At 46.5% G+C, this 57671-nt stretch carries 44 protein-coding genes and 2 riboswitches (2 of these 46 cut by a window edge); of the genes, 8 read left to right on the plus strand and 36 right to left on the minus strand.

The window, feature by feature from the left end; translation table 11 throughout:
* The 14 genes from ABEW32_RS24785 to gcvH form a co-directional block, all read right to left on the minus strand.
* A protein-coding gene (locus ABEW32_RS24785; protein WP_430192750.1) for an L-lactate MFS transporter crosses the window boundary here: on the minus strand, positions 1-712 show its 5' portion. The gene continues 542 nt to the left of window position 1, outside the view; the window shows 712 of its 1254 coding nt (coding positions 1-712); it begins with the start codon at positions 710-712; the stop codon falls past the left edge of the window.
* A 131-nt stretch (positions 713-843) separates the two neighbouring features.
* Positions 844-1608, minus strand: a complete 765-nt coding sequence (locus ABEW32_RS24790) for a LytR/AlgR family response regulator transcription factor (protein WP_430192752.1) — start codon at positions 1606-1608, stop codon at positions 844-846.
* On the minus strand, positions 1605-3266 hold the full coding sequence (locus ABEW32_RS24795; protein ID WP_430192754.1) for a LytS/YhcK type 5TM receptor domain-containing protein: 1662 nt from the start codon (positions 3264-3266) through the stop codon (positions 1605-1607). The genes ABEW32_RS24790 and ABEW32_RS24795 overlap by 4 nt, the downstream gene beginning before the upstream one ends.
* 182 nt (positions 3267-3448) lie before the next feature.
* Complete coding sequence (locus ABEW32_RS24800) at positions 3449-4435, minus strand: S66 family peptidase (protein WP_430192756.1); 987 nt, start codon at positions 4433-4435, stop codon at positions 3449-3451.
* 181 nt (positions 4436-4616) lie between these two features.
* Entirely contained in the window at positions 4617-6113 is a 1497-nt protein-coding gene (locus ABEW32_RS24805; protein ID WP_430192758.1) for a methyl-accepting chemotaxis protein, read from the minus strand.
* A gap of 200 nt (positions 6114-6313) precedes the next feature.
* On the minus strand, positions 6314-6955 hold the full coding sequence (locus ABEW32_RS24810) for a 50S ribosomal protein L25 (RefSeq protein WP_430192760.1): 642 nt from the start codon (positions 6953-6955) through the stop codon (positions 6314-6316).
* A gap of 228 nt (positions 6956-7183) precedes the next feature.
* Entirely contained in the window at positions 7184-9712 is a 2529-nt protein-coding gene (gene pulA, locus ABEW32_RS24815; RefSeq protein WP_430192762.1) for a type I pullulanase, read from the minus strand.
* Positions 9713-9979: 267 nt separating this feature from the next.
* On the minus strand, positions 9980-11635 hold the full coding sequence (cydC, locus tag ABEW32_RS24820; protein ID WP_430192764.1) for a thiol reductant ABC exporter subunit CydC: 1656 nt from the start codon (positions 11633-11635) through the stop codon (positions 9980-9982).
* Positions 11628-13781 carry a DUF454 family protein gene (locus ABEW32_RS24825; RefSeq protein ID WP_430192766.1) on the minus strand — a complete coding sequence of 718 codons (2154 nt, stop codon included), beginning with the start codon at positions 13779-13781 and terminating at the stop codon, positions 11628-11630. The genes cydC and ABEW32_RS24825 overlap by 8 nt, the downstream gene beginning before the upstream one ends.
* A 211-nt stretch (positions 13782-13992) precedes the next feature.
* A complete protein-coding gene (locus ABEW32_RS24830) occupies positions 13993-15138 on the minus strand; it encodes a mannitol-1-phosphate 5-dehydrogenase (protein ID WP_430192768.1) in 1146 nt (381 codons plus the stop codon).
* Entirely contained in the window at positions 15135-15569 is a 435-nt protein-coding gene (locus tag ABEW32_RS24835; protein ID WP_430192770.1) for a PTS mannitol transporter subunit IIA, read from the minus strand. The genes ABEW32_RS24830 and ABEW32_RS24835 overlap by 4 nt, the downstream gene beginning before the upstream one ends.
* Entirely contained in the window at positions 15566-17644 is a 2079-nt protein-coding gene (locus ABEW32_RS24840; RefSeq protein ID WP_430192772.1) for a BglG family transcription antiterminator, read from the minus strand. The genes ABEW32_RS24835 and ABEW32_RS24840 overlap by 4 nt, the downstream gene beginning before the upstream one ends.
* 89 nt (positions 17645-17733) lie before the next feature.
* Positions 17734-19212 (minus strand): PTS mannitol transporter subunit IIBC, encoded by a 1479-nt coding sequence (locus tag ABEW32_RS24845; RefSeq protein ID WP_430192774.1) that lies wholly within the window; start codon positions 19210-19212, stop codon positions 17734-17736.
* A 425-nt stretch (positions 19213-19637) separates the two neighbouring features.
* Positions 19638-20036, minus strand: a complete 399-nt coding sequence (gene gcvH / locus ABEW32_RS24850) for a glycine cleavage system protein GcvH (RefSeq protein WP_430192776.1) — start codon at positions 20034-20036, stop codon at positions 19638-19640.
* A 395-nt stretch (positions 20037-20431) separates the two neighbouring features.
* A riboswitch (glycine riboswitch) is annotated at positions 20432-20531 on the plus strand.
* A riboswitch (glycine riboswitch) is annotated at positions 20532-20629 on the plus strand.
* 77 nt (positions 20630-20706) lie between these two features.
* Between gcvH and gcvT the strand changes: the two genes are divergently transcribed.
* From gcvT to gcvPB, 3 genes are all read left to right on the plus strand, one after another.
* Positions 20707-21807 (plus strand): glycine cleavage system aminomethyltransferase GcvT, encoded by a 1101-nt coding sequence (gene gcvT / locus ABEW32_RS24855; RefSeq protein ID WP_430192778.1) that lies wholly within the window; start codon positions 20707-20709, stop codon positions 21805-21807.
* Between the two features lie 123 nt (positions 21808-21930).
* Positions 21931-23286: an aminomethyl-transferring glycine dehydrogenase subunit GcvPA gene (gene gcvPA / locus ABEW32_RS24860; protein ID WP_430192780.1), complete on the plus strand. Its 1356-nt coding sequence runs from the start codon at positions 21931-21933 to the stop codon at positions 23284-23286.
* The gene (gene gcvPB, locus ABEW32_RS24865; protein ID WP_430192782.1) at positions 23283-24779 is read left to right on the plus strand and encodes an aminomethyl-transferring glycine dehydrogenase subunit GcvPB; all 1497 of its coding nucleotides are present in this window, start codon (positions 23283-23285) and stop codon (positions 24777-24779) included. Before gcvPA ends, gcvPB begins: the two co-directional genes overlap by 4 nt.
* Before the next feature lie 128 nt (positions 24780-24907).
* Here the strand turns inward: gcvPB and ptsP are convergent, their stop codons facing one another.
* The 10 genes from ptsP to ABEW32_RS24915 form a co-directional block, all read right to left on the minus strand.
* Entirely contained in the window at positions 24908-26620 is a 1713-nt protein-coding gene (gene ptsP / locus ABEW32_RS24870; protein ID WP_430192784.1) for a phosphoenolpyruvate--protein phosphotransferase, read from the minus strand.
* Positions 26613-26888, minus strand: coding sequence for an HPr family phosphocarrier protein (locus ABEW32_RS24875; protein WP_013372579.1), 276 nt, complete (start codon positions 26886-26888; stop codon positions 26613-26615). The genes ptsP and ABEW32_RS24875 overlap by 8 nt, the downstream gene beginning before the upstream one ends.
* Before the next feature lie 110 nt (positions 26889-26998).
* Positions 26999-29044: a glucose-specific PTS transporter subunit IIBC gene (gene ptsG, locus ABEW32_RS24880; RefSeq protein ID WP_430192786.1), complete on the minus strand. Its 2046-nt coding sequence runs from the start codon at positions 29042-29044 to the stop codon at positions 26999-27001.
* A gap of 238 nt (positions 29045-29282) precedes the next feature.
* Positions 29283-30158, minus strand: coding sequence for a glucose PTS transporter transcription antiterminator GlcT (gene glcT, locus ABEW32_RS24885; protein ID WP_019688297.1), 876 nt, complete (start codon positions 30156-30158; stop codon positions 29283-29285).
* Between the two features lie 192 nt (positions 30159-30350).
* The gene (gene floT, locus ABEW32_RS24890) at positions 30351-31886 is read right to left on the minus strand and encodes a flotillin lipid rafts scaffold protein FloT (RefSeq protein WP_430192900.1); all 1536 of its coding nucleotides are present in this window, start codon (positions 31884-31886) and stop codon (positions 30351-30353) included.
* Positions 31887-31934: 48 nt separating this feature from the next.
* The gene (locus ABEW32_RS24895; RefSeq protein WP_430192789.1) at positions 31935-32453 is read right to left on the minus strand and encodes an NfeD family membrane protein; all 519 of its coding nucleotides are present in this window, start codon (positions 32451-32453) and stop codon (positions 31935-31937) included.
* Positions 32454-32625: 172 nt separating this feature from the next.
* The gene (locus ABEW32_RS24900) at positions 32626-33789 is read right to left on the minus strand and encodes an iron-containing alcohol dehydrogenase (RefSeq protein WP_430192791.1); all 1164 of its coding nucleotides are present in this window, start codon (positions 33787-33789) and stop codon (positions 32626-32628) included.
* Between the two features lie 183 nt (positions 33790-33972).
* Positions 33973-35616, minus strand: a complete 1644-nt coding sequence (locus ABEW32_RS24905; RefSeq protein WP_430192793.1) for a UDP-glucose--hexose-1-phosphate uridylyltransferase — start codon at positions 35614-35616, stop codon at positions 33973-33975.
* Positions 35617-35633: 17 nt separating this feature from the next.
* Positions 35634-36623 (minus strand): UDP-glucose 4-epimerase GalE, encoded by a 990-nt coding sequence (gene galE / locus ABEW32_RS24910; protein WP_430192795.1) that lies wholly within the window; start codon positions 36621-36623, stop codon positions 35634-35636.
* Position 36624: 1 nt separating this feature from the next.
* Positions 36625-37803: a galactokinase gene (locus tag ABEW32_RS24915; protein ID WP_430192797.1), complete on the minus strand. Its 1179-nt coding sequence runs from the start codon at positions 37801-37803 to the stop codon at positions 36625-36627.
* Between the two features lie 220 nt (positions 37804-38023).
* Between ABEW32_RS24915 and ABEW32_RS24920 the strand changes: the two genes are divergently transcribed.
* A complete protein-coding gene (locus ABEW32_RS24920; RefSeq protein ID WP_430192799.1) occupies positions 38024-38890 on the plus strand; it encodes a helix-turn-helix domain-containing protein in 867 nt (288 codons plus the stop codon).
* 203 nt (positions 38891-39093) lie between these two features.
* On the opposite strand, the gene mgrA is transcribed toward ABEW32_RS24920, so the two are convergent.
* The 4 genes from mgrA to ABEW32_RS24940 all read right to left on the minus strand — a co-directional run bounded on the left by mgrA (position 39094) and on the right by ABEW32_RS24940 (position 42526).
* Positions 39094-40113 carry an L-glyceraldehyde 3-phosphate reductase gene (gene mgrA / locus ABEW32_RS24925; RefSeq protein ID WP_430192801.1) on the minus strand — a complete coding sequence of 340 codons (1020 nt, stop codon included), beginning with the start codon at positions 40111-40113 and terminating at the stop codon, positions 39094-39096.
* An 84-nt stretch (positions 40114-40197) separates the two neighbouring features.
* Entirely contained in the window at positions 40198-40938 is a 741-nt protein-coding gene (locus tag ABEW32_RS24930) for an NAD-dependent protein deacylase (protein ID WP_430192803.1), read from the minus strand.
* A complete protein-coding gene (locus ABEW32_RS24935; protein ID WP_430192805.1) occupies positions 40935-41705 on the minus strand; it encodes an HAD family hydrolase in 771 nt (256 codons plus the stop codon). Before ABEW32_RS24935 ends, ABEW32_RS24930 begins: the two co-directional genes overlap by 4 nt.
* A gap of 14 nt (positions 41706-41719) precedes the next feature.
* Entirely contained in the window at positions 41720-42526 is an 807-nt protein-coding gene (locus ABEW32_RS24940) for an alpha/beta fold hydrolase (RefSeq protein ID WP_430192807.1), read from the minus strand.
* Positions 42527-42839: 313 nt separating this feature from the next.
* Here ABEW32_RS24940 and ABEW32_RS24945 point away from each other — a divergent pair, with 313 nt between their 5' ends.
* The 3 genes from ABEW32_RS24945 to ilvD all read left to right on the plus strand — a co-directional run bounded on the left by ABEW32_RS24945 (position 42840) and on the right by ilvD (position 46330).
* Complete coding sequence (locus ABEW32_RS24945; protein WP_430192809.1) at positions 42840-43874, plus strand: acyltransferase family protein; 1035 nt, start codon at positions 42840-42842, stop codon at positions 43872-43874.
* 175 nt (positions 43875-44049) lie between these two features.
* Positions 44050-44298, plus strand: a complete 249-nt coding sequence (locus ABEW32_RS24950; protein WP_013372595.1) for a KGG domain-containing protein — start codon at positions 44050-44052, stop codon at positions 44296-44298.
* Positions 44299-44641: 343 nt separating this feature from the next.
* Positions 44642-46330 carry a dihydroxy-acid dehydratase gene (gene ilvD, locus ABEW32_RS24955; RefSeq protein ID WP_430192811.1) on the plus strand — a complete coding sequence of 563 codons (1689 nt, stop codon included), beginning with the start codon at positions 44642-44644 and terminating at the stop codon, positions 46328-46330.
* An 85-nt stretch (positions 46331-46415) separates the two neighbouring features.
* Here ilvD and ABEW32_RS24960 read toward each other — a convergent pair whose 3' ends face one another.
* Complete coding sequence (locus ABEW32_RS24960) at positions 46416-47864, minus strand: polysaccharide deacetylase family protein (RefSeq protein WP_430192813.1); 1449 nt, start codon at positions 47862-47864, stop codon at positions 46416-46418.
* A 177-nt stretch (positions 47865-48041) separates the two neighbouring features.
* On the opposite strand from ABEW32_RS24960, the gene ABEW32_RS24965 reads away from it, so the two are divergent.
* Positions 48042-49196, plus strand: coding sequence for an AI-2E family transporter (locus ABEW32_RS24965; RefSeq protein ID WP_430192815.1), 1155 nt, complete (start codon positions 48042-48044; stop codon positions 49194-49196).
* On the opposite strand, the gene ABEW32_RS24970 is transcribed toward ABEW32_RS24965, so the two are convergent.
* The 7 genes from ABEW32_RS24970 to ABEW32_RS25000 form a co-directional block, all read right to left on the minus strand.
* A complete protein-coding gene (locus tag ABEW32_RS24970; protein WP_430192817.1) occupies positions 49184-50959 on the minus strand; it encodes a peptidoglycan D,D-transpeptidase FtsI family protein in 1776 nt (591 codons plus the stop codon). The two genes, ABEW32_RS24965 and ABEW32_RS24970, sit on opposite strands and share 13 nt — an antisense overlap.
* Before the next feature lie 310 nt (positions 50960-51269).
* Positions 51270-53519, minus strand: coding sequence for a methyl-accepting chemotaxis protein (locus ABEW32_RS24975; protein ID WP_430192819.1), 2250 nt, complete (start codon positions 53517-53519; stop codon positions 51270-51272).
* A gap of 224 nt (positions 53520-53743) precedes the next feature.
* Positions 53744-55075 (minus strand): peptidase U32 family protein, encoded by a 1332-nt coding sequence (locus ABEW32_RS24980; RefSeq protein WP_013372602.1) that lies wholly within the window; start codon positions 55073-55075, stop codon positions 53744-53746.
* Between the two features lie 33 nt (positions 55076-55108).
* Entirely contained in the window at positions 55109-56038 is a 930-nt protein-coding gene (locus tag ABEW32_RS24985) for a peptidase U32 family protein (protein ID WP_430192821.1), read from the minus strand.
* Between the two features lie 11 nt (positions 56039-56049).
* Entirely contained in the window at positions 56050-57078 is a 1029-nt protein-coding gene (gene mltG, locus ABEW32_RS24990) for an endolytic transglycosylase MltG (protein WP_430192902.1), read from the minus strand.
* A 96-nt stretch (positions 57079-57174) separates the two neighbouring features.
* Entirely contained in the window at positions 57175-57480 is a 306-nt protein-coding gene (locus tag ABEW32_RS24995; RefSeq protein ID WP_430192823.1) for a DUF1292 domain-containing protein, read from the minus strand.
* Positions 57477-57671, minus strand: partial view of a DUF1292 domain-containing protein gene (locus ABEW32_RS25000; protein WP_430192825.1) — the 3' portion only. 108 nt of this gene lie beyond the right edge of the window; only the last 195 of its 303 coding nucleotides appear in the window; its start codon lies off the right edge, out of view; the stop codon is at positions 57477-57479. Before ABEW32_RS25000 ends, ABEW32_RS24995 begins: the two co-directional genes overlap by 4 nt.

The raw sequence follows: 57671 nt of genomic DNA on the forward strand, positions 1-57671 counted from the left end.
CTTTGACCACTCCGATCAAGTATAGACCACTCATACAAGCGGTGAAGAACATAACGAACAGCAGGTATGCCTGCTTGGTGCGCAGCATTTCTTTAACGGTGTAGTCCCGCTGTACAGCCCCGTTTTGTACCGAAGGTTTATTCAGAACTACTGCTTCTTTCACTAGGAAAGAACCGCCGACGATCATGATCAGCACGATGATTCCCCAATACAGAAACGCTTGCGATACGCCAACGGACTGAATCAACGAACCATTAATATACTTGAATATTAAACTGCCTGTTCCGTAGGCCCCAACTGATATACCAGAAATAAGTCCTTTTTTCTCAGGAAACCATTTAATTAGATTCGACAGTGATGTAATATATGCCGTTCCATCCGCAAAACCTACGACAATACCCGCCAAAATGTAAAGCAGGGATAATGAAGTTACCTGTGAGCTGAGCATGAGCCCTGACCCTAGCACCACACCTGCGCACAAAATCAGACGACGAAGTCCCCATTTATCCTGGATCTTGCCAGCAAATAACGTAGCAAACGCCAGTGCAAAACTGGTAATTGAAAATGTAATGGCAACCGAGCTAAGATTCCAGCCAAAACGGTCCACCAACGGTTGATTAAATAAACTCCATGTGTAAATGGTACCTAAGCCCATCTGGACAATAATCGTTCCAAGTACGACCAGCAGGCGATTTCCGCTGTTTGATTTCATATGGATCTCCTCTTTTCATTCCGGCTCTACAGCGTCTGTAAGGATTCTGTACTACACGGTTATTATAACCCTGCATGTCAGCCAGAAATCGTTTGAGGAATGAAATGCACATATAGCGGAATGAAATGCCTTTAAAGTCGCATAATTTGCCGAAATTCCTTGGCCTTACTGCGACTTACCGGAATTTCAGCTTCTAGTCCACGCAAGCGCAGAAGATACGTATGATTGAACCAAGGTACAATCTCACGAATCTGCGACAGATTCACCGTGTAAGAACGGTGACAGCGAAAGAAGTCCTGCTGCGGCAGCCGGGCATGAAATTCTGAAATGCTCATGGGCATCGTATATACCTCGTGCCTTGTAAAGACACGAGTCACCTTTTCCTGCGCACACGCATAGTAAATATCGTTCGCATCCGTTACGATAATTTTGTCGTTTTTTAGCAGATTAATACGTCCCGGAGCAGCCACGGTACTGGCTTCAGCAACTCGGGGTTGTCCAGCCTGGACCGGTTCCTGTATTTGAACGTTTTGCTGCTCATAAGCATTTTCCAGCTTGCGCAGCATGGACGCGATCCGTTTTTCATCATATGGTTTGAGAATGTAGTCAAACGCCTCCAGTTCAAAGGCCTGCGCTGCATGTTCTTTATAGGCGGTCGTAAAAATAATATAGGGCTTTTTAGCAAATTTGCTAATGTTCTGTGCCAACAGCATCCCATCCAATGAGGGAATGTTAATATCCAGAAAGATCGCGTCCGTCTCCTGATCCTGCAAAAACCGGAAGACATCGAGCCCATCCTCGAAACTATCGGTCACCTCAATGCTGCTATGCGTCTGAATAAGATACTCCAGCTCTTCACGCGCCGGAAGCTCATCTTCTACAATTATGGCTTTCATGACTTCTCCTTTGGTATGTCAAAATAAACTTCGGTGCCAGGATCATGTTTAAGAATAATGACTCCTTCACCGTACATCAGCTTGAGTCTTCTGTGCACATTGTACAAGCCGATCTGCTTAGCCGGAACTTGATCATGATACAGGTTATCCACAACCTCATCCCGTATACCCACCCCGGTATCCGCCACAGAAATACGCACTTTATCGCCACGGTCTTTTACAGAAATGGTTACTGTCCCTGGCCCCTTTTTCTTGAGGATTCCATGATTAATCGCATTCTCAACCAAGGGCTGGATGATTAGGCTCGGAATACGCACTGACACCTCATCCATTACATACTCCACCTGAAGCCGGTTGCCGAATCGTGCTTTTTCAATTTCCACGTAATCAGACACTTGCTGAAGTTCCTTGTGAATTTCGATTAAATCATCATTCAGCTCCAAATTATAACGCAGATAGCCCGACAAATTGATGATCAGTTCGCGCGCCTTATCCGGCTTAGTACGTGTCGTCGAGGCAATGGCGTTCAACGCGTTGAACAGAAAATGGGGGTTGATCTTCGTCTGGAGTGCCTTTAACTCGGCCTTATTCGCCGCTTCTTTAATTTGCTCCACACGCGACACTTCCATTAACGTGGAAATGATTTGAGACAAGCCAATTGCCATCGTCTGCAATGGATACGTGATTTTATAAGCTTTCCGGTAGTAAATCTTTAAAGTTCCAGTTACTTCTCCCCGCTCCTCTAACGGGATAATGAGCAGAGACTGGATTTGGGGCGTTTTATCGTCAGCGATATGGTTGCGGATTGTAATTTTACCACTGCGGATCGTCGATTTAGTCACATCGCTAATGATCTCATCCCCGATATGATAGCGCTCTTCGCCAAAACCGACGTAAGCCAGTACATCTCGGGTATCCGTAATCGCCACCGCGTCCGCCTTGATGTCTTCTTTTATAATCGAACAAATCGTATGCAAGGATTCCGCATTAATCGAACGAAAATAAGGTAACGTCTTGTTGGCAATATCCAATGCCAGCTTGGCCTGTCTGGCCGCGATATTCTCCTTTTCCCCTTCCACACTCTGGATCAATAGAACGATTAAACCGATACTGACTTCTCCGATAATCATTGGTAGACCGATCTTGGAGACGATGTCCACACCAAGGCCATGGGGTTGCGCCATTACCAGAATGAGCAGCATCGTCAATGCTTCGCAGACCATACCTGCGGCGATACCGACCAGCCATCTCTTGGAACGATGGACCCGGCGACCGATATAGCCGGACACCACACCTGCCAAAATACTCGTAATCAGACACGGAATCGAGGTGATTCCCCCGATATCAATCAGATAACGATGAATCCCTGATATAATACCTGTAATAATCCCCACCCAAGGTCCAAACAAAATACCGCCTGCCATTATTGCAATGATACGAACGTTAACAAGCGAGCCTTCAACCTCAATCCCGGTGTAGGTGCCAAATAGGGCAAACATGCAAAAAATCAATGTTAGGACTGTCAGCTCCGCCGGGGAATGACTGTTCTTCTGCAAGGTTTCTTTAAAACGTGGGATGCGTGTAATAAAAAACAAACAAATCAGCAACAAAGCCGCGCGCTCAAATAGCTGCATCAGCATTTCCAACAAGGCGTTCACATGTGTTCCTCCCAAATCAAAACGGATATACCTTCTTACATTATGTTATGGTGTTCGTCGTTCATACCGCTCCATGGTATATATCACTCCACTACCCCATAGGCTTAGCACGCCGATTAACAAATATTTAAGCTCCACAGGAATTTCTCCCCCAGTACGATAAATTCTCTATCACTCTATCATCATTCACGTATTTCAATCTCCACCTCGCCATTACGAGCGCGAATAAGCGCCTTCCCGCCAATCGGATATGTAAACTGCGGCGTGGTATGGCCAAAATCGGCATCTGCAATCACGGGAATAGAGGCCAATTCTCTTTTCGAGCGAATGATTTGCCGCAGCAATTCTTCTGTCATACGCGAAGCCTTCTGAAATCGACCTATGATGATTCCTTTAACCTGATCAAATTCAGGCTGGTGCAACAATGATTGCAAATCCCGGTCAAATGTAGCGGGAGAGCTTTCGTAATCATCCTCAACAAACACTATGGTTCCTTTTAGACTTGGCATGTACGAGGTGCCCTGTAACAAATTCAGAGTACACAAGTTTCCACCCACAATCGTACCCTCTGCTTCTCCTTCATGAATCACATATGGCCCCGCATTGCGGTGAAAGCTTCTTTTATCCTGATCCAGATACCAAGTATCGTCACTCCACTCCGATGAAGATTGGATTTGAATGCTGCCCTCTTCCAACATTAACCTTTGGAAATAAGTCGTTGTATAATCATTCCCTCGCAACATAGCGAACGTCAAAAAGTGAGGTCCTGCATACGTGATAAGCCCTGTTCTGGCATAAATCGCATGGCTTAACGCCGTAATATCCGAATATCCACATAATCGTTTAGGATGACCACCTATCAGATCATAATCCAGATGGGCAAGGAGCTGATTGGCATTATACCCCCCAATTGAGGTCAGGATGCCCTTTACCTTTGGATCGACAAAAGCTTCGTGCAAGTCAGCTACTCTAGACTCTATTGAAGAAGATGCAAAATCATCGTTTTCCAGCACATGCTGTGAAAAGCTCACTTTAAACCCAAACGCCTCCAGTCTACTCTGAGCAATCAGGCGATTTTCCTCAGAAACGATAGACAAACTTCTGGACGGCGAAAGAATGCGTATCTCGTCCCCAGCTTTTAATTTAGGTGCCTGCTTTCCCACTATCATGGCATTTCCCCCTGTTATAAAGCATTTAAACTGCCACAAATTATACCATCAACTTCCAACTAATTATAGCTTCTAAAACTTTCCACTTCATTTCCCTTCTTCCCAAACGCAGTAAAAAACCGGGGCTACCGCTTGTTAGCGATAAACCCCGGATCTCTATTCCAATGACGAAACTGCTCGATTATTTACTTTTACTGATTTGACTAGAACGGCTGTCCTCATTCTGATCATGAACCAGTTCTTTCAACTGGATAATTAATGCCTCCAGTTCACTAAAGCCCGCCACCATATTGGAGGTTATATTTCGCTGCTCCTCTACTCCTGCCAATATTTGTTCTGACGCTGCACTTGCTTGTTCGGTCACACTGGAAAATTCCATCATCTCTTGAACGACCTGAGACGAAAATTGCTGCATACTATTCGTACTGGACTCCACCTCCACGGCCTGCACCAATACTTTATTGGCATTTTGCAGGATATCCTCCAGTACTATTTCGGTCGAATGTGCAGACTCCATACTTTGCTGCAGTCTCTCCTGTCCCATATCAAATTGGCTTACTACGGAATCCATCTGTATTCTCAGTTGGTCCAAAATGCCCTCCATTGCCACTGAGGTGTTCCCCACCATTTCAGCCAAATTACGCACTTCTCCAGCCACGATCGCAAATCCTTTTCCATGCTCTCCCGCTCTGGCAGCCTCAATGGATGCGTTCAAGGACAACAAATTGGTTTGCTTAGAGATTTGAGTAATATCTTTAAGCATGGCAGACATATTGTCACTCTGCACTTTAAATTCATCCAGTTCTTCTTTGGTACGACTCATCACCTGACCCAAATCTTTAATTTGGGACGTTAATGCAAGCAATTGACTGCTCCCTCTGCTCCCGGCACTTTTCGTATCTTCGGAGAGTTGCTTCAATTCCCGGGAATGATCGGCAACCTCGCGCACGTGCTGGTCAGACTGAGCCAAGTTATCCGTTACCTCAGTGATATTCGAAGCTTGCATTTCTACCCCTTTGGCAACCTCCTGAAACCCGATGGCAACTTCATTCGTCACGTTGCCCGTCGCATCTACTTGATTCCTGAATCGCTCTGTAAAGTTATGTAATCCAGCTACAGCTTGTCTAACTTGCCCAAACAGAAATTCAATACGTTGCCTTGTGGCATCCATATTTTTATTTTGCTCTTCCGTTAGCTTAAACTGCTTTTGATTCAACACCGATACCACTAACAATAGCAGCCCAATCAGCAATACAATAATAAACTCATGCACATAACGCAAAGAACCGGTAGCTGGCGTAATTGCAGGCGTACCGATAGTAATTTGTATAAATATATTACATAGATTTAAGGCCATAGCCACCAAAAAATATCGGTAAGACGGGTAGAGCAACAACAAAGAGCAAATTAAGATGGTAGTTATTACCTCGACACTAGATAAGTTCAAAAATATACATATTAATACGCTAAAAAACGTAATAACCCACGGAATAAAGCGAATGCCTTTCTTTTTTATATTCAGGATCGTCAAAACTGCCGCGACTACAAATCCTACACCATTAGATACCCACATCGAAGGATTAGATAATGCCGGGACGATGCCACTCAAAGCCATAATCCAAAAAATAATGATCACTAATTTGTTTCTTTGCCACAACAATTCATTCGTTCTGTCCATGATTGTGTACGCGCTCCTTAGAGATATATTAGGTATTTATAAAATAAAAATGTAAATACCATACTATATATATCGTCATATCAGAACGCGTATTGAATGATAGTGGTGCTTTAAAGAAAAACCGCTCCCTAACAGGGAGCGGTGTTGACTTATAGTTTACATCATCTTATTAAATTGGCAGACGTTCATGTACCACTACATTAGGATTCCTTGTTTTCGGAAGCCTCTTTAGCGTCTTCAGTTGCTGCTGCATCACCTTCCACCGCAGGATTCTCTACCTCGACTGCACGCGGAACGATCACGGATGCCAACAGCTCTTCTTCAGAAACATGCAGCGTCACACCTTTAGGAAGCTTCAAATCGCTTGCGCTCAGCTTGTCACCAATGTCCAGTGCGGATACATCCACTTCAATGGTAGAAGGCAGGTCCGAAGGCAAACCTTCAACTTCGACTTCGGTTTCTTGAATTTGCAGAATCCCGCCTGTTTTGGTGCCAACAGGTGTACCCTGATAATCAATAGAAACACGTACGCGAAGCGGTTTGTTTTTGGAAATCTTTAAAAAATCGGCATGCAACCATTGGTTGTCACGCTGTTGATAGTCTTTAATAATAACTGGAATCGTGTCTCCGCCTTCTACTGTGAGGTTAAATACCTCTGAACGTCCAGTTTTGACGACTTTACTAAATTCCTTGGCATCAACATGTACAGGAGTACCCTCAATCTCAGAGCCGTAAACCACAGCTGGAATCCGTCCTTTTAACCTCAATCCACGAATGGCCGAACCCTTCTTCTCTGTTCTCGGCTGGGCGGTCAGTTGAATACTTCCTCCATTAGAACTCATGATTACAACCTCCTTAGGTTACCTTACTAATGTCTTTCTCCAAGAATCTTGCTTGTTTACCAGTTGTACTACAGAATATAAGCCAGCAAGCTGGCAAAGCTAAACAAGTCCATAAATCTATTGTACCCCTTTTTTCTGAAATTGACGCACGTTTGCATAAAAAATAGCATTTTTCGAAATGATCGAAAATGCTATTTTCTCGTGTATATGGCAACCAGGCATACAAGTCTATCCCGCCCGGTTATCATTAACCAGTAATAAATATTCCTCTCTGCCACTATGAATCAATACCTGCATCACAGACTGGGTCGGGTCTACATCGATATATCGATCTGCCTCCACATCCTTGGCATCCCAGTGATTCAGGCGGACAATGTAGCCAATTCGCTGTACATCAGGTGCCACCCGAATACGTGCTACTGCCCGACCATTATCCCAATCGTGAAATTCAACATGTCCGTCCTGGTGCCCGGTGCCCCATACCCACACATTCCAGCCTGAGTATTGCCGGTCTGCACGCTCGTAGATCAGTTCAATCGTACGAAACGGAATAACCGCTCTATCGTTTCCTAGCTCGGTATCTGTCATTGCTGTACCTGCAATCTCTTGATTCGTCCCCTCATCCAAGCCCTTCGTTTCGTTATCCGCTTGCTCATTAGCTTGATCTTGCTCAGTCAAAAAGGAGGCTTGGGGAGGTCCAGCCTGATCATACAACACCATCATCGACCAGCGCGATACAGTCACACGATGGCCTACCACTTCATAGCGTGTCTCATTCCCGGCCCCGTGTGCATCCACGACTACATGCCAACGATCCGATTCCGCAGGCAATAATATGGTCTGCTCTGTATCCGAACCGTTATAAATCACCACAATATGATTCCAGGCATCGCCGTTAGCATGGTGTCTCAAAGCAAAAGCGACCACATGTCCACTGCTTTGCAGGACTTCCATATGCTGCTCCACCAGTTCACGTCGATCCATACGGAATGCCGGATGACTACGTCGCAAAGCAATTAAGCCCTGGTAGTAATCAAACACAGGACGAAACCTCGCCTTGTTATTCCAACGAATGGCGTTCACCACATCAGGGCTTCGGTAGCTGTTATGGTCTCCATATTTGGAGCGCAGCAGTTCATCTCCTGCATGGATAAAAGGAATGCCTTGCGATGTCAGGATCATGCCGTTAGCCAACAGGGACTTGCGTACGTTTTCGTCCTCTAGCAGGTTGTTTTCATCCAGCTCATGATACGGGTCTGCTTCTGCTACGGCTTGCTCTGCTGTCCTTCCGTCTTGAGGGTTCCCCTGCTCCCATTGGGGGAAACGACAGTTGTCCCGCACATGTCTCACTGTCAAAATTTTATCCCACAGATTGAGATTATCGTGAGCCGTTACATAATTGATAGCCTCTGATGGCTGAGCTGTAAAATCATAAATAGCTCCAAAAGTACCTTGAAGTACCCGTTCCTCCTGATTTTCTGCTCCTGTGGCAAATCCGCTCCCTGTACCGTCGCTATCTCCCTTAATAGCAGAGCGGTAATTGTCGTTAAAGACAGCAAAGCCTTTATCCCGCTGCGTTCCTTTTAATGTAAGCAAAGGCTGGGGAGACTCTCCTCCCGTCCAAGGCTCACCATAGATCAGCAGATCGGGACGTATTTCAGCGCGAAGCTCTCGGGTAAGCTGCTCTACAGTCGGTGTATCAATCAACGCCATTAAATCAAACCGGAAGCCGTCTATGTGATATTCCTCTGCCCAATAGCGTAGAGAATCCTTGATATACTTGCGCACCATCGGACGTTCGGTTGCCAGCTCATTACCAACACCTGATCCATTGGTGAGCTTCCCTTGCTTATCCGTACGGTAATAATATCCTGGTACAACCGGCTCAAACGGACCTTTTTCCACTGAATACGTATGATTGTACACGACGTCCATAATGACACCGATGCCGGCAGTATGCAGAGACTGTACCAGCCGTTTCAGCTCTCGTATACGCGTCTGCGGGTCAGCCGGATTAGAAGAGTAAGACCCCTCCGGCACATTATAGTGCTGCGGATCATACCCCCAGTTATATTCAGTTCCTAATTCCGAAAAGTCATTCACCGTATGAAAGTCAGCCACTGGAAGCAAATGAACATGTGTAATGCCCAGCTCCAGCAAATGATCCAGTCCGACACTGTTACCCTCGGAATCCATTAATCCCGTATACGTAAAAGCTGCAAACCGCCCCTGAGCAGTAGATAAATCTTTTATACCCGTATTAAAATCGGGGTCCATCGAAAAATCACGCACATGAAGCTCATAGATAATAGCATCTGTCGTACGCTCAAGTACGGGGCCCTCATCCTGTTCCCATCCATCCGGGTTCGTTCGATCCAAATCAATGATAGCCGTACGTTGCCCGTTGGCTGATACCGCTCTGGCATATGGATCGGTAGCATAATGAATGCTGTGGTCCGCCCACTCCAGCCTGTACATGTAATAATATCTGTTCCAGTCGCCTTCCAGCTCTATAGACCATACTCCGTGACCATCACGATTCATGAGAAATTCCTGACCCCCGCCGTGCTCCTGAACGATTCCTTCCTGATCGTACACCCCTGCGTCGGTATACAACGCGATATGAACCTGCTGTGCAGTCGGTGCCCATACCTTAAATTTGCTGCCCGCAGGCGTATAAGTAAGACCCAAATCATAGCCTTCATATATGGGATATGCTGTGTGCTCAAGTCCCTTGAGCTGATTGAAATCAGTCATTCCTGTTCACCACCCATTTCTATACATCGGCTTATAGCCTCTGTTCATCCATCATTTATGATGTTTATGACTTGTCAATATACCTCAGGATTTGCAAAATCCTTACCTCATAGGCTATCAAAATAAGACAAGCTTGAAAAGCTGGATGATTTAAATAAGGATGACGCTCTCATTTCAACACGCACACTCCATTTTATGACAAAACGATGAACAGGCTACAGCTTTTGCCTCCAAAGCATCACATTTATTTCCCAGCCTTCATCACGTTCAGGAGAGCCGGCGGTTATCCATTTGAAACATATCGTCAGCTATCCGCATGGTAGAGCTTCGATGCGAAACAAGAATAATCGTTTTATCCTGTTGCTGTTCTTTTAACGATTTTAAAATAATTGCTTCATTTAGACTGTCCAGATTGCTGGTAGGTTCGTCCAGCAGGAAGAGAGGCGCATCATGGACAAAGGCTCTGGCCAGCCCCAAGCGCTGACGTTCTCCACCTGACAGCCTGTCTCCCAGCTCTCCGACTCTGCTGTCATATCCTTGAGGCAATGTCATAATAAAATCGTGTACGGATGCCTTGCGGGCTGCTTCTACAACCTGTTCATGTGTCGCATCAGGCTTTCCGATTTTGATATTAGCTGCAATGGAATCATCAAACAGGAACGTATGCTGATCGACATAACTCTGCAAGCTTCTCAAATGTCGGGTCTCAATGTCCTTCAAATCATGCTCAGATAGCAAAATTCCACCTTGTTGCGGGTCTCTGAATCGCATCAGCAACTTCAGCAGCGTTGACTTACCGGAGCCGCTTTTCCCCTGAATCCCTACAATTCGCTTGTGCGGAATCGTGAGACTTACATCATTCAGCACCGTTTGACCATCGTATGCAAAAGTCACCTTGTCTACCCGCGCTCCAGTAAAGCCAACGGTCATTCCATCCCTATTTTCTTCTACCTCTGGGGTCTCCTCCAGCAGACTTAGCACTCGCTCCCCGCTTGCCAGCGTTTGAAGTAAATTGTTGGACAAATTGCTCAGCGCAACCACCGGACCAAATGAACTAAACAGGGCAATGACTGAAATCAGCATACTTGTAAAATCCATCTGTCCTTTAGACATGCCATACAATCCAGCTAGCAGCATCAGTAATGAAAATCCGACTACAGCCGCATCTGTGACCGCTCTTGTGATGCCTTCATGATGCTTCAAGTCCTTCTGCTTGGCATCCAACTGATCTGTACGACGATTAATCTCATTCAATCGTTGTTCCCCTTGCCCATATTGCACAATTTCCTTCATCCCGCGTAGGCTGTCCAAAAAATAACTGCTCAGTTGGCCGAAGCTACTTCGGTATTCCATTCCCTGACGTTTGCCCATACGCGACGTAAGCAGCGGAATGAACAAACCGACGGTTGTGTAAGCAAGCGCAGCAATCCCGCCTAGCAGAGGCTCATAAGAGCCTATATACAATACCATGAGCAGTGAAGTGATAACACCGATCATAACAGGGGCTATCGTATGCGCATAAAATACTTCCAGCAGCTCAATATCACTTGTAATAAGCGAAATCAGATTCCCTTTATCCTTGCCTTCGAGCTTGGCTGGAGCCAATCTGCGCAAGGCTTGAAGTACCTTGTCACGCAGCACAGCCAGCAGTTTGAAAGCGAGATAATGACCACTCATTTGCTCGCCATAACGAAATACGCCGCGCAATATAGCACAAAGCACGATGGCAGCCAGCAAAAAAGTCATGCTGTAGCCTGTCGTGATGCCCGTTGCTGCCAGTAGGGCAAGCGCCCCATACACAATAATGCCAATAGCACAAACAAAGCCAAGCACTCCTGTAACAATCGTGATGAGCAGTACAGGTAAAAGAGGTCTCGCCAAGACCAACAATTGACCCATGATCCATAAACCGTGTCTACGCATATACAGCACCCCCTTTTACAAACTGTTCCATCCTATGCTGACTGAGATACATCTCCGCATAATGTCCTTGCTGGCTCAACAGCTCCTGATGTGTTCCGGATTCTGCCACCAAACCATTTTGCAGCACATAAATACAGTCGGATTGAATTACATTTTCCAGTCTATGAGAGATGAGAATCACTGTTTTTTGACCTGCCAGTGCATGTATGACCTCCATGATTCCTTCCTCACTCTCAACGTCAATGTTAGAAGTAGCCTCATCAAAAATATATACATGACTGTCGTGCAGCAATGCTCTGGCCAGTGCTAGCCGTTGGCGCTGTCCTCCTGACAGATTCGCTCCCTGCTCCTCTATCTCTGCCTCCAATCCTCCCTCGGAGAGAATGAAATCATACAGCTTCACTTGCCGCAACGCCTCCAGCATTTGCTGCTCATCCGCGTGCTCATTGCCCATTCTCAAATTCGTTTCTACGGTGCCTTTAAAAATATAGCTGTTAAAACCGATCCAGGTCATATGACGCATACGGCTTTCTTCCGAAATAGAGGTCAGTTCGGTTCCTCCGATCGTCAGGCTTCCTTGATAACCCTCATGATGTCCAACGATCAATCCGGCTACCGTACTTTTACCTGAGCCTGATTCTCCAACAATGGAAACGAAGCTGCCTTGAGGAATGTCCATGGATATATTACGCAGGGTATCTCTTTCGTCGTAAGCAAAATTTATCCGTTCCAATCGAATGTCTGTGGCTGCTATGCTTTGTTGTCCTTGTACAAGATCCTCTGTACTCAACATTTCGAATATTTTGTCACTTGCTGCCATTCCGTTCATAGCAATATGAAAGTAGGAACCGAGCAGACGCAGCGGGATGAAAAACTCTGCCGACAGCAACACAATGATGAGCGCTCCCGCCAAACCAATGTGACCCGAAGAATATTCGCTAACCGCGACCAGCACACCTGCGGCGGCCCCACCAAATGCGATAAGATCCATGACAGCCACGGAGTTTAACTGCATGGTCAGGACTTTCATTGTCATTTTGCGAAAATCCTCAGCTGCTGTGTTCATCTCCTGATGTTTATCCTGATCTGTCCCGTAAATTTTAAGCGTAGTCAGACCTTGTACGTTTTCCAAAAAGCTGTGGCCCAAATTGACATAGCTGCCCCAATATTTCCGAAACAGCTTTTTAGCCATTCTCATAATGACAATAATGGACACTGGGATAAAGGGAACGCAGATCAATAGAATAATAGCCGCTTTGAAGCTGACAAAAGAGAGGGTGAGAAACAACGTTACAGGTGCAAGCAGACTATAAAATAGCTGAGGCATGTATCTGCCAAAATAGGTTTCAAGCTGCTCTACTCCTTCTACAGCAACCTGAATAACCCCCGAGGTGGAGGTATGATCCGTATAAGAGGGTCCCAGCTTTAGCAGCTTACTGTAAATCTGTGAGCGCAGCGTTTTTTTAGCATTTATTGAAGCCCGATAAGACAACATACTGGCTGCATAATTACTCAGAAAGCGAACGGCAATAGCAGTAATAACAATGACCGTCATGGATATAATCAACTGGCGATTCACTTGTCCTTCCCATGCTTGCTGCATCACAAAGGTCATAGACAAAACAGCAGCTATACTCCCTAAAAGGCCGACCCACTGTACGAGCACACCCAGGATGATATATTTTCGAGAATGCTCCACCAAGCCCAGCAGACGACTGTCGACCATTTTAGACCTTTTTTTTGGAGTAAGGGCGGCTTCAGGTGAAGACGGAATTTCCACCTCAGTTCCTCTCACCGTTCCGACTCGGAATATAAAATAATAATATTTGAACAGGATGACCAAAACGATGAGTATCTTCCCCCACATAATGGGCGTAAAGATAAAGCCTGTAATCAGCATAGCTGACGCCAAGCCCAATGACGTAATTTTTGTAGACAGCTTCAACGACCTGGTTTGTACAAAACTTTCCAGATACTTATGGTACAAAGATGTATTCGAAAACCACTGATGAATCCTTTCAGACCCCCGCATAAAGAAAAAGGTTGCCAGCAGCAGAAACGGTGTAGTCGGCAGCAACGGCACCACTACGCCAATCACTCCCAGCGCCAAAAATAAAAACCCTAAGGTAATATAAATCGGTTTCACTATAATCCCCCTAATATATATAATGTTAATGATTATTTTATAGATAATGATAATCATTATCAATATATATAATTTAGTCAGGTTGTTATGTGATGTAAATCACGCAGATAAAAATCCTCTTGAAGTTCAACTCTACAGAACACTTTCGTGCTCATATAGATGTTTTGTCTTCAAGAGGATAATCGAAATAAGTGCGTGTTATTACGTTGTTTTACGAACTTATAATATCATATTGCTCCAATACCTGCCGATGTAACGGGTCATCTGCAGGTATGGACGTATAACGTGTCAGCGCTACACTCACCCCTTGGCTGCGAATCACCTGTTGAAGCTCAACCGCTTCGGGGTCTTCCGTAATATCAAATTTACAGGTAGCAGCCATTCCTAACGCCAGGTGTTTGGTCGGGATGCCATACTCCTGTGCTTGCAGCGCGGGACGTACGAGACGGTCGTTGGGAGACAGCTTGCGCAGCGGTGAACGCCCGACCCGAGTAACCTCGTCTGTCAGATTAGGATTGCGAAAGCGATCCAGAATCTTAGCGATGTACTTCTTATGCTCCCCTTGGTTGAAACCGAAACGCCTTACAAGCACCGCCCCTGTTTCCTCCAGCGCCCCTTGGATCGAATCCACCAACTTCTTATCCTTCATGGCCTCCTGAATCGTGGCATAACCTGCGATATAACCAATATAGGCCGCCACGCAATGCCCCGTATTCACCGTGAACAGCTTGCGTTCAATATAAGGCTCCAGATCCTGCACATAAAGAATGCCTTCGATTTCCTCATGGTCAGGAGCCATTTGCGAGCGATCCACAACCCACTCGTAAAAAGGTTCTACCTGCACATGCAAAGGGTCCTCATGATGCTGGATCGGCACAATCCGGTCTACCGCAGCATTGGGGAAATATACCAAAACCTCCGCCTTGGCACGAGTCGCCTCATCCAGTAGTGCAAAAACATGCTCTTTCAGTTGGGCGCTGCCTCCGATTGCATTTTCACAAGCGATGACATGCAGCGGGCCTGCCCCTCGCTCTACTCGCCGTGCGATCCCCTCGGCAATGCCTGCTGCAATATGTCTGAGAATGCTGACACCTACCGCGGTCGTTACCAGATCAGCATGGTCTACCGCATCCGCTACAGCGGATGCATCTTTGCCATCAATCGCGGTTACATTCGTCACCGTCTCCATATCCTTTGTATCATTCGCCAACTCTACCGTATATTGCTTGCGGCGTCGTAACTCGGATACAAGGGTCTCGTTGACATCTGAAAAGACAACCTCATAGCCTGCACGCGACAGAATCAGCCCAATAAAGCCGCGACCTATATTTCCTGCTCCAAAGTGAACGGCTCTCATAGCTCCAGCTCGCTTTCGAACAGATCAATAATGTCTTGCGGGGTCGCCGCGTTGCGAAGTTTGTCCATATTTTCTTCCTCCGCACATACCACAGCGATACTCGTCAAAATCTCCATATGATCGCCGCCTTGGGCTGCAATGCCGATCACCATGTATGCTTTTTCTTCCCCGAAATCTACGCCTTGCGGGAACTGAACGATGGAGATGCCTGTGGATTGAACAAGCGTCTTGGACTCCTTGGTACCATGTGGAATAGCCAGCCCGTTTCCGATATAGGTGGATACGATCTCCTCGCGTTCAAGCATCTTGTCAATGTACTCAGTTGTAATATGGCCTGCATCCAGCAGGATTTGACCTGCCATACGAATCGCCTCATATTTGTCTTTGGCGGTTGCGTTCATTTTTATTTTGTCTATCGTCATAATACTCACGGTAGGTTCCTCCCTGTCCCTAATTTACTGTGAAAAAATTCAGCCAGCTCACTGGATATATAATTGGCAATCTGATCCCTGCTACCATGTTCCAGCAGCGTAATCATGTCTTCCTGCAACAGTAATGCACTAATCTCGCTCAATACCTCCAAGCTTTCTTTCGGCAACTCACGAGGTCCCAACATCAGCAGAACGCATTCTACCTGTTCGTCTACATCCGCCAGCAGCGGCTCAGCCAACCTATACAAGGTCAGCGAAGGCTGGCGAATATAGGGACTACGCGTATGAATTAAAGCAACGGAGGTATCAGAAATCACCTGACTACCTTGACGCTCTCTTTCTATAAGTTGTTCAGCAACAACAGAAGGCTCTGTGACATTGCCCCGCCCTGCCTCCAACATGCATATAGCCTCTATAGTAGCTGGCATATCCAATCCTTGGTTTTCCAGCGGATACACTTGAAATTGCTGTACAATGTGCACAATCTCCTCAAGGCTTTTCCGTAGACCGGTAAGCCACTCCATGCCCTGGCCAGGCAAAATAGCCTGTACCTGAGGTTGGTCATGAAGTTGATTGAGTGTAATATGCTGGATAAAATGACGCAGACGGTCACTCTCCTCTTGCGTCAGCAGCGGGCTGATTTTGAGATACCGATCCGGTTCAAGCGGCAGCTCTACTGTCGAAATGATCAGATCATAATCCTCCTTGGGAATCCGCGTCGCCTCGTACCACGAGGCCCTATCCACAATTTTGATCTGTGGCAGCTCCTTGGCCAGTCTTGTTGCCAGAAGTCTGGAGGACCCAATCCCGCTTGTGCAGACGACAATCGCCCGCACCTCCCGTTGCAACTGTCTCAGCCGTTCCAGCGAAGCGCCAAAATGCATGACCAGAAATCCGATCTCTTCATCCGGTACTTCCATTTCTGTCATATCCGCCGCAGCCTTTTTGACCGAGTCGAATAAACTTCCGTAATCCTTGCGGATTTGCTGGAGGAGCGGGTTACGGATAGACCGCCCTTCCCTCAAGCGTTTGAGCACCGGAGCCATATGGGCAATCAATCCTTCACGCAAAACGCGGTCTTCTGCCAATGGTGTGCCTGTCTCTGCCTCCACACGACGAATCAACTCGTGAACCGACTCCAGCAGTACAAGATCATCCAGTGGCAGCAGACGAGTGGAATGATCCTCAGCATCACGGAACAGTAGCCCGAAATAACATCGTTCTGAATTTGGAAAGTCAATGTCCAGCGCTGCTGACAATTCTGTGCATATTCGTTCCACCATAGCTGTGCGCAGCATGATATTCTCCTGCGAATCTGTTTTCGAATACGAGAGACGATGATCCACAACGTACCCAAGTCGCAGACGCGTCAGCGAAACGCAAATTTGAATCAGTAGTTCCATATATTTGCTTTCCACCATGTTTTTCATCCATTGATCATGAGGCTGCCAGAGGGCATTTTCCACGGTTAGCAGATTCCCTCTGCCAATCATCTCAAGCAACTTTTCAGTGACACGTGTCACGGGACGAAGCTCCTCTCGGCCGGAAAACAGATCCGATTCATCCAAATGTTCGAGAGCCAGCTCAGAAATCGTCCGTCTTTTGTCTATCTCCCGTCCTGTAATCTCGACACCGTATCCTCGCCTGCGTACAAGCACGAGCCCTCGATCTCCGATCCAGCCCTGTAATTCGTCCAGATCATGACTGACTGTAGTTACTGTGACTTTCAAATCCGACGCCAGCGCCAGTAGCTTGATCGGCTCCTGTGTATCCAGCAGCATGCACAGAACTACAATCTTTCTTTCCTCAGCCGAGTAATCGTCTGACTTCGTATGCAGCAATTGCTCCCGCAGACTTGCAAGCTGGGTCGGGGCGGCATCCACATAGATACCGATCCCTGATTTTTTCTCCAGCTTTACCTCATGAGCCGCCAACCAACACTCGACTGCGCCAAGTTCCCGATGGACCGTCCTTGTGCTGACATTGATCTTCTCGGCAATTTCCCCGGCTGTAACCTCTTGGGGCTGCTCCAGAAGATACTCCACGATGTCAGATTGTCGTTTCGTAATATTCATAAGCGCATACCGTTCCTTCCCATGCTCTCTTCCCTTTCAGCTGGAAATATAAACTGTACACAAACACAAACGGCCTGACTTTATAGGGATTAAGAATCGGATTTCAGCCGTCCAACCAGCGCTTCGTATTCAGGACTCTTCAGAAAATTGTCAATGGAAATGTGTTCAGCATTCGGAGCTACCGTTTTAGCCCGGTCTGTCAACGTTTTTTGCGTAATGACAATGTCCGCATCCTGTGGAATTTCACTGATTGCCGTATTCGTTACCGTAACGTCTACGCCCGCCTGTTTCATTTTTTTGCGTAAAATTGAGGCTCCCATGGCACTTGAACCCATACCTGCATCACAGGAAAAGACAATTTTGTTCACTTCGGATTTATCCTTGAGCATTCGATCTGTGGCAATCTCAGCAGCACGATCTGATGCATGGTTATCTTCCATTACTGTGGCGTTAGCACTTGCACCCTTGCTTTGATTTTTCATATCTTTCAGACGGGATGCGGCTTCCTCCAGCCCCTCTTCCTTATGCTTACCTGTCTTGAGCAATACTGCGGCTACAGCAAAGGATACGACCGCAGCAGCGATCACACCGCTCAGCATCGGTAAATATCCGCCTTTTGGTGTCATCAGGAAATAAGCAATGATACTGCCCGGCGAAGGAGCAGCAACCAGTCCGGCACCTGTCAACATAAAACAGAAGGTTCCCACAACGCCGCCTGCTATAGCAGCAAGAATCAAAATCGGCTTCATCAAAATGTAAGGGAAATAAATTTCATGAATCCCGCCGAAAAAATGAATGATGACTGCACCGGGAGCAGACGACTTCGCAGAGCCTTTACCGAACAGGCAATAGGCTAGCAAAATACCGAGCCCCGGCCCCGGATTGGATTCAAGCATGAACAAAACGGACTTTCCTGTTCTTGAAGCTTCCTCCAGCGCAATCGGACTCAATACTCCGTGATTCAATGCGTTATTGAGAAATAGCACTTTTCCGGGCTCAATAATGAGATTGACAAGCGGCAAGAGCCCTGCATTCACGAGAAACTGTACCCCTGCCGACAACACCTGGCTGATGATTTGTACGACCGGGCCGATCGCCACATGGGCTAGTAGTGCTAGAATGGCACCGATAATCCCGGCCGAGAAATTATTGACCAGCATTTCAAAACCTGATCTGACTTTGCCTTCAATGGCCTTATCGAATTTCTTCAATATCCATGCAGCCAGCGGTCCAGCTACCATCGCGCCCAGGAACATCGGGATATCGGCCCCCACAATGACACCCATCGTCATAATGGCACCGATCACACCTCCACGCTGTCCGTGAATCATTGTGCCTCCCGTGTAACCGATCAACAGCGGCAGCAAATAATTTTTCATCGGGTCAACCAGTTGTGCAAACCCCTCATTCGGGAACCACCCGGTCGGAATAAAAAGTGCTGTAATTAATCCCCACGCAATAAAGGCTCCCATATTGGGCATAACCATACCGCTGAGAAAACGGCCAAAACGCTGTACGGCGACACGAGCGCCACCGCTTGAACTGGACTTTGTGTCCACTGTGCTCATATTCATATCCTCCTTGTGAGTAACTAGCATCACTACCTTTTCTTAAAATTCATACTAAATGACAGCGCTATCTTCATCAACGAAATGAAAACGTACTTTCGTCATGAACGTTGATGACAACATTTAAATTTAAAATAACGAACAACGTATTATACCTGCATAATTCTTCTTAATATGACCGATAACAATAGAAATTAGTCGAAAAAACATTGCTGCCAATCTGCACAACGTTGTAGTAGAACTCTCTTCTAAAACCGATCAAACAACGTAATTACGTCTCCTTAAAAACAACAAAAAAAGCCGCTATGTCAGATCATAGCGACTATTTTATACAAAAACCGAGCGGACTAACGATGCTCCTATTCAATTCAATATCCATTAAAAAAATTAGAATAAAGCGCTATTGTTTTATACTGCATTGCTTATTATTGCTCATCCGAAATTAACTTCTCGTACTGCTCCGCAGACAGCAGCTTCTCCAAAGCCTCCTCGACATCATTGCTCATCTCTACTTCGATCATCCAGCCCTTTTCATAGGGAGACTCATTCACCAGCTCAGGTGTGCTTTCCAGAGCTTCATTCACTTTCAAAACAGTTCCCGTCACCGGAGCAAAAAGATCGGACACAGTCTTCACCGATTCAATTGTACCGATTTCCGCCCCCTGTCCAATCGTTGTTCCCGCCCCAGGTAATTCCACAAAAACAATATCCCCTAATTGATGCTGTGCAAAGTCTGTTATGCCGATCCGCAACGTCCCATCCGCTGTGTGCTGAACCCACTCATGTTCGTCTGTATACCACAGTTGCTGTTTCACTTCACTCATCCTGCCTTCGCCTCACTTTTCACATGAATAAAATGCTTTTGATCACCTGTATTAGACAGGTTAAGATTATGACAACAAGAACACTCATGTCAATAATACTAACAAAAATACTTCATATCATCTCATCTAACGTAGTCTATAAAAAAATAACAACTTGCAACAAACGCTTACATATCCTTATTTATACATTAATTGTTTTTTCAATTGTTTTATATGACATTTTTATTGACATTTTGAATGGATTTGCGTATTAATGGGTTATAGCAAATACTTTTGAAAATACCTCGACAACTGCAAACGCGGATGAACGCGGAGGGAGAGACTACCCAAAAGATTTGCATAGCTGTTGTCGTTTGGGAGACAGTTATGCACGCAAATCGGATCAAGTTGTTATCTGCAAAACCGGGTAACATACCGTTGATCCAAAAGGTAGCGCCGAAGGAGTAAACTTGCATTGCATGTGAATCTCTCAGGCAAAAGGACCTCTGCCGGACGCATCTCTGGAGAGCATTCGCGTTTTAGAGCGGATCACCCAAGGGGAAACCTGGTACACACCGGGGTAACTTTCTGGTATCAAGGACAGAGCTGAAAAAAGAGTATGGACTGCCGTCTATACGTTTTTCAGCCTGTCTTTTTTGTTTAGCCGATTACACTGGATAGGAGTGGAAAAATGTCTAATTTGCGAAGAACACCACTATATTCGTCCTACGGGACGCAGCCCGGGGTTCGTTGTATTGACTTTGGCGGGTGGGAACTCCCCGTTCAGTTTAGTGGCATTCAAAAGGAGCATGAGGCCGTCCGACAACGTGCAGGTTTATTCGATGTATCGCATATGGGCGAGTTCTTGGTTAAAGGCAAAGAAGCTGAGGCTTTTTTGCAACAGGTGACCACGAATGATGTCAGCCAACTGGAACCGGGCCAGGCACAATATTCACTCCTGTGTTACCCCGATGGAGGCGTAGTGGACGACTTGCTTGTATACTGCAAAGGACCAGAGCGCTACATGCTCGTTGTGAATGCCTCCAACATCGACAAAGATTGGGATTGGCTCATTCGCCACGTACCTGCATCGGTTCATATGGAAAATGTGTCTGATGCGATCGCATTGCTGGCATTACAAGGACCGGAAGCAGCACATATTGCCGCGGCCGTAACAGATGTAGATATTACAAATCTGGCATCTTTCCGATTCCATGAGAATGTGCAATTGTTCGGGGCACAAGCACTCGTCTCCCGAACCGGATATACCGGTGAAGACGGTTTTGAATTTTATATACCTGCTAAGGAAGCACCCGTCGTATGGGATGGTTTGCTTCGTTGCGGTGAATCGTATGGGCTGATCCCCGCTGGGCTTGGTGCCCGCGATACACTGCGCTTTGAGGCACGGCTGCCGCTGTACGGCCAGGAGTTATCTGCCACAATTTCACCACTTGAGGCTGGTTTAGGTTTCTTCGTCAAGCTGAACAAAGGAGATTTTATCGGCAGGGAAGCACTGCAACGTCAGAAAGAACAAGGAATTCCTCGCAAGTTGATTGGGCTGGAAATGATTGATCGCGGCATCCCGCGCGCTCATTATCCGGTATTCGCAGAAGGCCAACGCATCGGTGAGGTCACAACGGGCACCCAATCGCCCACCTTAAAGCGCAATCTGGGGCTGGCCCTGGTGGACAGTCGTTTTAGCACCCTATCTACACCGCTAGAGGTCGAAATTCGTGGAAAACGCCTGCGTGCTGAGGTGGTCGCAGCGCCCTTTTATAAACGGCCACGCTGATCCTCAATCCTCTTCATTTCAAAAAACGATCATGTCAGATACGAAATTCTGGATTTTCCAATTACGGTTATGTATTAGCTAATTTACTATTTACATTTTGCTTTTCGAAAGGAGCCAGAACCTATGAAGCAGCATCGCTACCTCCCCATGACCCAGCAAGATCAAACCGAAATGCTGCGTGTGGTGGGCGTATCATCCATTGATGAGCTATTTAGTGACATTCCAGAGGCTATTCGATACCAGGGGGAACTCCCTCTTTCCTCTCGGCTCGATGAAAGAGCCTTAACTCGCCACTTGGCCGAGCTGGCTGGACACAACGCCAATACAGACACACATGTCAGCTTTCTTGGTGCAGGTATTTATGATCATCATATCCCGTCTGTGATCCAGCACATCACCTCACGTTCCGAATTTTACACAGCCTACACCCCCTATCAGCCGGAAGTAAGCCAAGGCGAGCTGCAAGCCATTTTCGAATTCCAGTCGTATATTTGCGAATTGACAGGCATGGCTGTAGCTAATGCCAGCATGTACGATGGAGCAACAGCTCTGGCAGAAGCGGGCTCACTGGCCGCCGCAGCCACACGCCGTAAACAGCTTATCGTATCAAGGTCTGTCCATCCAGAGGCTCGTCAGGTATTGGCAGCCTATGCACGCGGATTGGATTTGGATATCGTGGAGATCGGCTGTTCGGACGGCGTAACGGATGTCGATGCGCTGACCGCAGCGGTATCGGAACAGACGGCGGCTGTCTTGATCCAAAGCCCCAACTTTTTTGGAGCCGTGGAAAATCTGAAGCCGATGGCAGACCTCATCCATGCGCATCAAGGTCTTTTGGTCGCCAGTGCCAATCCACTGGCACTTGGCTTGCTGGAGGCGCCTGGCAAGCAGGGCGCAGATATTGTTGTAGGAGACGCGCAGCCGCTCGGGATCTCGTCCTCCCTCGGCGGTCCAACCTGCGGTTACTTTGCCGTTTCTCAGGCGCATATGCGCCGTATCCCTGGACGTATTGTAGGCCAGACCACAGACCGCAACGGCAAACGCGGCTTCGTGCTGACCCTGCAAGCGCGAGAACAGCATATCCGCCGCGAAAAAGCTACTTCTAACATTTGCTCCAATCAAGCGTTGCTTGCTTTATCTGCATCGGTGTACTTGTCCGTCATGGGAAAACAGGGTATCCAGGAAGTAGCCGAGCTGAATTTGCATAAAAGCCGCTATGCATTAGAGCAATTGCTGAGCTTGAAAGGCGTTACTGCTTCGTTTCATGCACCGACCTTTAACGAGTTTGCCCTTAGACTGCCCGAAGGCACAGATATAAGCAAACTCCAGGATAATGCACTAGCTGCCGGATTTATCGCAGGCTATGATCTGGGTCGGGACTATCCGGAACTCGCTGGTCATATGCTGATTGCCGTGACGGAGCAAAGAACCAAAAAAGAGATCGACCAATTTGTACACACCTTGGAGGGATTGCTATGACACACACCGGACAGGACCAGAAACAAGAGCAGTTGAAGGAGCACGATCAAGCGCTCATTTTTGAATTGAGCCGTCCGGGTCGCATCGCTTATTCCCTTCCCGAGTGCGATGTTTCTCGTCGCCCGGTGACAGAGCTTTTGCCAGATTATGCCCTGCGCAGTGAGCCCGCGGCATTACCCGAGGTATATGAAGTAGATGTAATTCGCCATTACACAGCGCTGTCCCAGCGCAATTTCGGCGTCGATAATGGATTTTATCCGCTTGGTTCCTGTACGATGAAATACAATCCGAAGGTGAATGAGGATGTCGCCCGGTACACAGGCTTCGCTAAAATCCATCCATATCAGCCGGAGGGTAGCATCCAAGGTGCTATGGAGCTACTGCATACGCTCCAAAACGATCTGGCTGCATTAACCGGCATGGATGCCGTCACGCTTCAGCCCGCTGCTGGCGCCCATGGCGAATGGACCGGGCTGATGATGATCCGCTCGTACCACGAAGCACGTGGTGAGCGGCGTACCAAGGTGCTCGTGCCGGATTCCTCGCACGGAACGAACCCCGCCAGTGCAACTGTTGCGGGCTTCGAAACAATCACCCTTCCCTCTACCCCTGAGGGGTTGGTGGATCTGGACGCGCTCCGCCAAGCCGTAGGCAACGATACCGCCGCGCTCATGCTGACCAATCCGAACACGCTGGGCCTGTTCGAGAAGCAAATTATTGACATTGCCGCGATCGTGCACGAGGCAGGCGGTCTGCTCTACTATGACGGGGCCAACTCCAACGCCATCATGGGGATTACCCGTCCCGGCGATATGGGCTTCGATGTGGTACATCTCAATTTGCACAAAACGATGAGCACCCCGCACGGTGGAGGCGGTCCCGGTGCTGGACCCGTTGGCGTAAAGCAGCGGCTGATTCCCTATTTGCCTAAGCCGCTTGTCGTACGTGACCCGCAGGGGATGTACCACTGGGATCGGGAGCAGGGAGATTCTATTGGGCGGGTCAAAGCCTTTTACGGAAACTTCGGCATTCTCGTCCGAGCCTATGCCTATATCCGCAGCTACGGTCCTGATGGCTTGAAGCGGGTGTCCGAATGCGCTGTACTCAATGCCAACTACATGATGCATCGGCTGGCTCCGCATTTTGACCTGCCTTATCCTGGGCATTGTAAACACGAATTCGTCATGTCGGGTCGAGGCTTGAAGAAATTTGGAGTGCGCACGCTGGATGTAGCCAAACGATTGCTTGATTTCGGTTACCATCCGCCTACCATTTATTTTCCACTGAATGTAGAGGAATGCATCATGATCGAGCCGACGGAGACGGAAAGCAAAGAGACGCTGGATGCTTTTGTCGACACTATGATTCAGATTGCACGCGAAGCCGAGGAAAACCCTGAGCTGGTACTCAATGCACCCTATACTACTCCAGTCACACGCCTGGATGAAACCACTGCAGCCCGTAAGCCTGTGCTGAATTGCACATGTAGTTAAGGAGAAATTCAAACCCAACAATCCAAAGCATACAAAAAAGCCGGTATCTGTTGAGATACCGGCTGCTGTATGTATACAGCAATTTTTGTTGGAAAAAGATATAACCTTTGAAAATGTGATACCCTTCCTTATGCTTCGATGCTTTGAACCAATTCAACAACCTGTTCAGCTGTTTGCATATCCAGAGCTTTTGTAGCCAATTTCTCCATGTCCGCACGGGACAACTTGGAAATTTGACTGCGTGCTGGCAGAATGGAAGTTGCGCTCATGCTGAACTCATCCAGTCCCAGACCCAGCAGCAACGGAATTGCTGTTGTGTCTCCTGCCATTTCACCGCACATACCAACCCAACGTCCTTCACGGTGAGCGGCATCAATAACCATTTTCACCAGACGCAAAATGGATGGGTTATATGGTTGATACAGGTAAGAAACCCGTTCGTTCATACGATCCGCTGCCATTGTATATTGAATCAGATCGTTAGTACCGATACTGAAGAAATCTACTTCTTTTGCGAATTGGTCAGCCAATACCGCTGTAGAAGGAATTTCTACCATGATGCCCAGCTGAATTTCTTCAGATACGGATACACCCTCGGCTACCAACTTTTCTTTTTCCTCCAACAAAACAGCTTTAGCTTCACGGAATTCGTTCAGCGTAGCAATCATTGGGAACATAATGCGCAGGTTACCGTGTACACTTGCACGCAACAAAGCACGCAATTGAGTGCGGAAAATATCCTGGCGATCTAGACACAGACGAATAGCACGGAATCCGAGGAACGGATTCATTTCTTTCGGCAGGTCCAGATAAGGAAGTTCTTTATCTCCGCCGATGTCCAAAGTACGGACTACAACCGGTTTACCTTCCATTCTTTCCAGAACCGTTTTGTAAGCTGTGTACTGTACATCTTCGGATGGGAGCTTGTCGCGTCCCATGTACAAGAACTCTGTACGGTACAAGCCAACGCCTTCACCACCGTTATCCAGAACACCAGCTACATCGTTAGGTGTACCAATATTGGCTGCCAGTTCGACATGGACACCATCAACGGAAACTGTAGCTTCGCCACGCAGCTTACGCCACTCTTCGCGTTGCTTGTCATATGCCACCTGTTTAGCGCGGTATTCCGCAACGATTTCTTCGGTAGGATTCACGAATACGTGACCGTCCAGACCATCGACAATAATCAAATCGCCGCTTTTAGCTTGAGACAATATATTTTTTGTTCCTACAACAGCAGGAATTTCTAGTGAACGAGCCATAATAGCCGAGTGCGAAGTGCGTCCGCCGATGTTGGTTGCAAAGCCTTTGACAAATTCACGGTTCAGCTGAGCTGTGTCGGAAGGTGTCAAATCTTCTGCAAGTACAATCGTTTCTTCGGCAATTTCTGCAGGGCTGACAAAATGAACACCAAGCAGGTGATTAAGCACCCGTTTGGTTACATCACGCATGTCCGATGCGCGTTCTTGCAAATATGCACTTTTCATGTTCTCAAACATGGAAACAAACTGTGTAGCCACTTCATTCAAAGCATAGTCAGCATTGAGCTGCTCGTCTCTGATTTTAGCTTTAACCGGATCGATCAATTCAGGATCATTCAGGATCAACAGGTGAGATGCAAAAATTTCTGCTTTTTTCTCACCCAGCTCACGAAGTGTTTTCTCCTTAATCGATTCCAATTCGGTTTGAGATTCTGCCAAAGCTGCATCCAATCTTGCGATTTCAGCTTCAACATCACCAACCGCGCGTCTCTCTACAGCGTAATTCGGATGCTCCAAGATAAACGCCCGGGCAATGGCTATGCCTGCCGAAGCGGCAATCCCGGAAATTTTAAGCATGAACTTCGCCCAGCCCTTCGTTAACGATTACATTTTCAAGAGCTTTCAATGCTTCAGCAGCTTCAGCGCCTTCGCAGATGATGTTAATAGTATCCCCTTGTTCCAGACCCAGGGACAATACACCCAGAATGGATTTCAAAGTTACTTTTTTACCGTTAGCTTCGGCAAAAGATTCAGCACCGCTGAATTTGTTAGCTGTATTTACCAGCGCAGTTGCAGGACGTGCATGGATACCGTCTTCATCCGTAATTCTAAAAGTTGTTTGCATAATTTGTTCCTCCCACTTTCCTAGAAATAATATTTGTTTCACGCAGTATACCGGACAGATTGATTAGGCGGCTTAAACCGCCTAATCAACTAATCCGAAACACATAGAGTTTATTTTATCGTAATTATACCATCTTCGCCAGCCTTCAATACTCCAGTTTTGTTTAAAGTTACCGAAGAGCCTTCAGGAAGGTTGGTAAAAATGACAGGTGAGATAATGGATTTAGCGTTTGCCTTCACGTATTCCAGGTCTACTTTCATAATAGGCTGGCCGGCTGACACAAGATCGCCTTCGTTCACCAAAACGTCAAATCCTTGACCTTTAAGCTTCACTGTATTCACCCCGATATGAACTAGCACTTCTTTACCACCATCGGATTGAATACCAACCGCATGCTTGCTTGGGAATACATTGAATACTTTACCATAAACAGGGGAAACAATGGTTCCGTCATTTGGCACAACCGCAAAGCCATCACCTGTCATGCGTTCTGCAAAGACCGGATCGGGAACGGTCGAGATGTCAACCAATTCGCCGTTGACTGGCATCACGATATCTTCCACAACAATCGTTTGCTTTTGTTCTCCGGCTTCCTTTTCCTCTTGTGGAGCTGGTTCTGAAGGAGCAGGTGCAGGTGTACGTCCTGCCATAATATCAGCCATTTGAGTTTTGATCGTATCGGAACGGGTACCGAAAATCGCTTGTACGTTATTACCAACTTCCAGGACACCCGATGCGCCGAGTTGTTTCAGACGAGCTTTATCCACGTTGGATTTCTCATTAACTTCGATCCGAAGACGTGTAATACATGCATCCAGATGCTTGATATTCGATGAACCACCGAAAGCAGCCAAAATATTATGTGGAAGCTCATCACTGCTACCACTTGCTGCACCATCCACATTATCTGTAGCTTCTTCACGTCCTGGTGTTTTCAAGTTGAACTTCCGTATGATGAATCGGAATCCGAAGTAGTAAATTACCGCCAAAATCAGACCGACGATAATTACATACCACCATGGCGTACGGGTTGGAATAATCCCGAAAATCAGGAAGTCAATAAACCCACCGGAGAACGTCATACCGATTTTAACATTCAAAATTTGCATAGTCATAAATGACAAACCTGCAAATACACAGTGTACTGCAAACAGCAATGGAGCTACGAACAGGAAGGAAAATTCCAGTGGCTCCGTAATACCTGTCAGGAACGAAGTCAAGGCTGCTGAACCCATGATACCTGCAACATATTTTTTGTGTTCTGGTCTTGCTTCATGATACATCGCAAGTGCTGCTGCCGGTAATCCGAACATCATGAATGGGAATTTACCCACTTGGAACGTACTTGCTGTCAGTGCCACGCCATCGCGAAGCTGATTGAAGAAGATTTGCTGGTCACCGTGAACAGTTTGACCTGCTTTGTTAACATATTCACCAAACTCAAACCAGAACGGTGAGTACCAGATGTGATGCAGACCAAACGGAATCAACGCACGTTCGATAACACCGAACAAGAACGCCGAAAAGGTCGGGTTGGAGTACACCATAAAGTGAGATACTGCGTTAAGTCCTTGCTGAACTGGGGGCCAGATCAGAACCAGTGCTAGTCCGACAATCAGTGAAGTTACTGCCGTTGCAATTGGAACAAAGCGCTTACCCGCGAAAAAGCCCAGGTACGAAGGAAGCTCGATCTTGAAAAATCGGTTGTACATAGCAGCGGCCAGTATACCGATAATAATCCCGCCGAACACGCCGGTTTGAAGTGTAGGAATACCCAACACATTCGCATAACCTGGTACTTTTTGAGCAATCAGACCAGGCGTAACTCCCACAGCTGTACCTAGCGTAATATTCATTACGAGGTAACCGATGATCGCCGCCAAACCTGCTACACCTTCGCCGCCCGCCAGACCGACGGCTACGCCGACTGCAAACAACAGCGCCAGATTATCAAAAACAATTTGTCCGGCATTCATCATGATCGTCGCTACCGATTGAACCCAGCCCGCATTTAATGCAGGGATGTACTGGAGAAAATCAGGGTTGACCAGCATGTTACCGATACCCAATAAAAGCCCCGCAGCTGGCAAAATAGCTACTGGAAGCATCAACGCTTTACCGACACGCTGTAAAACGCCGAAAAGCTTTTTAAACATACCTTCCACATCCTTCTCTGAAATTTAGAAGAGAGGTAAAACAACAAAAAAGGCATAAGCCGATTTAAGTATGTTTGAACACAACCTTGGGATATAGCTTACCCCAGTAGGCTGTAAACAATCATAACTTAAAGCAACTCATGCCTGATCGAATCAGTAACACGTTAAATGTTTAGTTGTTGTCTTCCTCATTGCAAAATTGATTATAGCACCACGCTAAATGCGAGGCAATACTTTTTTATTCGGGTTTTATCACGGTTTGTTGCTCTCCCTGCTCCTTGCGCTGGGACAAACGCTGCAGATGCATCGTCAAATAGCTAACTTCAGCTGGATACACCGGTTTACGTAACCTTTTCTCCATAATCTTGGTGAGTTTCCAGGCCAGCATATACATTTCTGGATATTCTTCATTCAAAAGCTTGTCCAATCGGTAAATTTCCTGCACAATCTCTCCTCGTCGTACACGTTCAATCGCAAATCTCAGATGGGTCAGCAGACGGGAATAATCAAGGGATTGGAGAGGAATTCGGTAATCCAGTGTCGTCTCGACAACCTGAACCATGTCAGCAATCAGACGAGAATCCTTCCTAACCTCGGAGATATGCTGGTTCGTCATAGCGCTATAAATATGCAGAGCTACGAATCCGATTTCATCTTCTCCCAGATCCACGTCCATCTTATCCTTGATTAAAGCAACAGCCTGCTCCGCCATCTTGTATTCCTGAGGATATATTTCCCTGGTTTCATACAAGAACGGATTATGAATCGTAATTCCTTGTTTTTGACGGTTGATGGAAAAAGCAATATGGTCTGTTAAAGCTATCAGTATGTGCTCATTTAGAGGCTTCTTTGCTTGAAGCTGAACAAGATGAAGCACCTCACCGATGACCTCAATGAGCTTTTCATCCAGTTCGGGAAGCAATCGTTTGTATTGCTCCTGCTCTTCATGGCTTTTTAATATAAATAATTTTTCAACTGAATCCAACGAGATAAGATCGCCAGCTCTGCGATTGAAACCGATTCCTTTTCCAATCACGACAACCTCATCATGCTCGGGATGCATCCCTATAATCACATTGTTATTCAGCGCTTTGGCCACTTTTAGGCTGCTCACATCCGCACCTCTTTTATCAGAACCTTGATCCTAAGAATTATAGCATGAAGCTCAGAGGAATCCACGTTAAAGTACCAAATATTCCGCTAAAGGTCAATAAAAAGAAAACGCTTTTCATCACAATTTCTAGGAAATGCTGTGATGAAAAGCGGTCTTTTGGGGGCTAAGAATCTGCTCCACAAAGGCTTATCATTATTCTTTATCCGTAAGTGCTACCTCAACTGTCGCTGGATTGTGCAGCTTGTTCGCATCATCGGAGGAAGGTACGGAATGAATTCCTTTTTTTCCAGTGGTTAGTCCCTTGATCAACTGCTCTACATCAATACCGGATACACTCTTAAGCATCTCGGGAGCTGTCGCCATCAGTTCGGTGACATAATTGCTGACACGCGTTGCTCCTTCTCCTTTACCTGTATCCACAACAGTCAATTTATCAATGGATGCTATCGGTTCGGCAATGCGTCCTGCCAGATCCGGCAGCATTTTCACAATAATATCGAGCACGGCGGCCTCTCCGAACTTTTGGAACGCCTCTGCCAGTTTTTCCTTGGCCTCAGCTTCCGCAAGACCACGCAAACGGATGACGTCTGCATCTGCCGTACCTTTGGCCCGTTCTGCGTCCGCTTCTGCTTGCCCGTTCAGACGTTTTTGTTCAGCTGACGCTTTAGCCTGTGTTTCAATCGAGTATTGCAGCGATTCCGCTTCACGCATTTTACGCGATTTGTCGGCTTCCGCCGCTTGTTCTACCGCATACCGATCGGCTTCCGCCTTCTTTTTCACTTCCGCATCGTATTGCTTTTCACGTACCTGTATTTCCTTAGCTTGAATATCAATCTCCCGTTCCTTACGTACCAACTCGACTTTCATCTGTTCCTCGACAGCAGTCTGCTTGGCACGGGCCTCCTGAATATGATAAGCCTGATCGGCTTCTGCTCTGGCGGTATCCTGTTCTTTCTTAAACGAAGCCACCTTCAGTTCTTTCTCCTTGGCTGCCTCGGCAATATTTGTATCCCGCAACAGTTCGGCCTTCTGTCCTTCCTGTTCTGCTTGCGCCTTCTGAATTCGGGCATCCCGCACTGCCTCGGCTTCTGCAATCTCTGCATCCCGTTTCACAGCAGCAATTCTCGGCTTACCAAGCGCATCCAGATACCCATGTTTATCGCGTACGTCTTTGATGGTAAATGAAACGATCTGCAAGCCCATCTTTTTCAGATCACGCGCAGCCACGCCTTGTACTTCCTGCGCAAACCGATCCCGATTACGGTACACTTCCTCCACTGTCATGGAGCCAAGGATTGCCCGCAAATGTCCCTCCAGCACTTCTTGTGCCTCTCCTCTAAGAGCTTCCAGCGGCTTTCCGATGAACTGCTCGGCTGCTGTGGCTACATCCTCAATGGAACTGCCGACCTTGATGATCGCCACACCATCCGCAATCACGGGTACTCCTTGCTCTGTATATACTTCCGGTGTGGTTACGTCCAATTTGTGAGACAACAGAGAAATAAATTCGGACTGCTGGAAAATAGGCCAAATAAAGGCGCCCCCACCACGAACAATTTTAATTTTGCGACCAGATTCATCCTCAGAAATATTTTTATTGCCCAGAAAAGAACCTGTCACAATCATTCCTTCATCCGGTCCTACCGTTTTGTAACGGGCCCAAAAAGCAATCCCTAATATGACGATAACAATGACAACAATTCCAGGGACCAACACAATATCTTGCAAACTTGACACTCCCGATCACGCTCCCTTCAAGTTAAGCGAATGCGCCGTCTATGTGTCCAGGTACGCTACGCGGACGACGCCCTCTGCGACCTCAACCACGACAATACGGGTTCCCGCAGCTAGCGGTTTGTGATCAAAGCTAGATGCTGTATGTATGGTGTTGCCTGCACCCAAGCGGATCATAACTTCCCCGTAACCAACTTCAGGTACAGGAATGGTGACCTCACCGATTCTGCCAGTCAGTTCACGCATCGAGAAGCCACTGGATACCTCTGAATTCGCCATAGGCTTGATAAACGCAAAAAACACCAGCACTCCAATCACAAGCGCAATCCCTAAAGCTAACACAACGACCCAGCCTATAGTCAGCCCAGTATACTTTGTCAGTAGTACTCCAGCCCCGCCAAAAGCAGTCATAGCCCCAAGTAGAACAACAGGTCTGAACCAATCAAGGCCCGGTAGCTCTAATGCCCCATCCAGCCAGCTACCGAGTACATCTCCAATCAACACACTGACCACGGTAAAGATTGCGCCACCTGCCAACAACCACCAAAATAAGGTTTCCATCCGACTCCTCCTTCCATGTACCTTTTCAGTCTGGTTTCCAGTCTATAACTATGTTTACGTATTCAACCTTAAAAAGTTTCAAAATTTACCTCTAATATCTCAAACTAACCCAAAAAAGCACGTTCGTACGTCTAATGACGCACAAACGTGCCTATTATGATCCAAATGCTGTTTACAGGGATGCTTTGTAAATTTCGATTACATCTTCGCGATTGAGCTTGTTAAAGCCACCAAAAGGTCCAAATTTCACAGCTTTATCAGCCATTACATCAATTTGGGATGCATCAATATCGTAATCAGCCAGACGGCTTGGTGCACCAATCGAGTTCCAGAAATCACGCAACGCTTGAATACCTTCCAGCGCTACTTCTTCGTCACTCTTGCCTTCTGGGTTCACATGGAACACATTCACAGCCAGCTGTTTGAAGCGTTCAGGCTTTACATGCAAGTTATGTTTCATCCAGTTCGGGAACAGAATAGCCAGTCCTCCACCATGCGGAATATCATAAACAGCAGACACAGCATGCTCAATATTGTGAGTAGCCCAGTCACCTGTCAGCCCCATGTTCAGGAAGCCGTTCAGTGCCATCGTACCACAATACATAATCGTTTCACGCAGCTCGTAATTTTCCAGATCGTTAACCAGTCCCGGCGCCGCATCTATGACCGTACGCAAAATCGTTTCACACCAGCCCAGTTGAACCGGAGTATTGGATTCCAAATGGAAATAATGCTCGAGCGTATGTGACATCATATCCACAATTCCGTAAACGGTTTGATTTTGTGGCAGAGAGTATGTGTTTACCGGATCAAGAATGGAAAACGCAGGAAACGCATGTACGCTGCCCCATCCCAGTTTTTCCTGTGTTTTTTCGTTTGTAATGACAGAACCTGCATTCATTTCAGAACCGGTAGCTGCCATGGTCAGAATCGTACCTAATGGCAAGGCTGCTTTGGGAGCCGCTTTACGCTCTGCAAAATCCCACATATCGCCATCATATTTTGCACCGACAGCTATAGCTTTGGAGCAATCCAGAACACTACCACCGCCCACAGCCAGTACAAGGTCGATTTGATTGGTTTTACACAATTCAACGCCCTTATGTACCGTTGACAAGCGAGGATTTGGTTCTACACCAGCCAGTTCGGTTACCTCTGCGCCGATTTCACCAAGCAATTTTATTACATTATCGTACAAACCGCTGCGCTTAATGCTGCCGCCGCCATATACAAGCAGTACACGTTTTCCGTATTTAGGAACTTCACGCTTGAGAGCCTCCAATTGTCCTTTACCGAAGATCAATTGTGTAGGATTATAAAATTCGAATGCTTTCATCGCAAACGCTCGCCTCCAATATGTCTAATGTTTAATGTTAAGAAACTACTCTATTATAACCTTTATGGTTACAGGAAACAAATTGCTTTATTTTCAGAAAAAAACCATACTCCTTGTGGAGTATGGTTACATTTCACATCTTGGGAGGGTTCTCGTATTGTATTATGTGCAGCATAAGCTACTTTATTCTCCCAAATTATATCCCAATTGTTTCATAAAACGGCCAAACGCCTGTTGACCGGATGGATTTCTTTTATACACACCTGCGTGCTCTAAAATTTCACTGAATTTTAGTCCAACCTCATTTTGTACGGTACGAACAGCCGTCTCCTTGTCAGACAAGCGACCAAACCGGGTATTCAACTGGTAAATCCAGTCTGCATGCTTGAACAGTGGATGCCCTTCTTGCTGCATAGCCACAGCCAATTCGTCGTTCCCACACAAAATATCAGCAATTCCATCCAGTTCATCCTTGAGTCGTCCCGGCAAAATGGCAAGTCCCATCACTTCGATCAGACCAATATTTTCCTTTTTGATATGATGCATCTCACGATGGGGATGGAAAATACCTTCCGGGTACTCTTCGCTCGTTCGATTGTTGCGCAGTACGAGATCCATCTGATATCTTCCTTCGGAATCCCGGCGCACAATCGGCGTTACTGTATTATGCGGAATCGTTTCCCCCTCGGATTCGGTATGAGAGAGAACGTCTACCTCTGGATCACTATAACCCTTCCATGCTTCAAAAGCAGCATTCCCCGCCTCCAGCAGTGCCTCGGCATCTGTTGAGGTGAAGCGAATGACCGACATCGGCCAGTTCACAATACCTGCCGTAACCTGCGGAAATGCTTCATTATGGTATACGCCGTCCACACCCGCTTTTTCAATTGGGAATGTATGACGCCCACCCTGGAAATGATCATGCGTCAGGATCGATCCACCGACAATAGGCAGGTCTGCATTAGAGCCAATGAAATAATGCGGAAACGCTTTCGTAAAGGCCAGCAATCGCCGCAGTGTGTCCTTTGTAAGCTTCATGGGCACATGATCATGATGGAACACAATGCAATGCTCGTTGTAATACACATAGGGTGAATATTGAAAGAACCACGGTTCCCCATTCAGTTCGACCGGTATGATACGCAAATTTTGGCGGGATGGATGATTTACTCTTCCAGCGTATCCAACGTTTTCACGGCACAATTGACATTTAGGGTAAACAGGCGGCGGTAAAAGCTTCGCCATTGCAATTTCCTTGGGACTCTTTTCAGGCTTGGACAAATTAATCGTAATTTCCATATCACCATAAGGTGTTGCCTGATTCCAGTACACATTGCTGGCTACCCGATCCATTCGAATGTAGTTTGAATCGATCGATAATTGATAAAAAGCATCTGTAGCCGCCTCTACGCCACGTTCAGCCTCCGTTTGATGAAAGTTACGGATGACCTCAGACGGTCTCGCCATTAGCTGTCCCATGATTTTGGAATCCAGCAAATCACGATACGTATCCGTGTTTTCAGGGATTAGCCCTATAGCAAAACCATAATCTATCAAAACATTAAGCACAGGCTGGAGAGCTTCGGGGGCAATAATGCCCCCTGCTTCCCCACCCGAATAAGGTTCCGAGAACCCGAACTGCTCTAATAGCAGATTACGACTGTAATCTGTATCTTGCAGACCGATCAAGCCCCTTTTTTGTGCGAATGCAACCAGTTGCTCCACTGCATATAGAGCCGATTGCTGTACAGTTTCGTCGATGTCATGGGCCAGGTGCCGGGAAAGTTCCCGGTCTTGGCCTTTATCTACGGATTGGCGCTCGCTCATATGTCATCGTCTCCCGTCTATTCGTCGCCGTAGCCTTGAGGGTGCGACTGATGCCATCCCCATGCTCCGCTAATAATATCCTCCAGTTGAGTACGCTTTGGACTCCAGCCCAGCACCGAACGGGCCTTGTCAGAAGATGCAACCAATATCGCTGGGTCGCCTGCACGGCGAGGTTCTGTAACCACTGGAATATCGAGCCCAGTGACCTTGCGTGCTGTTTCAATAACTTCTTTCACCGAGAAGCCCTGTCCGTTGCCCAGATTGAATACGTTGCTGTCATTACCTTCACGCAAGTAATTCACTGCGCGTACATGAGCATCCGCCAGGTCACTTACATGGATGTAATCACGGACACATGTTCCGTCTGGTGTGGCATAATCCTCACCAAACACAGCGATATGTGAACGCTGCTTCAATGCTGTCTGAAGCACCAATGGGATCAGATGGCTTTCTGGCCGATGATCTTCACCGATTTTGCCGCTTTCATGGGCACCAGCCGCATTAAAATACCGCAAAGACACGTATTTGATGCCTAATACTTTATCAAACCAGGACATCATGCGCTCCATCATCAGCTTTGTTTCACCATACACGTTGGTTGGCTCTGTACGGTCGCCTTCTTCAATCGGCACCTTTTCCGGTTCGCCATAGGTAGCCGCAGTCGAGGAGAATACAATTTTGCTTACACCGGCATCCTTCATCGCCTCCAGCAAGCTCAACGTGCCAAATACGTTGTTGTCATAATATTTTCCGGGATTTTGCATGCTTTCTCCAACCAGCGAGTTGGCAGCAAAATGAATAACAGCGTCGATTTTATTTTCAGAGAACAGTTTGGACAGAAGTTCTTTATCCCTCAAATCCCCTTCATACAACTTGCCTCCAAGCAACGCTCCTTTGTGTCCGGTTTGCAGATTATCGAGCACAACAACTTCTTCTCCAAGATCCAACAATTCTGCTACGGTATGTGAACCGATATATCCAGCTCCGCCTGTGACTAAAATGGCCATGTTATTCATCCTCCTTCAGTTCTTTAACTCCGTCTCCTGCCTTGCATACGTAAAAGCTGGCTTCCAGCCCTATACGGGTCTGATAAGCTTCGCCGACTTCCTTCACAAAACGTTCCACATCATCCTCATGAACCAATGAAACCGTACAGCCTCCAAACCCAGCCCCTGTCATGCGAGCACCCAGCGTGCCAGGAATGCGTCGTGCTTCTTCGACCATGACATCAAGCTCGGTGCAGCTGACCTCATACAGGTCACGTAATGAATCATGTGAAGCGTTCATTAACTGACCGAAAGCTGCAAGTTCATTTGCCGCGAGAGCATCGACAGAGGCTAGCACACGAGCGTTTTCCTCCACCACATGCTGTGCCCGGCGGCGCACTGTTTCATCTGCAATATGATGCTGAAGCTCTCCAAACCGAGCCTCATCTAGTTGTGCAAGATACTCCAGTGATGGCTCCTGCTGTTGCAAAATGGACAGCGCTTCGGCACACTGACTGCGACGCTCGTTATAAGCGGAATCTACCAAACCGCGGCGCTTATTTGTATTACCGATCACAAGCTTGTAAGCCCCTGTACGGAATGGCACTTTACGATACTCCAGCGTATCGCACATCAGCAGGATAGCATGATCAGCCGCTCCGTTCGCTACAGCGAATTGGTCCATAATGCCGCAATTGACACCAACGTAATTGTTTTCCGCCCTTTGGGATAACAAAGCAATTTCGACTGTGTCGGTTTTCTGCTTTTCGGTAGTCAGGAATGCATATCCTGTCACGACCTCAATCGAGGCTGAGGAGGATAACCCGGCTCCATTCGGTATTTCTCCATGATAGAGCAGATCGTATCCGCTAGAAGGATATACTCCCTTTTGAGCCAACTCCACCAGCACACCCACCGGATAGTCCACCCACTCATCCGTTTTGCTTTTACCTATTTCTCCGCGGTGGATAGACACTTCATACGACAGGTTTGTCGAAGCAAAATGAATTTGATCATCATTGCGCGCACGAAGGATCAGCGTCGTACCAAATTCCAGCGCAGCCGGAAGTACATAACCCCCATTATAGTCGATATGCTCTCCAATTAGATTGACACGACCGGGTGCATGAAATATCAGCAGTTCATTGCTGCTTTCACCATATTTTTCAATAAAATGTTTCTTTAATTCAGTAGAGTTCATATCCACATCCACCTCATTCACCGTTAGTAAAAGTCTCCCTGATTTCCCTGTAATATCTTAATCAGGTTGACATCTCTTATGATTTCAGTATAAATGAAAGCGTCACACAATGTAATGCATCCATGTGTTTAAGCTATGGATAAATGTGACTTGGATATGTACAATGTAAGTATACCGCATTCGCTAAACTATTCACAAATGCAGGAAGGATGACCCTATTTTGCAAGCGTATTCATATAGTTATGCTGTCGCCTCTAATCCGGTGTTTTATGAAAACAGCCCGCTGCATGTGCTTTTTGCAGGAGAGAGCCAAACCAAATCTGGCCATGCTGTGGGACCGAAAATCTATGATTATTATCTGCTTCACTTTGTAGAATCAGGTAAAGGCACCTTTCGAACGGAACAGCACACATATCAGCTTGAAAAAAACGATTTTTTCCTTATTCATCCAGGTCAGCTAGTAAGCTATACCTCTGATGAAAAGAACCCGTGGCGTTATCGTTGGTCTGCTTTTACCGGGCACCATACGGAGCAAGTGGTGCAGGAAGCAGGACTGCGTGTTCATCAGCCTGTCTTCCACGCTGCCGATCAAAGTCCCATTCCCGGTTATCTGGAGCAGATGCAGTTAGCCTTTTACAGCAGAAAATCTAGTTCTCATCTATCAGCATTGGGCTATCTGTACCTGATTATGGGGGAGGCAGGCAATTACCTGAGTGACTGGACTGATCCGTCTGGGGCGGATTCGCAAATTCGACGAACAGTCAAACAAATGGTGCAATATATGTCCACTCAGTACGCACATCCCGTTTCCATTGAGCAAATGTCTGAAGGGCTTGGTTATAACCGTGCATACTTATCACGAATATTCAAAAAGGAAACGGGCGTCTCCCCCGTCACCTATCTGCTTAAGCTACGGATCGACAAATCACGTCAACTGCTGCGTGAACGTCCTGAGCTGTCGGTCGAGCAAGTGGCTGCATCTGTAGGACTAACCGATGCTTTATACTTCTCACGCCAATTCAAACGCTTCTGTGGACAGTCTCCAACCGAGTACCGAAGCAAGGTTAAGCAGTACCCTCATTCGTGAAGAAAGCTTGAAAAGGCTTCATGGACCTGCTGCTTCTGACGGATGATTGATCTTCTTTTACTGGGAATACAGGACAGGGTATTGGTTTCCTAACTCCTGCCATAATAAGCAGCCCGCATCCTTCACGCGGATGCGGGCTGTTAAGTATATATTGTATAAGAGAATGTGAAATTAGGCCGATGACTCCAAAGTATCTTTTGCCATTAGGCTGTGCCACCGTCTTGTCCGTTCCCGGCATTCAGAATCGAATCAATTCGATCCAGCTCCTCCTGTGAAAACTCCAAATTGGACAAGGCTTCAACATTTTCTTCGATTTGGCTTACACGGCTAGCCCCAATCAGGACAGAGGTCAGACGTCCGCCGCGCAGAGCCCATGCCAGTGAAAATTGAGCCAAACTTTGTCCACGCGCAGCAGCCATCTGATTCAAGGCACGCACCTTGCGAAGAGTTTCGGGTGTCACATGGTTCTCATTCAGGAAAACCGATGTGCTTGCTGCACGTGAATCCTCGGGAATTCCGTTCAAATATTTATTAGTCAGCAGACCCTGAGCCAGTGGACAAAAGGCAATGCTACCTATTCCGTTTTCGTCAAGTACATCCTGTAATCCATTTTCAATCCAGCGGTCAAGCAGAGAGTATCTTGGCTGATGGATCAACATCGGTGTTCCCAGCTCCTTCAAAATACGAGCTGCTTCTGCCGTTTGCTCTGCACTATAATTAGACACGCCCACATATAGTGCTTTACCGGAACGTACGATATGGTCCAGTGCTCCCATCGTTTCTTCCAGCGGCGTATTCGGATCGAAGCGGTGAGAGTAGAATATATCAACATAGTCCAATCCCATTCGCTTCAAACTCTGATCCAGACTGGATATCATATACTTGCGAGATCCCCAGTCGCCATAAGGGCCTGCCCACATATGGTAGCCTGCTTTAGTAGAGATGACCAACTCATCTCGGTATGGTTTCATATCACTGGCTAGCACTTGTCCGAAAAATTCCTCAGCTGAACCCGCAGGAGGACCATAGTTGTTAGCTAAATCAAAATGCGTGATTCCCAGATCAAAGGAGCGAGTAATCATGCTACGACCATTCTCCGCATTGTTAATCCCGCCAAAATTGTGCCACAAACCCAGTGAAATAGCGGGCAGCTTAAGCCCCGATCTGCCTGTACGGTTATATTTCATACTTTCATAACGATCTTCGCCAGCTAAATAAACCATGCTATCACAGCCTCTCTCGAAACATTGTTATGTCCATCACAACATCATCATAGCGCTTTTATCCGGGCGTTGACAAGAAAACGATTACAGACCCAATTCATGAGCGAGTTTTTCCATAACCTTACCGATCGGTTCAGTGAGCAAAAGGTCTGCCTTGTGATCATACGAGGTGGGGTCTGTATTCAGCAGCACCGTATGTTTACCGCGAAAATAAGTAATCAAGCCTGCCGCAGGATGCACGGTCAGTGACGTTCCTCCAATTAACAGCAAATCTGCTTGAGAAATGGCCTGAATGGATTGAATTATGGTGTCCTGATTCAACTCCTCTTCATATAAAACAACATCCGGTTTGATCATTCCTCCATCTACCGGACATTTAGGTACAACCTCGGAGCTGTTCATCACTTCTTCCAGGCTGTAAAAGCGTCCACATTCCATACAGTAATTGCGATGTACCGAGCCGTGAAGCTCCAGTACATTTACGCTGCCTGCTGCCTGATGTAATCCGTCAATATTTTGCGTCACAACCGCTTTCAGACGGCCCTGCTTTTCCAAAGACGCGAGAAAATGATGACAGCCGTTCGGCTCCGCATCGGGATGCAGCATTTTGCTGCGATAGAAGTCGAAGAATACTTCAGGATGCTTCACAAAAAAAGAGCGGCTAAGCATAACCTCGGGAGAATACGGCAATTGTTCCTCACTCTGATACAAGCCTGCTGCCGAACGAAAATCTGGAATACCGCTTTCCGTCGATGTCCCTGCACCACCGAAAAAAACAATATTCTGCGCTTGTTGTATCCATTCCGCCAACGTATTTTCTTTCATGCTCTACACACCTCCAACTCTTCATATCCACGAACAACCTTATCCGCATCCAGCAAATGTCTGGACCGTTCCAGTTCCGGCGCAAATCCAATGGCTAGCTGTACTCCGGCACGCTTGCCCATCTGCATATCTCCGTTACTGTCTCCAATCACTACTACATCTGCCGGCGATAGTCCTAGTAACGCGCAAGCTTTTTCAGTCATTTCTGGATCAGGCTTGCCGTAGGTAACTCTATCATGTCCGACGATCGCATCAAAATAGGGCGTCAGCCCCATCCACTCCAAATGCTCTTGTGCAGCCTCCGTACTATCAGAGGTCACAACCGCCAGCTTTATTCCGGCATGTTGACTTTGCTCCAATAAGGTCCGCAACCCTGGAAACACCTTCACTGCCCGATGCCGGCGGACGTCAGCCATCGCTGTTTTATTAAATTCTCGAACAAGCCGCACAGCTTCATTCCACGGTATACCCGCAGTATAAAGCTGCCAAGCCAGCACCCCCGTACTTTCGTCCACCGTCCCCATTGCCAGCGGACCAGAAGGATCGTAACCGATCACACGTCCCTCCTGATCGTGAACAGTGCCAAGAATATCGCCTTTTTCCATCGTAAAACCAGCTCCCGCCACGACAAGATGCTGCTCCATCATATCCAGTATAGAACGAGCCCAGGGGCCCCACAACTGAAGAAAGTCCAGCAATGTACCATCTTTATCAAATAAGATGCCGCGGCATGGATATCGCTTCCCCTGCACGATCAGCACAGACATGCCCTACACCTCCTTTACTGATTCTTGGGAGCGGAATCCACACTTTCTTTCATCCAGTCCTGTAAAGCTGTTACCGTCTGATTCCATTGCTCTACGGCACTAATTTTCGCTGGATTATCCCCTTTCTGGGCACCATAACTGCCAAATTGGGCGTGGTTCCCCCCTTCGACTGTAAAATACAGCGTATTGGCGGGTAAATAAGTTCTCCCAGTTTCGACATTTTTCATCTGGATGACACCATCATCACTTCCCAGTAAAGAAATAACTGGAAGATGTCTATCCTTTAAATTGCCCTTATTATCCGGGTAGGAAGCAAGGAAAAATACACCTTTGACCTGATCAGGATGTGCAGCTGCATATCGAGCCGCCATCACACCACCTAACGAATGCCCGCCAATAACAAATGTTTCTTTCGGATACGTCTTTAGCACTTCATTCGCCAAATCCGGAGAGATCAATGCAAGGTTTAATGGCATTTTTCCAATGATCACATGATGCCCCTTTTCTGCCAGACGGCGTGCCAAGGGGGCATAACTTTCGGGTTTAACCAACGCCCCTGGGTACAAAATGACTCCCGATCCGCTTCTTTTGGCAGGCTCAAAGCTTATCCAATGCTCTTGTTCACTTATTTTCACAGTATCTGCTATTTCGGCTAATGCAGCCGCAGCTGTCTCATCAGGCTGATAGGGCGTAAATACCTTCCATGCCCCCCAACCCGCGAATAGCACGATGACAACTAGGATGCCTAAAAGAATTTTCCATATTTTCCGAGGAGCGCGCGTCCCATATGAATTGTATGATCTTCTTGTTCTTCTTCTCATTGTAAAAGTTCCTTTCGTCGTTCGTACCTCATGATTCTTAGCTTGAATATAAAAGGTGGTGCTGTATTCATTAGCATAGCTATAACCTTGTTAGGGTAACATCGTTGCACATACAGGGTCAAATGAGCACACATTTCCAGGCATGAGCCCATCCTTATTCCGTGTTCAAGCTTTCGCCACATAATAAGGACATGATAACGCTTACTATTGTGAATTAAATCACAATGTTGAAGTCCAGAGTATCGTACCTTGTTCCTTGTAAAGATTATTTTTTAAATAGTTTATCCGGCAGAAGCCGTTCGGAGGGAAACACATGACGACAAGCCATGATATACAAGGGGAAAACTTCTTTCTCAATTTGCGATTTCTGTTGATTATATGCGTGTTTGCAGGAAACGCTTTGGAGCCATTAGTTGGTTCGCTTCATATTGCCCAACAATGGTTCAGCTGGATATTCATGTTTCATATGCCGTTGTTTGTACTCGTTACAGGTTACTTTGCCAAAACAAATTTGACAGGTCTCGCAGGACAAAAGGTTCTGCTTCAGATCGGTATGCAATATTTGATTTTCCAATCTCTTTATTCCATCTTGGATGTTGTAATTTTCCACGTTCCCCATATCCATCATTCTTTTTTTGCGCCTTATCTGCTACTCTGGTTCCTTGCCAGCCACATTTGTTGGAGACTGCTGATGCTGTCTTTTCAGAAAATACCACCTGTCTTCCAACTGGGCATATCCGTGCTGCTGGGTATCCTTGTCGGATATCTTCCCGTGGACGGGATATGGCTAAGCGTATGCAGAACCTTTGTATATTTACCTTACTTTGTAGCAGGTTACCATTTGAATTATGCGGACGTTCGCCGCTTCTTCACAGCACCAGTCCGTATAGTCGCTGGCATGATATCTCTTCTGCTATTGGTACTGGCGGGAACATCATATTTTGGCATCCCGGCAGGCTGGCTGTATGGCAACATGACTTATGGTGAACTGGGCCATACCGAATGGTACGCCGGGATTTATCGCATGGGCATTTATGGAGTTCAATGGATAGCATCTATGGCGTTTCTAAGCTTTGTTCCAGCCGTCACGGGACGTATAACCGAAATGGGACGGCGTACATTATATGTCTTTTTACTTCATGGCTTAATCGTCCGTACCGTTGTTGCAAAAGGAGTTTACGAGTATATAGATACGCCTGTGGAGGTTATGTTGATTCTGGTGTGTGCCGCAGGTCTGTGCTGTCTGTTGACCATGCCTTGGGTTCGAACTGCAACTCGGCCTCTAATTGAGCCACAGGTTGAGTGGATGCTGAAGCCAGCTCCTTATCTTTTTAGACGGTCTGCATAATTTTTTTATTCATCTTTATTTCACGATCCACACGCGACAACCCGCCTACAGACGAAAATGGAGGCCTGTTTCCCCTTCTTTACTTAGCGCATAGCACCTGTTTCATACAGGCAAGATGTGGTAAGTAAAAGATACGCGCAACAAAAAACAACTTTTTAATAAGGAGTGATTTGTAATGGCACGTAATCAAAATCAGGGAAAAATGAGTCGTGAAGAAGCAGGCCGTATGGGTGGGGAAGCTACCTCCAAGAAGCACAATAAGGAATTTTACCAGGAGATTGGCAAGAAAGGCGGACAAGCAACCGCAAACTCACATGATAAAGAGTTTTATCAGGAAATCGGCAAAAAAGGCGGCGATGCTACAGCTGAGTCGCATGACAAAAATTTTTACAGAGACATCGGTCGTAAAGGTGGCAGAAATTAAAATGTAGTTTCAAAATTCCACCCTCCTTTTAATATAAAAACAAGCTGGAGCCCATCCGTTTTATTTACGGAATGGGCTCTTCCTTTTTTCCGCTATCCCAACATATCAGAATCAGAGAGTCGCAAAGAATTAAATTTAAATCCTCGCAGATGCAATATATAGATTAATAAAACTATTCATATCTATATGTTGTTGCTTTCAGAACAATTCTATACTCTTTCAAAAATCCTCATATATGTAGAAAAATGCGCACAACTATGATAGACTCTTTAGAAAACATCTGCGCTATTACGGCGTTCAATTGAACCATACCATTTTTATACTTTGGGGGGAAACCAGCATCATGACAGCTAAGACGAAAATGCGTTCCGATATGATTAAAAAAGGCTTTGACCGCGCTCCTCACCGCAGCTTGCTGCGCGCAGCGGGTGTCAAGGAAGAAGATTTTGACAAACCGTTTATTGCGGTATGCAACTCGTATATTGACATCGTACCGGGCCACGTCCATTTGCAGGAATTTGGCAAAATTGTCAAGCAGGCCATTCGTGACGCAGGCGGTGTACCTTTCGAATTTAACACTATTGGTGTAGATGATGGCATTGCGATGGGACACATCGGTATGCGTTATTCTCTGCCAAGTCGCGAAATTATTGCAGACTCTCTGGAAACTGTCGTTTCCGCTCACTGGTTTGACGGTATGGTATGTATTCCTAACTGCGATAAAATTACCCCTGGGATGATGATGGGGGCATTGCGTGTTAACATTCCAACTATTTTCGTCAGCGGCGGTCCTATGAAAGCTGGTAAAGACAAGAACGGACGCTCTATTTCCCTGACTTCCGTCTTCGAAGGCGTAGGTGCATTCCAGGCGGGTAAGATCGATGATCAAAGTTTGCTTGAGTTAGAACAATACGGCTGTCCAACATGCGGCTCCTGTTCAGGAATGTTCACAGCGAATTCCATGAACTGTCTCGCAGAAGCGATGGGGCTGGCTATGCCAGGTAACGGCACCATTCTCGCAGTAGCAGAAGAACGCAAAGAATTCGTTAAACAATCTGCACGCCAATTGATGGAATTAATTAAGCTCGATCTGAAACCACGTGATATCGTGACTAAAGAAGCCATTGATAATGCATTTGCACTGGATATGGCGATGGGTGGTTCTACGAATACCGTATTGCACACATTGGCACTTGCCCATGAAGCTGAGGTTGACTACCCAATCGAACGCATTAATGAAGTTGCCAATCGTGTACCTCATTTGTCCAAATTGGCACCTGCTTCCGATTATCACATTGAGGATGTTCATAATGCTGGCGGCGTAAGCGCAGTGCTGAATGAACTACTGAAGAAACCGGGCGCATTGCATGGTGACTGTATTACTGTAACCGGAAAAACTATTCGTGAAAACGTAGAGGGTCAGGAAATTCTGGACACTAACGTCATTCACAAATTGGACAACCCATATTCCGAGCGTGGTGGTCTGGCCGTATTGTTCGGCAATTTGGCACCACAAGGCTCCATTATTAAAGTCGGAGCGGTTGATCCTTCTGTTGGCGGTTATCACAAAGGTCCTGCCATCTGCTTTGATTCACAGGAAGATGCACTGGCTGGCATCGCTAACGGTAAAATCACCGAAGGGCATGTTGTTGTTATTCGCTATGAAGGTCCTAAGGGCGGACCGGGTATGCCTGAGATGCTTGCTCCAACTTCACAAATCGTGGGCATGGGGCTTGGTGCCAAGGTTGGTCTGATTACAGACGGACGTTTCTCAGGTGCTTCCCGTGGTATCTCCATCGGTCATATTTCCCCTGAAGCAGCAGAAGGCGGACCTATCGCTTTTGTTGAGGACGGCGATATCATCGAGCTGGATCTGAACAATCGTAAGATTGAGCTTCAGATTACGGATGAAGAATTCGAACGTCGTCGCGCCAACTGGAAAGGCTTCGAGCCGAAAGTGAAAACGGGCTATCTGGCACGTTATTCCAAGCTGGTGACGAACGCAAGTAACGGCGGAATTATGAAAATCTAAATGCTTTGCCAAGATAGGATTATGTTATTAACACTAAAAAGCCTCTCGCCCCTTAATTAAGGATCGAGAGGCTTTCTCTATTAGGTCAATTGCTTGGTCCTGTATTCGCTGCATGTGAAGCCCTGACTGAAGTGTGAATAGGGCTTATCTCTTCGGTCATTTCACTGTTAAGTGTATGAGCCTCGTCTCTTTGGTCCGTTGGGTCAAAAGCATGGCCTGACTGGTACAAATCTGCCTGTTGGAAACGATCAAATAAGATATCAATGGGCATCACAATTAGTTTTGGTACCATAACCTCTTTTTTTTCACTCAATTGCTCTGAACCCGAAGGATGGATGATACGATATAACAGCTTTAAATATACAGTAGACATATGCTTAAACAGTCCTTGTGGAAGCTCTCTAACTTGAAAGCCTAATTTTTCAGGCCCTCGATGAATCATACTTACTGCATAGATCGCCTTTACACCCTTCATTCTAGAATCGTGCACAACCCGTTGGGTAAGATCAGGCAGTTGTCTTTTCACAATCCGAATCAATTGAATAGCCAGATGTACCAAGGACTTAGCCGTCGATCCCAATTGAAACAACATTTTATTGTCAAAATGAAGCTCAATGATGGGGTCGCCTTTTTCCAACCACCTACCGTTCTCCATGTTTATATTCGGCCCATGATAGATACGGCGACGATAATAAAAAATTGTGTCATCCTTGCTGACAGGACGAAGGCGGAACAAGACGTGAAATAATCGCTCGTATAGTAGCCATCCGAATACCATCGTTCTTTTCATCCAGTCTGTACTGGACACCCCGGAGATAGTAGGTTGATTGCCAGCTTGACGGCAAAACAATGTATCCACGCGTACGCTGCGTAATTGTCGTTCCTGAGCGACCATCAATAGCTTCTCTAGCGCAATTAGCATATTTTGTGGTGCTTCTGCGTCTGCCCCCAATGTCGTTCCACAGTCATGGAGCAGCATCACCTCGCCACCTCTTAGCTTTTTGAGCATTCTTTCCGCTAGTTGCTTCGCTCCAACACTGGCCTTCCAGTCACCAAACATGGAGGACCATAAAACGATTCGACGACCATTGTCTTTGGAAATATCAAAAAAGTTCACAATTCCCCAAGGCGGGCGATAAAAGGTCGTTCCCTCCCCAGTTACTCGACGGATAATGGACTCTGTCTGGGCAATTTGTTTTCTGACCGTAACAGGCCGCATGAGCCAATTCGATTTGTGTACATAATTGTGAATACCGATTAGATGACCTTCATCATGCATACGTTTCAGAAGCTCAGGGTGCTTTTCGGCATTTATCCCTACAACAAAAAAGGTAGCCTTGGCATCAAAACGCTTGAGTAAGTCGAGTAGCTGTGGCGTATAGACTGGGTCAGGACCGTCATCAAAGGTTAGTGCATATTCTTGGTCACTTTTGCCGCGCTGGAACACCCGGAAACCAAATATACGACTAAGCAGTGCCGGAATAAAAGCATAAAAAGTTGAAATGTAAAACATCCATAACAGCAAAGTCTGCACGTTTTATCCCCACTTTTCTATTCTGAACTTCAAGCAGGCTTCCTGAGGAAAACTCACTTACTTATATGTTATCACAATGTCGTAAGCATGCCGAGATTTCGCCATTGCATATGCCCGGCATTGAGGTCCGATTTAGTGTACAATAAATAAAAATCTTAAAGGAGTCGTTGTATACATATGCTTCCATTGTACAAAAAATATTGGCGCACTGTTTTTGATATCGGACTGATCGTGTTAACCGTGTATTTAATTATGTTCGTATCCAGCAAACTGTATCAGTTAGCAGCACCTGTGTTCCTTTCATTCGTCGTGTTTTGGTGTATTGAACCTGCTGCCCGTTATTTTCATCGCAAAGGCATGAAAAAGCCCTTTGCCTCTGCACTCTCCGTATTGCTGTTCATCATCTTATTACTGGCAATTTTTTTCGGATTGGGTCTGATCCTGGTTACCCAATTTACAAAAGTCGCGCAGAACCTCCCACATTATACCCAGATTATCCAAACGGAATTCACGCGGTTTCTACATCTTTCACAAGATAAAATTGCTGCATTACCTCCGGGTGTTACTGAACGTGTAAATGAATATTTTTCGACTGCGACCACAATTGCTACAAAATGGGCACAGCTAGGGTTATCTTTTTTCATACAATTCCTTAGCTCTTTCACTGTTTTTATGGGCAACTTTGCGGTTGCAATCATTTTGGCGTTCTTTTTAAGTATGGAAATTAATCTCTGGAAAGGAATTGCCCGCAGTAAAACGCCTAAGACCCTAAAAACTGCATATCTTTTTTTGAAAAATCACGTACTCAAAGCTATTTCCGCCTTTCTCAAGGCTCAGGCCTTACTGGTAGGAATTACCTTTATTCTCGTATTAATAGGTTTACTCATTTTGCAAGTGGATAATGCCCTATCGTTGGCGCTCGTAGCAGCTTTATTTGATATCCTGCCGTTGTTGGGTGTGCCTGTTATTTTTATTCCATGGGCAGTGTATTTGTTCATCACAGGCAACACCGGCTTGGCGATAGGATTGCTTATTGTCATGGCTGTCACCGTGATCGTCCGCCAACTGGCAGAGCCTAAAATTACTGGTAATTCCATCGGCGTGTCTTCTGCCTATCTGATGCTTTCCTTTGCCATTATATCGTTATCCATTTTTGGGTTGGCCGGATTAATTCTGTCTCCCATTCTGATCATTTTGCTCAAGGAATTGTGGCAACAAGGCTATCTACAGCAGTGGATTCGGTTTCCGACTGAGGAATTTGACGAGCCTCCGTTTATCGTCAAAATTCAGGAGGAGGAGCGTGCAGCTACTCGCGGAACTCAGGAGGATTGAGCTAGCAGATCCATTACTTGACCGAACAGTGCTGTAGCTCGATTTGCAGCATGTGTTGAAGCATTCTGTACAAGAACGGCAACCGCATAACGGGGCCGCTCTACCGGACCGTAACCAACAAACCACTGGTGATTTACGGGGTGACCGTTGTTTAAAGCTTGGGCCGTACCCGATTTGCCGGCCAGCTTCCATGTTCTATTACGCAAGGAGGCGCCTGTACCCTGCGCCACGACCTGTTCCATTGCTCCACGAAGTGCATGAGCCGTGAATGTGCGAATCGAGCGGCTGCCTTGGAGTAAAGGAGCAGCGTGAGCAGGTAACTCCAGCAAGGTGCTTCCGTCTGCGTAGCTGATGCGTTTTACGATCCGCGGTGCATGTACATGGCCATCGTGCAGCAAGGTAACCATGAGGTTGGCTGCTTGAAGAGGCGTCACCAGCACATCACGCTGACCGATAGCAGTCTGTACACGTACGCCCGGATCAGACGCATTCGTATGGGAGCCGAATACGGCTCCCTTTTCTTCATGATCCAGCGGTCTGAAATGAGGTAGACCTGCCAGGTTCCGATCCTGCCAGCCCACGGTTCGACTCAATCCCAGTGCAGAGGCTGCGGCCTGAATTTGCTCAGCGTTAAGCCGTTCGCCAAGATGGGCGAACACACTATTACAGGATACGGCAAGCCCTTCCTCCAGGTTCAGGGTTCCGTGTCCTTCTTTTTTCCAGCATGCCAATCCGTACTTGCCATAGGCTCCATGACAATGAAATTGCTCCTGCGGTTGGACCACGCCTGATTCGAGTGCAGCCGCTGCCGTAACCAATTTAAAAATGGAACCAGGCGTGACCGCTTTGAGGGCACGATTAGACCAGTCTGTTTTTTGCTGTGGATCAACATGACTGGGATTATAAAAGGGACGAGACACCATCGCCATAACATCTGCATTGCCAGCATCAAGCACAACCACTGCCCCTTCTGCCAAATGATTAGATTCTGTCAGCTTCTCAATCTGTTCCTGTAACGGGAGATCAATTGTAGTCTGTACCTGTAATGGATAGTGACCATTGGATGGAGCAGTGACACGAAGCGGCACATGCGTCAATGGACGACGTTGCGCATCTACATACCGAGAGACGAATGTCTCACCAACGCCGCTTAACAGCGGCTCCAGTGTTCTTTCCAGCCCAGCTGCCCCCATCGGCAGTTCACCTGTTCGTTCACCACGTTCATATAGAAAACCAAGCCATTGTCTGCCATTGGGCAAGTCCCTATAGCGTTGTGCATACGGTACAAGCTCTATGAGCGAAGGGGCTAACTTCAGCAGTCTGCCCGCTTCATTCCGATGAATTTGTACGGGCTCTCCGCGTCCATCCCGCCATATGAGCGGGGATTGCAGTGCCTTCCAGCGTGTCAGTAGTTGCCCTTTGCTTGTATGCAGCAGCTTAGCCAATTCTTGTCCATGCAAAGCTGCTCGGCCATCTACATCGGGAAAAAGCACTGGCGTCCATACGACTCCTCCAGTCAGGGGTTGCCCGTATCGGTCTGTAAACTGTCCACGCCCAGTATCGATAGCAATCCCTTCCTGTCTTTGACGGGCTGACATTTCTTTAAGCGAACGTCCCCCATAAAATGACAAATGAATGCCCGCTGTCCCCTGGATCCAAGCCAGTCGGAACAATAAAATCAGCAGCAATGCCATGATTCCCAGGGCTACATATGCAATTCGACGTTGACGAGTGAAACTGCTATCACGCCTAGACACACTCATCCTTCTTTCATCATTTTTCCAGTAGTATGTCCGATGATGAAAAAAGAAAACCCACTCAACATGTAATGTTGAATGGGTTACCGAATTATTGAAAGCTAGTGATGTCTGATTCTGGGCTCCAATCTAAAATTTCGCCTAACGAATAATAGACTGTTATAAAAATAGTCATGGCTAGAACCACCCAAGCCAGTTTTGTGTTTGTATTCATAATCCGCTTTCCCTCTTGTGAGATTGTAAGGCATACCTACATCAAAAAACATAAAACCGCAGGAAGTAGTAAACACTCCTGACTTCCGCGGTTTTGTAACATCTACACTGTAAATCTTGAAAGCTGTTCTTTCAAATTTACCGATACCCCTTCCAACTGATCAGACAAGCCTACCAGCTGATTGCCAATATTGGCCTGCTCAGTACTGAGAGAAGCGACTTCCTGCGAAGTAGCGGAGGATTGCTCAGCTACCGCGCTTACATTGGTCATTGCCTCGGACAAAGTAGTCTGCGATTCACTCAAATGATGAATGGAGGCGGTGACTGTTCCTAACCGAAGCGCGAACTCTCCCATTTGCTGTTGCACCGATTGGAAAATGTCCGTCGTTTCTTGTACGGCACCCATCTGCTCCCGGAATAATGGGTACACTTCAGATAATGCCTGCACCGTTTCATTCATTTCATTAACGATGTTATTAGTGATTCCAGTAGCCGTACGAATGGCTTGACGTGATTGTTCAGCCAACTGACGAACCTCATTGGCTACCACCATAAAACCACGTCCGGCTGTTCCTGCTCGCGCTGCTTCAATGGTCGCATTCAGTGATAAAATGTTCGTTTGTTTAGCAATATCCTGCAATACGTCCAGCACCTTAAAGACATCGGAAGTTGTCTGTTTCAGTTCATCTACTTTGCCCACTAGAGCATGCGTAGTTTCTTCTGTAACTTTAGTCTTGCTTAATAGATTTTTCAGTTGAATTGTCCCTTTTTCACTGGATTGTTCAACTTCTTGTGCGACCAAACTCATTTCATAATTGGAAGTCATCACCGTGTCCATTTGCTGTGATATATTCCCAGTAAGCTCGCTGCCACGTTCGGCCTCTGTTGCCAAACTGGCGGCGCCATGAGCAATCTCTTCTGTGGCGGCCGCAATTTCTTTGGCAGAAAGAGCTGTCTTCTTCGAGGCATCGCTCAGTTCCGTTGCTGTATTCAGTACCTCCTGTGCTGATGCATTCGTCTGTTCTACCAGCAGTGTAATTTGCCCCATCATCGTATCAAAACTTTCAGACAACTGTCCAATCTCATCCTGTGCCTTATACTTTGTTCGAATTTGCAAGTTGCCTTTGGCACCCTCAATCATTAAATCCTTTAGGTGTGTCAATGGGCGAGCCACAAGACGTACCATCCACAGACCAATGAACAATGCGATCAGTGCCGCTACCGCAGCAAATATCCAGGTTGTGGTAAGGATCCCCTTCGCGTCTCTCACCAATTCAGATACAGGTACTACACCCACGAGAATCCACTTGGAAGTTCCCAGTGTATTATGAACTGTAAGCACACTTTGCTTTTTGCCATCTGCTACCTGCTCCATAATTTGATTTCCTTCGACCCCTTCAAGCTTGGAAACGTAATCCAACTTTGTCTTTCCTCCTGCCAAGCTCTCATTGTTAGAGCCTACAAACTCCCCCTTGTCCGTCACAAGGCTAATCATACTACCTGAGCCCAAATTAATACCTTTCAACTCGTCCTCCACCGCACTGGCCTTTAAATCCATAACCAGAACATAAGTCCCTCCTAACCCGGACATGCTGTTCATGGAGCGTGCCAGACGAAAGGTCTTGCTGCCATTGTCATTCACCTGCGTAGGGAGCCAAACCATTCCCTTATTTTTTAAAATATCCTTAAACCACTCTTCCTGCCGTACATCCTTTTGTGTTCCGGTACCCATTGCAGCTAAACTGGTTTCTTCCGGGTACAAGTACAATGAATCAATCGCTTTATTTGTAAAAGCAATATTCGTTAATTTCTTGTTTACTTCGCCCATAGCAACAAAAGATGCAAAGGGATTCTTATCTTGCTTAACAGCCTTTTGTAACTGATCGCTTAACTCACTATCAAAAAACACCTGTGTTGAGGTATCTTGAAAGCGCTCTAAAATAATATCAAGCTTTTCTGAAGTTTGCTGAACTGTTTGCTGATACGCAGTAGCTGCGTTTTGTTCAATCGTACTTTTAGCTCTGTAGTAAGAGAGCATCCCCAAGCTGACCACGAATAACATAATGGCAGCAAAAAAGATCAGAAACAACTTCATTCCAACCGATCGGATCGGATTATAGTTTTTGACCAAATGCATAAAATCCTTACTGTATCTTTCAGGCTTAAGTAAACGCTTTAATTTGTATGTGCATTTACGTAAGACCTTAGCTACCCGGGGAGTAGCCTTCGAAGACATCACAACCGTCTGCTCCCCTTTGTCCGTTGTCACTTTACTTCCTTTCAAGCCCTTCATTTGGTCCGTTTTCTTAGGTTGCCTTTTTGCTGCATTCCCCTCTTTTTTCCGAAAACCCATTTCTCTCACCTACCACCATATAATTAGTTTCTTGTTCCACGTCATCCTTTATGTATCTATTATCTATATAGTCTCTATCGGAACTATTCGACAAGGAATGTAGCTTTCCTTCGAGTACTAACTAAATTTTGTGAAACTTTTTTCCTAGAAAACTATTCAAAAAAAAGCCTCTCCAACCGATAGGAGAGGCTTTCGAATCTTTTAACCCGTGACTTAAGGCTTATTTACTTCTTTTTGCGCATCATATCAAAATACGATACAGGCTGATCTACCTTCATTTTAATGCGTTGAAGCGGATGACGTGCAGCATCTAATTCGTTGCCTTCCTCATCCCAGATCGTGCCGACCGTTTGTTTGAAAAACGTTCCGTTCGGACCGAAAAATTCGATTTCATGGCCTGGTTTAAAATGGTTACGTTGTTGAATCGTTGCAATGCCGCTTGCAGCATCGTAATCCATGACCAATCCGGCAAAATCATAAGGAACTGCTTTTTCTTCCGGCTCATAAATATGATCCTCATGGTCCGGAGTATCATAGAAAAATCCTGTATTCAACGGACGATTGGCTGCCTTATTAATTTCTTCAATCCATTCTGGTTTGAGTACATAATTTTCAGGATCAGCCATATACGAATCAATTGCTTGACGATAGACATTTACGACTGTAGCCACATAGTGAATGGACTTCATACGTCCCTCCACTTTAAAGCTGTCTACACCGACATCAATCAGATCAGGAATATTTTCAATCATACATAGATCCTTGGAACCCATAGAAAAAGCATTATCGCTCTCTTCAAACAATGGAAGCTGGTTAACGCCAAGCTGGAACTGTTTTAGTACATTGTTGTCCTGCGCCTCTTCCTCAGATATCCAGACCTCACCTGGGCGGGCATCTTCAAACAAATCATATTTCCAGCGGCAAGACTGACAACATCCTCCACGATTAGAATCCCGGTCTGTAAAGTGATTGGACAACACGCAGCGACCAGAGAATGAAGAGCACATCGCACCATGGACAAAAGCTTCAATTTCGATATCCACATGCTTTTTAATTTCTTCGATTTCCTCCAGGCTAGTTTCACGTCCAAGTACCACACGCGGCAGCCCCTCGTCTTTCCAGAACTTTACCGCCTGCCAATTCAGCGTGGACTGCTGTGTACTCAAATGCACTTCCAATCCAGGAACAGCCCGCAATGCCACGGATACAATGGCCGGATCAGCGACGATAACGGCATGAATTCCTACTTCATACAGATTGCGCAAGTATTCCTCAATTCCGGCAATATCTTCATTGTGGGCATAGATATTAGTCGCCACAAGCACCTTAGCACCATACTTGTTGGCGAATTCCACACCTTCACGCATTTCTTCAAAACTGAAATTATCGGCGTTAGAACGCAGACCGTATTTTTGTCCACCAATATATACAGCATCCGCGCCATAGTGAACGGCAAACTTCAGCTTTTCCAGATTTCCGGCAGGAGCCAACAGCTCTGGCTTATCCAGACGATTCCGTTTACCTGTATATTTTCTCGTTTTGGTGATCGTTCCCATGACGTTCCCCCCTCTGTACATTCATTTTTGTAATTAATAAACCTGCTCTTTGTAGAAAAATCCGAAGGAAAGTTCCCGTTCAGGGTCTTGAAGACGGCGCACCTCATCCAGCCAGCTTTCCTCATAGACATAAGCATCCGGATCGGCTATATAACTGTCTATTGCTTTACGATAAGCACGGACCACTGCTTCATTATAAGCTGTAGGTTTCAACAAGCCCTCAATCTTAAAGCTATGCACGCCTGCCTCCATCAGAATATGCAGGTCTTCCATAATACAAAAATCATCCGAACTCATAATGTGTGTTCCGTTGATATCTTCGTAAATGGGGAATTTCTCTTCCTGCCGCTCTGCTTCAATCAGAAACAGGCCGCGTTCTCTGCCAAGATCTCCTTCTACCGTGCGACCTTGGTGCAGCATATAGCTTTGAACAAGCTTACGCTTGGAGTGATAAATATTGGTCATTCCATGAACCTGAACCTGTGCTTCTATGTTCAACTTTGGAATCATTTCTGTAATTTCATCCATGCTGAGCTCACGAGCCAAGATGACACGTGATGCCCCTTTTTCCCCCCAATAGTTGGCGGTTGCGAAGTTGGTAGAAATCATCTCTCCGTTCCAGAAGAGCTTCAGATGAGGAGCATACTCCTTCACAGCCATGAGCACTGCTGGATCATTAAACTCAATCGCATCTACGCCGCATCCAGCTATAGTTTGCACATACTCCGGCAGAAGTGGCAATAGCTCGTTCGTCATCAAATTCGTCATAGAAACATATACCTGCGCCGCATGCTTTCGTGCTTCTTCCACAACCTCACGAATTTGGTCGGGTGTAAAATGTCCTGGCAGTCGCATGCCAAAACGGTCATCTCCTATAAGCAATGCTGTAGCTCCTGCCTCCAGCATATGGCGGGCATCCTCCGGAGAACTGGCAGTTGCCAGCAGTTCGGGTTTGTAAGCCATAGGCTCACCTCCTAATTTGTCTTACGGTTACTTATCTGAATGTTATGCAAATGTTCCTTATACGTTTTGGCAAATAAATGTTTATGTGTCCCATCTTTTTTGGTCACATAAAATAAATAATCTGTAGATTTTGGCTGTAGGGCCGCTACTACTGATTTTAGGCTGGGACTTGCAATCGGTCCAGGTGGAAGTCCCTGATGCATATACGTATTATAAGGACTTTCTACAGCCAAATCCTTGTAATATAGTCGTTCCTTTTGCTTGTCCAGCATATATTGAACTGTAGCATCAATTTCCAGCTTTTTATCCTGTTGAAGACGATTATAAATAACGCCAGCTACGATAGGCCGCTCATCATCTACAACCACCTCGCGTTCTACCAGAGAAGCAACCGTCAGCAGCTGATGCAGCGTTTCACCCCGTTGCTGTAACCCAGCATCCAAGTCAGAAATGGTATCCAGACGTTTTTGCGTCTGTTCCAGCATCGTCTGAATGATATCCTTGGTCGTGCTTCCCTTTTTCAGTTCATAGGTTTCAGGGAAAAGGTAGCCTTCCAGCGCATAGCGAAGCCCCGCCTGCTTTGGTATGTCCCGCACTAGCGCGACGTCAAAAGCGGACGGATCGTTGGCCAGCTGCAAAAATTGCTGCCGGTCTGCCAGGCCTTCCTTTTGCAGCTTATCAGCCATCTGTCTAATCGTAAAACCCTCCGGGATTGTAAACCGGATCATTTCCTCTTTGACTACGTCCCCAGCCGATAGCTTGGCAATCAGCTGATCAAAGGTCGAGCCAGGCTGCGCCTCATATTTTCCAGCTTGAAATGCGTTTCCTTGCTGTTTAAATTTTACATAAGCCTTAAACACGAGCGCACTACGTATAAGTCCCTTTTGCTCCAGCGTATCTGCAATAGCCGATGTTCCCGTACCCTTTACCACCGTAAAAGCAACGGGTTGTGTTTTCGGCTGAACAGGCTGCATGGCATTCCATATATAGAGGATTGCACCTACTGCTATACAAACAAGCAGTAGAAGCAATGTAAGCATCCTTGTCCTTCGCTTCACATCCACCCAACTCCTTCACAGCCAAAAAGGGCGGACTGGTCTCCGCCCTTTCAGGTTTGATCTCCTCGTTATCCAGACTTACAGCTCTTCCGGCAACGTAAATTCGTCGTACAGCTCGGAAATATCTTCCCACTCATCATCATCTTCGATGGTGGTGATGGAGATTTCGCCGTCTGTGGATGAGCTTACATGATATAATTCATGTTCGCCAGCAGCAGCCCCAGGTCTACGCAATACAGCGTACCGTTGCTCGCCCACCTTGAACTCTGCTTCCAGCTCCATGCGTATCGCATGACCCTGTTCATCCTGCAACTCTAAATCGCCATCAAATGCTTCCTTCAAATCAGAGGTCCAACTCAGGTCTTCACGTGAATAGCTCGTCATTTCCCGTCTTCCTCTTCTTCTTCCTCTACAAATGTATTAAAGGTCTCTTCGACGATTTCCCATTCGGCATCGTCTTGGATCACAAACAATTTAATATCATCGCCTTCTTCTTCGTAACGGAAGGCGTACACATCGGACTCATCAGCTTCAGGGTCCACTGGCGCAACCATCATGTACTTTGATTCAGAACC

It is taken from the genome of Paenibacillus jamilae (assembly GCF_050482105.1).
Classification (GTDB): domain Bacteria; phylum Bacillota; class Bacilli; order Paenibacillales; family Paenibacillaceae; genus Paenibacillus; species Paenibacillus jamilae_B.

Excerpts from the sequence above, each read along its gene's own strand:
- ABEW32_RS24790 (WP_430192752.1), bottom strand. The coding sequence starts at position 1,608 with ATGAAAGCCATAATTGTAGAAGATGAGCTTCCGGCGCGTGAAGAGCTG.
- ABEW32_RS24800 (WP_430192756.1), bottom strand. The coding sequence starts at position 4,435 with ATGATAGTGGGAAAGCAGGCACCTAAATTAAAAGCTGGGGACGAGATA.
- ABEW32_RS24805 (WP_430192758.1), bottom strand. The coding sequence starts at position 6,113 with ATGGACAGAACGAATGAATTGTTGTGGCAAAGAAACAAATTAGTGATC.
- ABEW32_RS24810 (WP_430192760.1), bottom strand. The coding sequence starts at position 6,955 with ATGAGTTCTAATGGAGGAAGTATTCAACTGACCGCCCAGCCGAGAACA.
- pulA (WP_430192762.1), bottom strand. The coding sequence starts at position 9,712 with ATGACTGATTTCAATCAGCTCAAGGGACTTGAGCACACAGCATATCCC.
- cydC (WP_430192764.1), bottom strand. The coding sequence starts at position 11,635 with ATGCGTAGACACGGTTTATGGATCATGGGTCAATTGTTGGTCTTGGCG.
- ABEW32_RS24830 (WP_430192768.1), bottom strand. The coding sequence starts at position 15,138 with ATGAGAGCCGTTCACTTTGGAGCAGGAAATATAGGTCGCGGCTTTATT.
- ABEW32_RS24840 (WP_430192772.1), bottom strand. The coding sequence starts at position 17,644 with ATGAATATTACGAAACGACAATCTGACATCGTGGAGTATCTTCTGGAG.
- ABEW32_RS24845 (WP_430192774.1), bottom strand. The coding sequence starts at position 19,212 with ATGAGCACAGTGGACACAAAGTCCAGTTCAAGCGGTGGCGCTCGTGTC.
- gcvH (WP_430192776.1), bottom strand. The coding sequence starts at position 20,036 with ATGAGTGAAGTGAAACAGCAACTGTGGTATACAGACGAACATGAGTGG.
- gcvT (WP_430192778.1), top strand. The coding sequence starts at position 20,707 with ATGTCTAATTTGCGAAGAACACCACTATATTCGTCCTACGGGACGCAG.
- gcvPA (WP_430192780.1), top strand. The coding sequence starts at position 21,931 with ATGAAGCAGCATCGCTACCTCCCCATGACCCAGCAAGATCAAACCGAA.
- gcvPB (WP_430192782.1), top strand. The coding sequence starts at position 23,283 with ATGACACACACCGGACAGGACCAGAAACAAGAGCAGTTGAAGGAGCAC.
- ptsP (WP_430192784.1), bottom strand. The coding sequence starts at position 26,620 with ATGCTTAAAATTTCCGGGATTGCCGCTTCGGCAGGCATAGCCATTGCC.
- ABEW32_RS24875 (WP_013372579.1), bottom strand. The coding sequence starts at position 26,888 with ATGCAAACAACTTTTAGAATTACGGATGAAGACGGTATCCATGCACGT.
- ptsG (WP_430192786.1), bottom strand. The coding sequence starts at position 29,044 with ATGTTTAAAAAGCTTTTCGGCGTTTTACAGCGTGTCGGTAAAGCGTTG.
- ABEW32_RS24895 (WP_430192789.1), bottom strand. The coding sequence starts at position 32,453 with ATGGAAACCTTATTTTGGTGGTTGTTGGCAGGTGGCGCAATCTTTACC.
- ABEW32_RS24900 (WP_430192791.1), bottom strand. The coding sequence starts at position 33,789 with ATGAAAGCATTCGAATTTTATAATCCTACACAATTGATCTTCGGTAAA.
- ABEW32_RS24905 (WP_430192793.1), bottom strand. The coding sequence starts at position 35,616 with ATGAGCGAGCGCCAATCCGTAGATAAAGGCCAAGACCGGGAACTTTCC.
- galE (WP_430192795.1), bottom strand. The coding sequence starts at position 36,623 with ATGGCCATTTTAGTCACAGGCGGAGCTGGATATATCGGTTCACATACC.
- ABEW32_RS24915 (WP_430192797.1), bottom strand. The coding sequence starts at position 37,803 with ATGAACTCTACTGAATTAAAGAAACATTTTATTGAAAAATATGGTGAA.
- mgrA (WP_430192801.1), bottom strand. The coding sequence starts at position 40,113 with ATGGTTTATTTAGCTGGCGAAGATCGTTATGAAAGTATGAAATATAAC.
- ABEW32_RS24930 (WP_430192803.1), bottom strand. The coding sequence starts at position 40,938 with ATGAAAGAAAATACGTTGGCGGAATGGATACAACAAGCGCAGAATATT.
- ABEW32_RS24935 (WP_430192805.1), bottom strand. The coding sequence starts at position 41,705 with ATGTCTGTGCTGATCGTGCAGGGGAAGCGATATCCATGCCGCGGCATC.
- ABEW32_RS24940 (WP_430192807.1), bottom strand. The coding sequence starts at position 42,526 with ATGAGAAGAAGAACAAGAAGATCATACAATTCATATGGGACGCGCGCT.
- ABEW32_RS24945 (WP_430192809.1), top strand. The coding sequence starts at position 42,840 with ATGACGACAAGCCATGATATACAAGGGGAAAACTTCTTTCTCAATTTG.
- ABEW32_RS24950 (WP_013372595.1), top strand. The coding sequence starts at position 44,050 with ATGGCACGTAATCAAAATCAGGGAAAAATGAGTCGTGAAGAAGCAGGC.
- ilvD (WP_430192811.1), top strand. The coding sequence starts at position 44,642 with ATGACAGCTAAGACGAAAATGCGTTCCGATATGATTAAAAAAGGCTTT.
- ABEW32_RS24965 (WP_430192815.1), top strand. The coding sequence starts at position 48,042 with ATGCTTCCATTGTACAAAAAATATTGGCGCACTGTTTTTGATATCGGA.
- ABEW32_RS24970 (WP_430192817.1), bottom strand. The coding sequence starts at position 50,959 with ATGAGTGTGTCTAGGCGTGATAGCAGTTTCACTCGTCAACGTCGAATT.
- ABEW32_RS24975 (WP_430192819.1), bottom strand. The coding sequence starts at position 53,519 with ATGGGTTTTCGGAAAAAAGAGGGGAATGCAGCAAAAAGGCAACCTAAG.
- ABEW32_RS24980 (WP_013372602.1), bottom strand. The coding sequence starts at position 55,075 with ATGGGAACGATCACCAAAACGAGAAAATATACAGGTAAACGGAATCGT.
- ABEW32_RS24985 (WP_430192821.1), bottom strand. The coding sequence starts at position 56,038 with ATGGCTTACAAACCCGAACTGCTGGCAACTGCCAGTTCTCCGGAGGAT.
- mltG (WP_430192902.1), bottom strand. The coding sequence starts at position 57,078 with ATGCTTACATTGCTTCTACTGCTTGTTTGTATAGCAGTAGGTGCAATC.
- ABEW32_RS24995 (WP_430192823.1), bottom strand. The coding sequence starts at position 57,480 with ATGACGAGCTATTCACGTGAAGACCTGAGTTGGACCTCTGATTTGAAG.